Raw genomic sequence first — 57,152 nt, forward strand, 5'->3', positions numbered from 1 at the left:
TGCCGATGTCGATGACGCGCTCGCCGCCCGCCGCGCCCGCAGCGAACGTCTGCAACGGCTCGGCATCGACGAGATTCGCCGCGGCGTACGCCTAATCGATCTCGCCGGCAGCCAGGTCGGCCAGATCAACGGCCTGGTCGTCTACGATCTCGCCGGCGAGCGTTTCGGTCAGCCGGTACGCATCAGCGCGACGATCCGCCTCGGCGAAGGCGAGGTGATCGACATCGAGCGCGAAGCGGAGCTCGGTGGCCCGATCCACTCGAAAGGAGTGATGATCCTCGCCTCCTTTCTCGCCGCGCGTTACGCCCGCCTGCAGCCTTTCTCGCTCACCGCCAGCTTGGTGTTCGAACAGTCCTACGGCCCGGTGGAAGGCGATTCGGCTTCGCTCGCCGAACTCGCCGCGCTGCTTTCGGCACTGGCCAATGCACCGATCCGCCAGGGCATCGCCGTCACCGGCTCGGTCAACCAGTTCGGTCAGGTGCAGGCGATCGGCGGCGTGAATGAAAAGGTCGAAGGTTTCTTCGACACCTGCCAGGCGACGGGGCTGACCGGTGAGCAAGGTGTCATCATCCCGATCGCGAACCTCGAACATCTGATGTTGCGACCAGACGTCGTGGAAGCCTGCGCAGCCGGCCGTTTCCACCTCTGGGCCGTCGCCAACGTCGACCAAGCGATCGAGCTATTGACCGGCGTGCCTGCCGGCATGCCCGACGAACAAGGCAACATCCCGCCCGGCACGATCAACTATCTGATCGCAGTCCAGCTCGCCGAAATGGCCGCCTTGCGTCAGGCGTTTGCCGAAGTCCATGGCGGCGGCCACAAGAAGCAGCAGAAAAAACACTGACCTCGCTGCCTTCCCACCTTCCCTTCCCCGGGCTATATTGGGTTTAAACCCAGATTGTCCATTAGACCGTCCTGTCATCGGATGAGCGTGAGCAAACCTTGTCATCCTGGACTGCGCGGGCGCTTTCGGTCTGCGGGCGGGCCCTTCGCGCCCGCGCTCCTCGCCAATAGACGAGGGTTTTGGCTCGTCGCGCGGACGCAAATCGCCTCGCCCTCGCCACGAAATCGCCTCGCGCCCTAATGGACAATCTGGGTTGAAAGGGGAAGCGATGGAACCGACGGCGATCATCCGCAAGACACCAGCCGACTGGCGAGTCGCGCCGAATTTCAGCGATTACGGCGCCGAGCGGGCACGTTTCGATTGGAATGCGGTCGCGGCAAGCCTCACCGGGCCGATGGGCGTGAACATCGGCTGGGCCGCCACCGACCGCTGGCTGGCGACGAAGAAGGCCGAAAGGGTAGCGTTTCGCTTCCTCGCCGCAGGCCAGCCGCCGAAAGAGATGACCTATGCCGAACTGGCGCGGCAAAGCAATCGCTTCGCGAATCTGCTGCGGCAATTGGGCTGCGCGCCGGGTACCGTCGTGTTCGTGCTCGCCGAGCGCATCCCCGAGCTCTTTGTGAGCGTGCTCGGCAGCCTGAAATGCGGCTGCGTCGCCTCCCCACTGTTTTCCGCGTTCGGCCCGGAGCCGATCGCGACGCGCATCAACCTGGGCAGGGGCAAGGTGCTGGTGACCACCGATCTGCTCTACGGGCGCAAGGTGGCGGGCTGGCGCGAGGCAATGCCGACGCTCCAGCATGTGCTGCTCGTCGCGGCGGAGGGTGGCCAGACCGCAGTGCCCGGCACCCATGACTTCGCCTCGCTGATGGCGGCAGCGAGCGACGCGCCGGTCGCTGGGGTCACTGCGGCAGAAGACCTCGCGCTGCTGCATTTCACCAGCGGCACGACTGGCACCCCGAAAGGGGCGATGCACGTCCATGCGGCGATGCTGACCCATTGGGCGACCGGCTACTATGCGCTCGACCTGCACCCCGACGACATCTTCTGGTGCACCGCCGATCCGGGCTGGGTGACGGGCACCTCCTACGGCATCATCGCGCCGCTCCTGCACGGCGTGACGAGCCTCGTCGACCGCGAGGAGTTCGACGCCGAGCGCTGGTATGGCATCTTGCAGGATCAGGGTGTCACGGTCTGGTACACGGCGCCGACGGCGATCCGCATGCTGATGAAGGCCGGCGCGGAACTCGCGCAGCGATATCGTTTTCCGGCGCTGCGCTTCATCGCCAGCGTCGGCGAACCGCTCAACCCGGAAGCAGTGTGGTGGGGCAAGGAAGTGTTCGGCCTGCCGATCCACGACAACTGGTGGCAGACCGAAACCGGCGGCATCATGATCGCCAACACACCCGCCTTCGATATCAAGCCAGGCTCGATGGGTCGGCCGCTGCCCGGCGTCGAGGCGACGATCGTGAAGCGTAACGAGGAGGACGACGTGAGCGTGATCGACACGCCCGATGTCGAGGGCGAACTGGCGCTGAAAGCGGGCTGGCCGTCGATGTTCCGCGGCTATCTGAACAACGAAGAACGCTATCGCAAGTGCTTCGCCGGCCCGAACCATGAGTGGTATCTGACCGGCGATCTGGCCAAACGCGATGCCGACGGCTATTTCTGGTTCGTCGGTCGTCTTGATGACGTGATCAAGTCGGCCGGTCATCTGATCGGGCCGTTCGAGGTCGAAAGCGCGTTGATGGAGCACCCGGCGGTCGCCGAAGCCGGCGTGATCGGCAAGCCCGACCCGGTGGTCGGCGAAATGGTCAAGGCCTTCGTCTCGCTGAAGAAGGGCTGGGAAGACAGCGAAGCCTTGCGCCGCGAACTGCTCGCCCATGCCAGAAAGCGCCTCGGCGCCGCCGTCGCGCCGAAGGAAATCGCCGTATTGGCGAGCCTGCCGCGCACCAGGAGCGGCAAGATCATGCGCCGGCTGTTGAAGGCGCGCGAGCTGGGGCTGCCCGAGGGTGACACCTCGACGCTGGAAGGAGGTGCGTGAGATGGTCATCGAGCATCGTCCGCCGCCTCCACCCAGCGGTCCCGTGCCCTGGGAGAAGGACTTTGCCCTGAAGATGCTGGCCGACATGGTGCGCATCCGGCGGATGGAGGAGAAATGCGCCGAGCTCTATGGCGCCGGCAAGATCCGCGGTTTTTTGCATCTGTACATCGGCGAGGAGGCGGTGGCCGTCGGCGCGCTGCATGCGCTGCGCCCCGAGGACAACGTCGTCGCCACTTACCGCGAGCATGGCCATGCGCTGGTGCGCGGTCTGTCGATGAACGCGATCATGGCCGAAATGTTTGGCAAGCAGGAAGGCTGCTCGCGCGGCCGTGGCGGCTCGATGCATCTGTTCGACAAGGCCACGCGGCTGTATGGCGGCAATGCGATCGTCGGCGGCGGCCTGCCGCTCGCCACCGGTCTCGGCCTCGCCGCCAAGATGCAGCGCGAAGACCGCATCACCGCCTGTTTCTTCGGCGATGGCGCAGTGGCCGAGGGCGCTTTCCACGAGGCGATGAATCTCGCCGCGTTGTGGCGGCTGCCGGTGCTGTTCTGCTGCGAGAACAATCTCTATGGCATGGGCACCGCGATCGAGCGGGCCGAGGCGGTGACCGATCTTTCCGCCAAGGCCGCCGCCTACGGCATGCCGGCATTCCGGGCCGACGGCATGGACATCGTCGCCGTGCATGAGACCACGCGCGCGGCACTGGCGCGGATGAGAAGGGATGGCGGTCCGGTGTTCGTCGAGTATCGCACCTATCGCTTCCGCGCCCATTCGATGTTCGATGCGGAGCTGTATCGCGACAGGGACGAGGTCGAAGCCTGGAAGGCATGCGGGCCGATCCACACCTTCAGCGCGCGCCTCAAGGCCGAGGGCAAGCTGAGCGAAGAGGAATTCCTCGCCATCGATGCGCAAGCGCAGCAGGAAGTAGCCACCGCGGTCGCCTTCGCCGAAAATGGCAGTTGGGAGCCGGTCGAGGCGCTGCTCAGGGACGTGTATTCATCATGAGACGGAAGCTCACTTACCGCGAGGCGATGCGCGAGGCGATGCGCGAGGCCTTGCAGAACGATCCGCGGGTCTTCCTGATGGGCGAGGACGTCGGCCGTTATGGCGGCACCTATGCGTTCTCGAAAGGCTTCCTCGACGAATTCGGTCCCGAACGCATCCGCGACACGCCACTGTCTGAGCTCGGCTTCGTCGGCACCGGCATCGGCGCCGCGCTGGGCGGGATGCGGCCAATCGTCGAGGTGATGACGGTGAATTTCAGCCTCCTGGCACTCGACCAGATCGTCAATACTGCAGCACTGTTACGCCACATGTCGGGCGGGCAGCTCTCGGTGCCGTTGGTGATCCGCATGGCCACCGGCGCCGGCCGTCAGCTCGCCGCGCAGCATTCGCACAGTCTCGAAGGCTGGTATGCACACATCCCCGGCATCAAGGTGCTGGCGCCGGCGACCATCGAGGATGCCCGTCACATGCTCGCGCCGGCGCTCGCCGACCCCGACCCGGTGGTGATCTTCGAACATGCCGGCCTGTTCAATATGGAAGGCGAACTGCCGGAGGATCCCGGCGTCGATATCGCCACCGCAAAGGTGCGCCGCGCCGGCCGGGACGTCGCGCTGATCACTTATGGCGGATGTCTTCCCAAAACCCTCGCCGCGGCGGAGAGGCTCGCCGCCGACGGCATCGAAGCCGAGGTGCTCGATCTGCGCGTGCTGCGCCCCCTCGATACCGCCAGCATCGTCGCGACAGTGACGAAATGCCATCGCGCGGTAGTCATCGACGAGAACTGGAAGAGCGGCGGCTTTGCCGCGGAGGTGATGGCGCGCATCATGGAAAATGCCTTCTTCGAACTCGATGCACCGGTCGCGCGCGTGTGCGCCGAGGAAGTGCCGATCCCCTACGCGAAACATCTGGAAGAAGCAGCATTGCCGCAGCCCGAGAAGATCGTCGCCGCGGTCAGGGAGATGCTCGGATGATCGAATTCAAATTGCCCGCGCTGGGCGCCGACATGGACGAAGGGACCCTGCTCGAATGGAAGGTGAAACCCGGCGACCGTGTCGAGAAGGGCCAGGTGATCGCGATCGTCGATACCGCGAAGGCGGCGATCGACGTCGAAAGCTGGCAGGCGGGCATCGTCCATCGCTTGATCGCCGAGCCTGGGCAGAAGATGCCGGTCGGCACCGTGATGGCCTTGCTGCTCGAACCCGGCGAGACACCACCGCCGGCCGAACCAGTGACGGCAACCACACAAACCGGCACCGGCGAAAGCCCGGACGTCGCGTCGAGCACTGGTGCACTGCGCAAAGTCGGCGCTGGCGGAAATGAGGACGTCCCGCCGGGCGCCGACTCGTCTCGGAAAGTCGGCGCTGGCGGGACGGCACCCCCAGCCGTTCCAGAGATGGGGGAACGCCGCCGCATCTCGCCGGCGGCGAGGAAACGCGCCGCCGAGCTGGGCATCGATGTCGGCAGCATCGCCGGCAGCGGACCGCAGGGCGCGGTGACGCTCGAAGATGTCGAAGCGGTAGCCCAGTCGCGCATGCCCAGCGCAGCGCAAAAGCCGACCACCGACCGTCGCGCCGAGATGCGCAAGACCATCGCCGCGGCGATGAGCCGTTCCAAGCGCGAGATCCCGCATTACTACGTCAGCGAGGACATCCCGCTTCCCCGCATGCTGGCCTGGCTGCAGGAAAGCAACGCGGCACGGCCGCTGGCCGAGCGCCTATTGCCGGCCGCGGTTTTGCTCAAGGCCGTGGCGCGCGCATTGGCCGACTATCCCGAGCTCAACGGCCATTATCTCGACGGCGGCTTCCGCGCGGCCGAGAAAGTGCATCTGGGCGTGGCGATCTCGCTGCGCGAAGGCGGTCTCATCGCCCCGGCGCTGCTCGATGCCGATACCAAGCCGCTCACAAAGCTGATGCAGGAGCTCGCCGACCTGGTGAGGCGCACCCGCGCCGGCACGCTAAAGCGCACGGAGCTGACCGATGCGACGATCACGGTGACCAATCTCGGCGACCAGGGCAGCCACGGCGTGTTCGGCGTGATCACGCCGCCGCAGGTGGCGCTGGTCGGTTTCGGGCGCATCGCCGAACGGCCGTGGGCGGAAAACGGGGGGCTCAAGGTGCTGCCGGTGGTCACCGCGAGCCTGTCGGCCGACCACCGCGTCTCCGACGGCCATCGTGGCGCGCTGTTCCTGCGCACGCTTTCCGATCTGCTGCAACAACCGGAGGAGCTGGCGAAATGAACCGCAACCAACTGCGTGACCTCGTCATCGCCACGTTGCAGAACATCGCCCCGGAAGTCGGGGGCGATACTCTGCGCGACGACCTGCCGCTTCGGCGCCAGGTCGATCTCGATTCGATGGACTGGCTCAATTTCCTGCTCGGTCTGAACAAGCGGCTGGGCATCGAAATCCCTGAAAAGGACTATGCGCGGCTGACGACGCTTGCCGCGCTGCTCGACTATCTCCAACATGAACTCACCGAAAGGAGTGCATCATGAAAGCCAACGTTCCAGCTGCCGGTTTCCGTCCCGTGCGGCGCGACCAGCTGCGCCCGGAACGGATCCACGACACCTACAAGCTCGGCCACAAGTTGAGCGAACCGTCGGTGTGCAAGGTCTGTGGCGCGATTTACCATGCCGGACGCTGGCAATGGGGCAGCCCGCCGGCAGGTGCGCATGAAGTCACCTGCCCGGCCTGCGCACGCATCCGCGACCATCTGCCGATGGGCTTCGTGCATCTGTCCGGCGACTACTTCGCGGCGCACCGCGACGAGCTCATCAAGCTGGTACGCCATCGCGAGGAAAAGGAAAAGGCCGAACACCCACTCGCGCGCATCATCGCCATCGAGGATCAGGCCGACGGCGGTGTGCTGGTGACCACCACCGACAGCCATCTGGCACGCGCCATCGGCGAGGCGCTCGAGCATGCCCACAAAGGCGAGCTCGAATTCCATTACAACGAAGGAGAGAACCTGCTGCGAGTGTTCTGGGAACGGTAGACGATTGCAGGCCGAAGCCGGATAATCGCCGTTCGCGCGGCCCGCCGCGATCGTTGCGCGGCGGGTTTTTCGTTTTCCCGTGCCCCCTTTTCCGATTGTGAGATTTCGATGGCCTCTGTGATGCCCGCCTCAAACCCGTCCCGGCTATTCCTTTCCGGTAACGAAGCCGTTGCCCGCGCCGTCTGGGAATCCGGCTGCAAGGTCGCCGCCGCCTACCCCGGCACGCCCTCGACCGAAATGCTGGAGGTCATCTCGACCTATCCGGAGATTTATTCCGAATGGTCGGTCAATGAAAAAGTCGCGCTCGAAGTCGCGATCGGCGCCGCGTTTGCTGGCAGCCGGGCGTTTTGCGCGATGAAGCACGTCGGCATGAACGTCGCCTCCGACGCGCTGATGACGCTGACGCTGACCGGCGTGATCGGCGGCCTGGTGATCGCCATCGCCGACGACGTCGGACTATCGTCTTCGCAAAACGAGCAGGATTCGCGCTTCTGGGGCCGCTTTGCCCATCTGCCGGTGTTCGAACCGGCCGACTCCCAAGAGGCCTACGAGATGACGAAACTGGCCTTCGATTTCTCCGAACAGCACCAGGTGCCGGTCATCCTGCGCATGACCACCCGCATCAATCACGTCAAGGGCCTGGTCAGCGTCGGCACGCGCGCCGAGCATCCGAACCTGGGCGGCTTCAAGAAGGATCCGGCGCGCTGGGTGATGACCCCGGCCGGTGCGGGCCGGCGCATCCCGCTGATGTTCGAGCGCGATGTGGCGCTTGCCGCCGCTGCCGAGGTGAGCCCGCTCAACAGCGTCGAATCCGGCCGCGATCGGCGCGTCGGCTTCGTCGCTTCCGGCCCCACCTACATGCATGTGAAGGAGAGCTTCCCGGACGCGCCGGTGCTCAAGCTCGGCTTCTCCTGCCCGGTGCCGGTCGAGAAGATCCGCACCTTCGCGGCCACGGTCGATAAGCTCATCGTCGTCGAGGAAGTCGAACCCTTGGTCGAAAAGGAACTCAAGGCCGCCGGCATCGCCTGCCACGGCAAGGACCTCCTGCCCAAGCAGGGGGAACTTGCGCCCAATGTGCTCAGGCCGGCGATCGCCAAGCTGCTCGGCGAGCCGGCGCCGGAGCATCTTGCCCCACCCGCGCCGGTGTTTCCGCGTCCGCCGACGATGTGTGTCGCCTGCCCGCACTTGGGCGTCTATTACACGCTGTCGCAGATCAAGAACATCACGATCTCCGGCGACATCGGCTGCTACACGCTCGGCGCCGGACATCCGTGGAACGCGCTCGACACGACGATCTCGATGGGCGCCTCGATGGGCATCGCGCTCGGCCTCGACAAAGGGCGCGGCGAAGCGGACAAGGACAAGCGCATCCTGGCCGTGATCGGCGACTCGACCTTTCTGCACATGGGCATGCAGGGACTGCTCGACATCGTCTATAACCGCGGCAACGTCACGGTGCTCTTGCTCGACAACCGCGCCGTGGGCATGACCGGCGGCCAGCCCGACCCGGGCAGCGGCCGCGACATTCATGGTGAGCCCGCGCCGCGCGTCGATTTCGCCAAACTGGTCGAGGCGCTCGGCGTCAAGAAGGAGCGCATCCATGTCGTCGACCCATATCAGCTGCCGGTGCTGTTCAAGGCCATCCGCGAGGAGATCAAGATTCCCGAGGTGTCGGTGATCATCACCGACCAGCCCTGCGTGCTGATCGACGACTACAAGAAGCAGAAGCCCTATGAGGTGCTCGACGCGAAATGCACCGGCTGCGGCAACTGCATCGAGGTCGGCTGTCCGGCGATCCATGTCGTGCGCCGCGAAAAAGCCATCAAACCTTCCGGCAAGGAGGTCGAGCTGCAATTCGTCCGGATCGAGACCTCGGTGTGCACCGGCTGCGGCCTGTGCGTGCAGCCTTGCGCGCCGGATGCGATCGTCCCTGCCGATCCGAGCAAACCCATTCGCCTCGTCAAGCATTGAACCCAGATTGTCCATTAGACCAGGCTGATTCGCCATGAGCATCCGATACGATAATTTCATCGCCCTACGCGGCGGTTTTCGATCTGCGGGCGGCATCTTTGCGCCCCCGCGTATCGCCAGACACTGTTATTGGCTCGTCGCGGTGACGCAAACCTGCTCGCCCTCGCCTTTTGATACCCGCTCGCGTTCCAATGGACAATCTGGGTTGAAAAGCCACCATGCCTGAAAGCAATGTCACCAACATCCTCGTCGTCGGCATCGGCGGCCAGGGTGTCATGACCGCTACGGAAATCCTGGCCGAAGCCGCGATCGCCCTCGGCCATGACGTCAAGAAAACCGAAGTCGCCGGCATGGCGCAGCGCGGCGGGGTGGTCTCCTCGCACTTGCGCTTCGGTCCGAAGGTGCTCTCGCCGCAGATCATGCCGGGCACGGCCGATCTCTTGGTGGCCTTCGAGGCCGCCGAGGGCCTGCGCTGGTGCCACTACCTCAAGCCCGGCGGTCTGGTGCTGATGAACACCGCGCAGATCGTGCCGCCGGTCGTCGATCTCGGCCTCTACGACTATCCGCCCGATCCGATCGCCGAGATTCGCGCCAAGGGCTATCGCATACATGCCTTCGATGCGATGAAGATCGCGCTGGAACTGGGCGACGTCCGGCTGGGCAACACGGTGATGCTCGGCGCGATGGCCGATCACCTGCCCTTCCCGGCCGACGTATTGCTGGAAGCGATCGTCAAGCGCTTCCGTGCCAGGAAACCGCAGATGGTGGAACTGAACCAAAAGGCTTTCGAAGCCGGCCGCACGGCGGAGAAGGCCGCCGCCCACGCCAAGGAAACGGAGACAGCATGACCGCCCAAATCATCGACGGCAATGCGCTCGCTCAAGCCGTGCGCGCCGAATTGGCCGAGAAGGCCGCCGCCCTCAAGGCCACGCAGGGGATCACCCCCTGCCTTGCCGTGATCCTCGTCGGCGAGGATCCGGCTTCCCAGGTGTATGTCCGCAACAAGGTCGCCGCCTGCGAGAAGGCCGGTTTCCGCTCGATCCGTGAAACCTACCCCGCCAACGTCGAACCGGCGGTGGTGCTCGGCAAGATCGCCGAGTTGAACGCCGATCCAACGGTGCATGGCATCCTCGTCCAGTTGCCGCTGCCCAAGCACTTCGACACCGACGCGGTGCTCGAGGCGATCGTGCCCGAGAAGGACGTCGACGGCTTTCATGCCGAGAACGTCGGCGCGCTGATGCAGGGCAAGCCGCGCTTCATCCCCTGCACGCCCTACGGCGTGATGAAGATGCTGGAGTCCGCGAACGTGCCCTTGAAGGGCGCCGAGGCGGTGATCGTCGGCCGCTCCAACATCGTCGGCAAGCCGATGGCGATGCTGCTGCTGCAACGAGACTGCACCGTGACCATCTGCCATTCACGCACCCAAGACCTCGCCTTCCACACGCGGCGCGCCGACATCCTTGTCGCCGCGGTGGGCCGGGCGAAGATGATCAGCGGTGAGATGATCAAGCCGGGAGCAGTCGTGATCGACGTCGGCATCAACCGCCTGCCCGACGGAAAACTCTGTGGCGACGTCGATTTCGACTCGGCCAAGGAAGTGGCCGGCGCGATCACCCCGGTGCCGGGTGGCGTCGGGCCGATGACGATCACGATGCTGCTCGCCAATACCCTCGCAGCGGCGGAAAGGACATTGAAATGACACAGCCCCTCGTCGGCATCGTCATGGGATCGGATTCCGACTGGCCGGTGATGCAGGCCGCGGCACGGGTGCTGGATGAATTCGGCGTGCCATATGAAGCCAAGGTCGTCTCGGCCCACCGAACACCCGATCTCCTTTTCGACTACGCTGCCAGCGCTTTCGATCGCGGCCTGAAAGCGATCATCGCCGGCGCCGGCGGCGCGGCCCATCTGCCGGGCATGCTCGCGGCCAAGACCATCGTTCCTGTCTTGGGCGTGCCAGTGCCCTCGAAGCATCTGAATGGCCTCGACTCGCTGCTCTCCATCGTGCAGATGCCCAAGGGCGTGCCGGTATCGACCTTTGCGATCGGCGAGGCCGGTGCTACCAATGCAGCCCTCACCGCCGTGGCGATTATCGCGACGGCCAATGACGCGCGCGGCAAGGAACTCGCGCAAAAGCTCGACGACTTCCGCGTCGGGCTGCGCGAGAAGGTACTGGCGATGAAGCTGGAGCTTTCCGCGTGATTCTTCCTCCCGCCACGCTGGGCATGCTCGGCGGCGGCCAGCTCGGCCGCTTCTTCGTGATCGCCGCGCACGAAATGGGCTACCGCGTCGTCGTGCTCGATCCCGATCCACACAGCCCCGCCGGCAGGATCGCCGACCTGCACATCCAGGCCGCCTATGACGATATCGACGCGCTTGAGCAGCTCGCCGGCCAGTGTGCAGCGGTGACCACCGAGTTCGAGAACGTGCCCGCCGACACGCTGGCCTACCTCGCCAAATTCGTCACCGTGCGGCCGTCGGCCGAGGCCGTGGCCATCTGCCAGAACCGCAGCGCAGAGAAGGCGTTTCTGAAGAAACACGGCTTTCCGCACGCACCCTACGCCGACATCCGCACCGAGGCCGACCTGAAGAACGCCAATGCCGGTCTCTTCCCCGGCATCCTCAAGGTGGCGCGCTTCGGCTATGACGGCAAGGGCCAGGCGCGCGTCGCTTCGCGTGAGGAAGCGCTCAAAGCCTGGGCGAGCTTCCGCCACGAGCCCTGCGTGCTCGAGCAGCAACTGAAGCTCGACTATGAAGTTTCGGTGGTGCTCGCGCGCGACGAGGCGGGTCGGGTGAAGTGTTTCCCACCCGTCGAAAACAGCCACAGAAAGGGCATCCTCGACGTCTCGATCGCGCCGGCGCGCACCTCGGGCTGCTTGGCCGGCAACGCGGAAGAGATCGCCGAGGGCATCGCGCAAAAGATGGACTACGTCGGCACGCTCGGCGTCGAATTCTTCGTCGTGCACGGCCAGCTCTATGTGAATGAGATGGCGCCGCGCCCACACAATTCGGGCCACTACACGCTCGATGCCTGTGTCACCAACCAGTTCGAGCAACAGCTGCGCGCGCTCTGCGGCCTGCCGCTCGCCGATCCGCGCCAGCACTCGGCGGCCGTCATGGTCAATCTGCTCGGCGACATCTGGTACTGTGAGGACCCACATCACGCCAAGGAGCCGGACTGGTCGCAGCTGCTCGCCATCCCGAATCTCAAGCTGCACCTCTACGGCAAACACCATCCCCGCCCGGGGCGCAAGATGGGGCATTTCACCGTGATCGGCGCCAACGCCGAAGAAGTGCAAAAGTCGGCGCTGGCGGCACGGCACGCGATGGGGATCGGAGATGACTGAAGCGCACCCGGACATCCAGCGCGCCGTCGACTTGCTCAAGGCCGGCGAATTGGTCGCCTTTCCGACCGAGACCGTCTATGGCCTCGGCGCCGATGCGAGAAATCCCGCCGCGGTGGCGAAGATCTTCGCCGTCAAGGGCCGGCCGGCCGACCATCCGCTGATCGTGCACATCCCGGATGCCTCGCATCTGCCGGCTTGGGCAGGCGAGGTATCGCCGGCCGCGCGCGCGGTGGCGGAAAAGTTCTGGCCTGGCCCGCTGACCCTGATCCTCAAGCGTCATCCCGACGTGCCGGATGTCGTCACCGGCGGACAGGACACGGTCGGCCTGCGCGTGCCGAACCATCCGCTCGCGCTCGAGCTGCTGCGCGCCTTCGGCGGCGGCATCGCGGCACCGTCGGCGAACAAGTATGGCCGCATCAGCCCGACCACCGCGCAGCACGTCCGGGACGATCTCGGCGATGCGGTAGCGCTGATCCTCGATGGCGGCCCCTGCCAGGTCGGCATCGAATCGACGATCGTCGACATGAGCAGCGAGCGCACCACGATCCTGCGTCCCGGCATGATCAGCGCTTTCGACCTCGGCATCTTCCTTGGCCGCATGCCGGCCGAGGTGGTCAATACCAGCTCCGTGAAAGCGCCCGGCTCGCATCTCGCCCATTACGCGCCGCGCACGCCGCTGCTCTTGGTGCCCGACGACACGGTGGCAGTCGCGGTGCGCACCGCGCTGGGCAAAGGCGAGAAAATCGCCGTGCTCGCCCCCTATCCGGCGCCGATCGAACACCCGCTGATCGTCGCCTGGCAGGTGGCGCCACGCGATGCCGCGGCCTACGCGCACGCGCTGTATGCTACGCTGCGCACCCTGGATGGCGCCGGCGCCGACCTGATCATCGTGCAGCGGCCGCCTTGGCCCGCCGTCATCGACCGGCTGATGCGCGCCTCGGCCGGCTCCGGCAGATAGACACAAGGAGGAAAGCGAATCATGAGCAAGATCGAAAAAGAACAGCCCGTCCATCACCCGCTGCCGACGGTGAAAGCCCCGCCGGGCACCGGCTTTTCCGAGCCCACGACATTCACGCCGGTGCGCGCCGACTCACCGGCGTTGAGCGTGATGACCGACCTGAAACAGGTTTCCGCGGCGACGATCGGCCCCGACGTGCCGCTTGCCGTCGCCACCCAGACGATGATCTCGCGCGGCGTGCGCCTGCTCTTGGTCGTCAATCGCGACGACGAGGTGTTGGGCGTGATCACCGCGCGCGACACGACCGGCGAGCGGCCGATCCAGATGGTGCAGAAACTCGGCGGCAAGTTTGGCGATCTGTTGGTCAAGGATCTGATGTGTCCGCGCGAGGACATCGACCTGATCATGCTCGGCGACGTCCTGAAGGCCAAGGTCAGCGACGTGATCGACACGCTGCAGGCTTTGAAGCGCCAGCACGCGCTGGTCGGCGAACGCGATCCGCTCACCGGCCGGATGCGCATCCGCGGCATCTTCTCGGCCACGCAAATCGGCCGCCAGCTCGGCGCCCCGATCCAGACCTTCGATGTCGCCTCGACGTTTACCGAGATCGAAAGTTATCTCGCGCGGGACAATGGCTGATCAATTCGTCAGCTTGCGGTAGATGTCGGCGATCTTGAGCGGCAGTTTCTTCACATCGTCGAGCACCGTGTAGGCCGCCGGGCCCATCATGTGCTTCAGATAATCGGCCCCTTGGCGGTCGATGGTGATGCAATAGCTGCGGATCCCCTGCTCGCGCGCTTCCTGCAGCGCGCGGCGCGTGTCTTCGATGCCATAGGTACCGCGATATTCGTCGCCGAAATCGTCGGGGCGGCCATCCGAGAGCGTCACCAGAAGCTTGTGGCGCGCCGGCTGCGCAGCGAGCAGGCACGTTAGATGGCGGATCGCCACGCCCATGCGCGTGTAGTCCTTGGCCTCGATGCCGTCGATGCGCGCGCGCACCGTATCGTCATAAGGATCGGCGAAGTTCTTGATGCAGTAGATGTCGCAGCGCGTGCGCGTCCAGCCGGAAAAACCGTAGATCGCGTAGGCATCGCCGAGTTTTTCCAGCGCCTCGCAGAGCATCACCAGCGCCTCGCGCTCGGCATCATTGACCCAGCCCTTGGTCGAGCCGCTCATGTCGATCATGAACAGTGCCGCCAGGCTGCGTTCATTCCTGACGCGTCGGCAAAACAGCCGCGGCGAGGGTTCGGCGCCACTTTTGCGGTCATTGACCGCCTCGATCAGCGCATCGAGATCGATCTCCTCGCCCTCGCTCTGACGGCCGAGCATGCGATCCTCGCCGCGCAGCGCCTCGAAGCGGCGCTTCAGCTGCGCGATGAAATGGGCGTAACGCTGGCGTGTGGCGCGCACGAAGGCGCCGTCACCCGGCTTCACGTCCGTGACATAGACATGACACCAGCCGCGCCGGTAGGCGTTGCGATGGAAGTCCCACTCGTCATAGCGATGATCGGGCTCGCGGCTGTTCACCATTTCCGGCGCGCCCTCTTTCGGCCGGTCGTCGGGCGTCCACGGTGCATCCCCGGCGGGCGCGAGCGCCTCGGGCGGCACCTGGCCGAGATCCTGCAGCAGCGAAGCCGCCGCCGCGCGTGCCGCCTCCGGCAACTGCACGGCCTGGCCGTCGATATGCACTTCCAGCTCACCCGTCGCGGTGTTCATCGCGGCCGTGAATTCGTGGCCACCCGCCTCGCGCTTGCCCGCAGCGCCTTTCAGCGCACCGAGCGCCTTCCTCAGCGTCTCGGTGTCGCGCGCGATGCGCTCGTTGCGCACGCGCCAGGCGATCCCCGGTTCCAGCCGGGCAATGAAAGTCGGCGCTGGCGGCACGGCGCCGGCGGCCATCAGACGCGCCAGCCAATCGAGCGAGACACGCACATCGGCGCCCTGCGCCTGCAATTCGGCCAATGCAGGATGCAGCATCTGCGGCCAGGGCTCGCGCAGCTCGGCGAGCAACGCGCCCAGCCCCGGCAGATCGCGTGCAACACAAGCTTCCAGCCGCACTGCTTCGAGATGCTCAAGCCAAGTGAGCGCCTGCTCGCGCTCCGGCCAGCGTGACAGCGCCGCCTCCAGATCGACGTCAAAAGTGCCATAGCGTGTCTGCGCCCACAGCTGCACCGCCAGCCCCTGATAGGCGCGGCGGTTGTCCTCGGCATTGGCAAAGCGGGAAATGCGTTCGGGCAGATAGATCGTCTCGGTGTCCGTCCAGGGATGGCTACCCGCTTTCAGCGCCAGCGGCCGGCCGGAAAGCCCCAGCACGAACCGCGACAGGCGTGGTTCGACCTCGGCGAACTTCGCCGGCAGCCGGCCTTCGCGGGCGGCGAGGAAAGCGTCTACGTCGCGCAGGGTCTCGATCGCCGGCCGCAGCCCCTGCTTGTCGAATACATCGAGCCCCTGAATCACCCAGGCTTCGAAATCCTTTTCGCTGAAGCGCTCGAGCATTCCGGGCGCGAGCGTGGCGATCAGATAGGCGAGCTCGGTATTGGTCTTCGCCGCGCCGCGCGCGACCCGCAGCACGAACTCCTGCTGGCGGCGCGGCAGTGCTTCGAGCATCGCCGCGAGCCGCTCGATCGAGCGGTGCGACGGCGAAGCGAACAGAAAGGCGTCGAGCAGTTCCTCGAGCTCGTGGGTGAACAGCTTTCTTGCGCTCAAAACACCGCCCGCACCAGATCGTCGAGGGTTTGCGTCATGTCGGGATCGTCGGTGAGCGCCCGCGCCACCGCCGCGCGCGCGGCGACGGCGGCCGCCATGCCGGCGTCGATCAGCTGTGCGGCATGCACCAAAAGCCGCGTGCTGGCGCCCTCGTCCAAGCCAGCGCCTTTCAGATTGCGGGTGAGCTGCCCGAGTTTGACGAGCTTTTTTGCCGTCTCCTCATCGACGCCGCCCTCGACGGCGACGATGCGCGCCTCGAGCTCGGCGGCCGGATAGTCGAATTCGAGCGCGACGAAGCGCTGGCGCGTCGAGGGCTTGATCTCCTTCAGCACGCTCTGGTAACCGGGGTTGTAAGAGATCACCAGCATGAACTCGGGCGGCGCCGGGATCAGCTCGCCGCGCTTGTCGACCGCCAGCGCGCGGCGCGAATCGGCGAGCGGGTGGATCACCACGGTGGTGTCCTTCCTCGCCTCGACGATCTCGTCGAGATAGCAGATCGCGCCGGCGCGTACCGCGGCGGTCAAGGGACCGTCGAGCCAGACTGTCTCGTCGCCGACGATCAGATAGCGGCCGACCAGATCCGCGGTGGTCAGATCGTCGTGGCAAGCCACCGTCACCAGCGGCCGGCCGAGCTTCCAGGCCATGTATTCGACGAAGCGCGTCTTGCCGCAGCCGGTCGGACCCTTCAAGAGCACCGGCAGGCGCTTTTGCGCCGCAGCTTCGAATAGCGCGACTTCGTCGCCGACCGGCTGGTAATGCGGTTCGGCGCCGACACGTTCCAGCTCGGGCGTGATGGTGCGTAGCTGTCGATGGTTCATTGCGCTTCGCTCACGTCCTCGACGTTTTCATACAGCGTCGCCGCATCGATCGTCACACCGATGCTCTGGAATTCGACCGGCTCGTCGCCAATGAATTCGTAGAGCACCCAACGGCCCTCGGCATTGCGCCGGAAAACCTCGGTGCGCCTGGCATCGATGTCGATCAGCGCATATTCCTCCAGGGTGTCGATCAACCGGCAGGCGGCGAATTTCGCGCCACGGTCGAAGGCCGCGGTCGAATCGGAAAGCACCTCGACGATCAGCTTCGGATGGGCGAGCCACAGCGGCGTGGCGCGATCGCGCGCATCGCAGCTGACCATTACGTCAGGATAGAAGACGGCATCGGCAGCATCGATGCGCAACTTCATGTCGGCGACGAACGCGCGGCAGGGCGTGCCGCGCAAGACAGATTTGAAGGCGGCGCCGAGGTTGAGCGTTACTTGCGCGTGCGCCTGGCGTACGGCGACCATCGCGAAGATCTCGCCGCGATAGTAGAAGTTGCGCTCGGGCTGCTTTCCCTCCCAGTCGAGATACTCGTCGAGGGACCATTTCGGTTGCGCTTGGTTCATCGTGCGTCTCCCCAAAAATCCGTACGCAATTATGCTCGATTCCTGCGCCGCGACGGAAACAGCCACCTTTTCATCGTGGATTACCGTAGCGGGATCAACGTAGAAAAAGTGGAATAATGGGACGAAGGCACAGGGCGCCGAGGAGGAAGATCTCATGACACCACCGCCGATTTTCCTGGTCGAGGACAACCCGGTCGACCTCGATCTCACCTTGCGCGCTTTTTCGCGCCGCAAGCTCGTCAATCGCATCGAGGTGGCGCGCGACGGCGAGGAAGCGCTGGCCTGGCTGCCGCGCTGGCTCGCCGGTGAAGAAAAACCGGCGGTGATCCTGCTCGACTTGAAGCTGCCAAAGGTGCACGGCCTCGAGGTGCTCGCCGAGATCAAGCGTAAGCCGCCGCTCGCGCGCATCCCGGTGGTGATCCTGACCACCTCGAAGGACGACCGCGACATCACGACGGCCTATGATCTGGGCGCCAATTCCTACATCGTCAAGCCGGTCGATTTCGCCAAGTTCATCGAGGTCGCCACACAGATCGAGCTCTATTGGTGTGTTTTCAACGAATCACCGTTCCCGCGTACATGAAGGTTCTCTACATCGAAGATTCCGCCGCCGCTGCCGATCTCGCCCGGCGGCATCTGGCGCGCCATGCGCCGCAGATCGCGCTCACGCTGGCTCCGACGCTGGCCGAGGGACTTGCCCGGCTGGACGAAGGTTTCGATCTACTGCTCACCGACCTGCAGCTACCCGACGGTTCCGGGCTCGAAGCGCTGACCGAAGTGCGCGCGCGGCGGCTGCCGCTGGCGGTGGTCGTGCTCACCGCTTCGGGCGACCAGAATGCGGCGATCGCCGCATTGAAGGCCGGTGCCGATGACTACCTGGTCAAACGCGCCGACTATCTCGACCGTCTGCCGCAAACCCTGCTCGCCGCGCGCGAGCGCTTCCTCGCCCATGCCGAACGGCGCACGCGCCCTTTGCACGTGCTCTATGTCGAACACAACGCCTTCGACGTCGACCTGCTGCAACGCCACCTCGCCGAACACGCGCCGCACATCCGTCTCGATGCCGTAGCGGACGCCCGAACGGCGCTTACCCGACTGCCCACAGGGCCTGAAACACCCTGCCCGTGGCAGGTGCTGCTGGTCGATTACCGGCTGCCGGGGCTCGATGGGCTGGAACTGGCGAAGATCGTGCGCGAAGAGCGGCGGCTGGACATCCCGATCGTGCTCGTCACCGGCCACGGCAGCGAGGAAGTGGCTGCCCAGGCACTGCATCTGGGCGTCGATGACTATCTGTCGAAACACGAAGGCTATCTTTACGAGATCGCCGCGGTGATCGAAAAGGTCGACCGTCAGGTCCACCTCGAACGCGAACGCCGGCGACTGGCCGAAACCAGTGCCCGGCTGGCGCATTTCATCGCGGCAAGCTCCGTCGTCCTCTATAGTCTGCGCTGGCAGGACGGCACGGTCACGCCGGCCTGGGTGTCGGAAAACCTCGAGCGCTTGTACGGCTACCGCGTCGAAGAAGCCTTGTCGTCAGAGTGGTGGGAGGAACGCTTGCATCCGGCCGACCGCGACAGCGCGCTCGGCGCGGTCTCGAGGCTTTTCGAGCGTGGTGCGCTCGAGCACGAATACCGCTTTCGCGCCGCGGATGGCCGCTACCGCTGGATCCGCGACAGCCTGCGCCTGGTGCGTGACGCGGAAGGACGGCCGCAGGAGATCGTCGGCGCCTGGCTCGACATCGGCGAAACCAAGCGCCGACAGCAGATCGACGAAGCACGGCGCGCCACCCTCGACGCATTGATCGGCGAGCGGCCGCTCAAGGAAATTCTCGACGGCATCGCGCGCCGGCTCGAAGCGCTCGATGCCGAGCTGCGCGTCTCGATCCTGGTCGTCGATCCGCGCGATGGCCGCCTCTACACGCAGGCCGGTCCGAGTCTGCCGGACTTCTACAACGCCGCGGTCGATGGGCTGGAGATCGGCGAAGGGCGGGGTTCCTGCGGCAGCGCCGCGGCGCTGGGCCAAAACGTCATCGTCGCGGACATCGACACGCATCCCTACTGGGCGCCGTATCGCGACATCGCCCATCGCGCCGACATCCGCGCCTGCTGGTCGGTGCCGTTATTCGAGGAAGGCGGCCAGGTGCTCGGCACCGTCGGCTGCTATTACGCCACGCCGCGCGCGCCAAGTGACAAAGATCTGGCATTGATCGAGGAATTCGCCCGGCTGGCGGCGCTCGCGGTGACCAAGGTGCGCGCCAACGAGCGCCTGCGCCAGGCGGCCGCGGTGTTCGCCGCGACGCGCGATGGCATCGTGATCACCGATCTGGCGCCGCGCATCCTCGCCGTCAATCGTGCCTGGAGCGAGATCACCGGCTACTCGGAAGCCGAAGCGCTCGGCCAGAATCCGCGCATGCTGAAATCGGGCCGCCAGGACCGGCCGTTCTATCAGACGCTGTGGGCGACGCTGCGCCAGGCCGGTCACTGGCAGGGCGAGATCTGGAACCGGCGCAAGAACGGCGAGATCTATGCCGAATGGCTCAGCATCAGCACCATCTATGACGAACGCGGGCGGCCGACCAATTATGTCGGCGTGCTCACCGATCTGTCGCACCTGAAGGCGGTCGAAGAGAAGCTCGAACACCTCGCCCATCACGACATCCTCACCGACCTGCCGAACCGGCTGATGATGCAGGTGCGGCTCGCCGCCGCGCTCGAGCGCGCGCATCGCAGTCCGCAACGCTTGGCGACACTATTCGTCGATCTCGACCGCTTCAAGGACGTCAATGACAGTCTCGGCCATCCGGCCGGCGATGCGTTGCTCGTCGAAGTGGCCAAGCGGCTGCGCAGCCGGCTGCGCGAAGAGGATCTGCTCGCGCGCGTCGGCGGCGATGAATTCGTCGCGGTATTGGAAAACCTCGAAACGCCCGATCAGGCGGCCATCGTGGCGCGCGGTCTGATCGAGCAGCTGACCGAGCCGTTTTTCATCAACGGCAGCGCGGTGTTCATCGGCGCTTCGATCGGCATCAGCCTGCACCCGGACGACGCCCAGGATGCCACCGAGTTGATCCAGCACGCCGACGCGGCGCTTTATCTCGCCAAGCAGGAAGGACGCAACACCTACCGCTTCCACACCGAGGCCTTGACCCGCGCGGCGCGCGAGCGGCTGACGCTGGAAACCCGCTTGCGCCAGGCGTTGGAGCATCAGGAGTTCGCGCTCCATTACCAGCCGCTCGTCGATCGCAACGGGCAGCCGTTCGGTGTCGAGGCCCTGATCCGCTGGCAGCCGCCAGGCGAGGAGATGGTAGCCCCGGCCCGCTTCATTCCGCTTGCCGAGGAAACCGGGCTGATCCTGCCGATCGGGCGCTGGGTGATCGAGACCGCCTGCCGGCAGATGGCCGCCTGGCGGCGCGCAGGGCTGCCGCTGCAAGCCTTGGCGGTGAATCTCTCGGCACGCCAGTTCGAGGATCCGCACCTGCCGACGCTGATCCGCTCGACGCTCGAAACCACCGGGCTGCCGGCCGACTGTCTCGAACTCGAGCTGACCGAGAGCCTGCTGATGAAGAACGTCGAACGCTCGCTGGCCGTGCTGCAAGAGTTCAAGGCGCTCGGCGTCAAGATCGCGATCGACGATTTCGGCACCGGCTATTCCTCGCTCGCCTATCTGCGGCGCTTCCCGGTCGATAAGCTGAAGATCGACCAAAGTTTCGTGCGTGATCTCGACGTCGATCCGAACGATCGCGAAATCGCCGCGACGATCGTCGCGATGGCGCGCAACCTCCACCTCGTCGTGCTCGCCGAAGGCGTCGAGAAATCGAGCCAATTCGAGATCCTCCACGGTTTCGGCTGCGACAGCTACCAAGGCTATCTGTTCGCCCGGCCGATGCCAGCGGACGATGTCCCCGCCTGGTGCGAAAAGCAGTAGCCCGATGCGCCGGCTCGTCACCCTGCTTGGCTTCGCTGCCCTGCTTCTCGGCTGCGCCCCCGAACCGCAGTCGCTGCTGCTGACCGTCAATCCGTGGCTCGGCTATGACCCCTTCGTGCTGGCGCGCGAACGCGGGCTGCTCGATCCACGCCTGCGTATCGTCGAGGTCATGTCCAACAGCGACAGCCGGCGTGCGCTTGCCAATGGCCTGATCGAAGCGACCGCGCTCACCCTCGACGAAGCGCTGCGCGCGGCCGACGCCGGCATACCGATCCGGATCGTCGCCGTGCTCGATGTCTCCGAAGGCGCCGATGCGCTGCTCGCGCGCCCTGATATCGAACGCCTCGATCAGCTCGAAGGCAAGCGTATCGGCGTCGAGAGCGGCGCCGTCGGCAGCCTGATGCTTGACCGGCTGCTGACCACCGCCGGGCTTCAACGAGACGCGGTGCAGATCGTCGCGGTTGAAGCGAGCCAACATGCCGCCCTGCTGCAAAGCGGCCGCGTCGATGCCGTGATCACCTTCGAGCCGATGAGGACGCAGCTTGAGCGCCGCGGCTACCGTGTGCTGTTCGATAGCCGCGCGCTGCCCGGCGAGATCATCGACGTGCTCGTCGCGCGCCCCGGTGTCGATACGGCGCTGCTGCTCGACACCTGGCGTGTGGGCTTGACGGCATTGGCAAGGGATCGGCTGGCGGCAGCGGAGGTGCTCGCACACGGCGTCGACCTCTCGGTCGAGGAATATCAGCAGGCGCTTTCCGGTTTGCGTTTCGTTTTTCCAGAAGAAAGCGCACGCTGGCTTTCCGGCGGCAAGACTGCACCGCTGGTCGAGCGGGCCGCTGCGATCGCCGAGGAACTGAGGCATCGCGGCGAGATCAAACGGCCGCCCGAATGGCAGATTTTGCTGGGAAGGGCGACGCAATGAATTGGCTGCTGCGTTTCCCCGTCCGGTGGGCTTTGCCCATCGTGCTGTTGCTGTTGAGCCTCCTCGCCATCATCTGGCTACATCTCTTGCAGCGCCATGAGTACGCGCTGGCGGTCGAAAACGACGAGACGATGCGGCTCAAGGAAAGGCTGGCGATCGAGCAGACACGGCTCGAAATGCAGCTGGGCCTGAACAACCGGCTGCAGGTGCGACGCATCGTCAGCTCGCTCGGATTGCGCCGCGATCTCATGCATGCCTGGCTGATTTCGCCCGAGGGGCGCGTTGTGGCATCGCTTTCGCGGCTCGAGATCGACGAACCCTGGGAAAAGATCCGCGCCCGCCTGCCAGCACCGCTCGCCGCTGCGCTTGCCAGCCTGCCGGCCGAAGCGCCGGCACTTGACTTGAGCCGTCCTGCCAGCGCCGACTTTCTGCTCGGCAAGATAAATGTCCGCCCCGATCATCGCCTCGTCGTCGTCAGCGATCTCGCCGCCCCGCTCTCCCGCCGGCTGGCCTCCGGCCGCAGCGAGCTGGCGTTGCAGATCGGCGCCTTCCTGCTGTTCGCGCTCATGGTCGGCGTGCTGTTGCATCTGATCTGGGCCAAACGCATGCAACGCCTGTTACACGCCGCCCAACGCCTTGGCGCCGGCGATTTCACCGCGCGCGCCGCGTTGCCGGGGGCGGACGAGCTCGCCAACATCGGCGCCGCCTTCGACACGATGGCCCAACGGGTCGCCCAGCAGCAGGAGGAAATTCGCCGGTTGGCAACGCTGATCGAACAATCACCGCTCGTAGCAATCATCTGGCGCAACGAACCCGGCTGGCCGGTGGCGTTCGTCAGCGACAACATCGTGCGCTGGGGATTCGACAAACGCGCGCTGCTCTCTGGCGCCATCCCGTATGCCGATTTGATCCATCCGGACGATCTGCCCATGATCGCCGCCGATGTAGAGCAGCATCTCGCCCAAGGACCCGACCGTTATGTCCAGGAATACCGGCTCCGCGATGCCTTCGGTCACTGGCGCTGGATCGAGGATCACACTTGGCTGCTTCGTGATGAAAAGGGACAGGTGAGCACGATCCAGGGCGTGCTGCTCGATATCAGCGCACGACGGGAAGCCGAGGAGGCGCTGCACCACCAGGCCGCCGAACTGGCCGAACGCAATGCCGAGCTGGAACGCTTCGCCGCCGCGGCGACCGGCCGCGAAGAGGAAATGATCCGCCTCAAGCGTGAGATCAACGCCCTGTGCCGGGAATTCGGCCGGCCCGAACCCTTCGATCTCGGCTGGCTCGAAACCGAACGGGAAGCCCGGCGATGAAATTTTCCTCGCCCTCGCGCGCCGCGCTACGCATCACGCTGGCCTATCTCATCTTTGCCGGCCTGTGGATCGTCGCCTCCGATGCCGTACTGGCGTTCTTCGTTCGCGACGTCGAAACGATCGCCTCGCTGGGCATGCTCAAGGGGCTGACCTTCGTTGCCGTCACCGCGCTGCTGTTGTACCTGCTGCTCGTGCGCCGTTTCACCGGACTTGCCAACGCCTTCGCCGAACGCGATGCAGCATTGGCCGATCTGCAACAGGGTCTCGCGCGCTTCGAGGCGGTCTTCGAACAGGCTGCGGTCGGCATCGCGCTGGTCGCACCCGATGGCCGCTGGCTGAAAGTCAACCGCCGGCTGGCCGAGATCGTCGGTTACACGCCCGAAGAGTTGCTGGAAAAGACCTTCCAGGACATCACCCATCCGGACGATCTGGCCGCCGACCTCGCCTATGTGCGGCAGATGCTGGCACGCGAGATCGAACGCTATGCGATGGAAAAGCGCTACATCCGCAAGGATGGCTCGACGGTGTGGATCCTCCTCACCGTGGCGCTGGTGTGGCAAGCCAATGGCAAGCCGGACTACTTCATCTCGGTCGTCGAGGACATTACCCGCCAGCACGAAGCCGAAACGCGGCTCAAGGAGGCGCTCGCCTGGCAGAAACGGGCACGGCTGGCCACGCTGAACCAGATGGAAGACGCCCTGGCCGCACGGCGTGAGGCCGAAGCCGCCAACGCCGAGTTGCGCGAACTCAACGCCACTCTCGAAGCGCGGGTCGCCGAGCGCACCGAGGCGCTGAAAGCGCTGAATCAGTCGCTGGAGAGCTTCGTCTATTCGGTCTCGCACGATCTGAAGACACCGCTCAGAGGCATCGACGGATATTGCCGGCTGCTGGAGGAGGACTATGCCGAGCGGCTCGACGACGAGGGCCGGCTGTTCCTCGCCAACGTGCGCAATGGGGTGACGCGCATGCAGGCACTGATCGACGATTTGCTCGCCTATTCGCGCATGGAGCGCAAGCCGCTCACCACCACCGCGGTCGATCCGCGCGGCATCATCGAGAACCTGCTGGCGGAGCGAGGCCAGGAGATCGAAGCACGCAATGTCCAGGTGCGCATCGCGCTGCCGCCGCTCACCCTCGCCGCCGATGCCGACGGCCTGGCGATCGTGCTGCGCAATCTGCTCGACAACGCGCTGAAATTCACCCGCCACACGCCGCGAGCAGAAATCGTCATCGAAGGCGGAGCGCGCGATGGAGGCGTTCATCTGATGGTGCGCGACAACGGCATCGGCTTCGAGATGAAGTATCACGATCGCATCTTCGAGATCTTCCAGCGGCTGCACCGGCTCGAGGACTATCCGGGCACCGGCGTGGGGCTTGCGCTGGTGAAAAAGGCCGTCGAGCGCATGGGCGGGCGCGTCTGGGCGGAAAGCGCGCCCGGCGCCGGTGCGACGTTCCATCTCTGGCTGCCGGCCGCCGTAGGCTGAGCCAACCCCGAAACTCGGCGCTGACGGGACGGCACCGTGCGCGCTTTCTGTGCTCAAATTCCGGCTTCTCGGACATACGCTCGATGCAGATCACCGTCGCCGCCCTCATCACTCGCTTCATGGAGCGCCTCGGCCTGCGTGCCATCTACGGCATGCCCGGTTCGCACATCCTGCCGGTCTATGATGCGATCTACGACTCGCCGATCAAGACGGTGCTCGTCAAGCACGAGCAGGGCGCGGCCTTCATGGCCTGCGGCGAGGCGCGCGCGACGCGCCGGCCCGCCGCCTGCATCACCACCGCCGGGCCCGGCGCGACGAATCTGGTCACCGGCATCGCCAATGCCTATGCCGACAAGCTGCCGCTGTTGATCATCACCGGCGAGACCTCGACCTCGATCTTCGGCAAGGGCGGTTTGCAGGAGTCTTCCGGCGAGGGCGGCAGCATCGATCAGAGCGACATCTTTCGCGGCATCACGCGTTATCACCGCATCGTCGAGCGCACCGACTATCTCTTGCAGGTGCTGCGCCAGGCCACGCGCATCCTGCTCTCGCCCAACGCCGGCCCGGTGCTGCTCTCCTTTCCCTACAACATCCAGAAGGAACTGGTCGACGCCGACCTGCTCGAAGCGATCCGCTTCGTCACCGAGGCGCCGCGCATCTGCAACAGTTTCGCGGCGACCGAGGAGATGGGACGCATGATCCGCGCCGCGCGTCATCCGGTAATCGTCGCCGGTCACGGTTGCTTCCGCGCCGGTGCGCAAGGCGCGTTGCAAAAACTCGGCGAACGGCATGCGATCCGCGTCGCCACGACCTTGAAGGGCAAGGGCCTGATCAGCGAAAACGACCCAAGGGCGCTCGGCTGCCTGGGGGTGACTTCGGACGGCAGCGCCTTCCGCCACATCGTCGAACATGCCGACCTGATCATCGTGCTCGGCGCCAGCTTCAACGAGCGCACCAGCAATCTGTGGGATGCGCGGCTGATGGCCGGCAAGCGCGTGATCCAGGTCGATCACGACGCCAGCCAGCTGGAAAAAGTGTTTCGCGCCGATCTGGCGATCCACGGCGACATCCGCGCCGTGCTTGAAGACTTGCTGATCTGCCTGGCCGATTTTCCCGCCCCGCCGCCACCGACTTACGAGCGCGCGCCGGTGGCGCCGAATTTCACCGCGATCGCCCACCTGTTCGACCGTATCGTCGAGCGCCTGCCCGAGGCGATGATCTTCGACGACAACATCATTCTCGCCCAGACCTATCTGAAGGCTTCGCCGCAGCATCGCTATTTCCCGAATTCCGGCGTCTCGGCACTCGGCCATGCGATCCCGGCGGCGATCGGCGCGCGTTGCGCGGTGGCCACCCCCACCTTCGCGATCCTCGGTGACGGCGGCTTCCAGATGTGCTGCATGGAGCTGATGACCGCGGTGAATTACCGCATTCCGGTAAACATCGTGATGATCAACAACGGCACCCTGGGCCTGATCCGCAAGAACCAATTTCAGCTCTATCGCGAGCGTTACATCGACTGCGATTTCGTCAATCCCGATTTCGCGCTGCTGGCGCAAAGCTTCGGCATCCGCCATTTCCGCATCGAGACCGCCGCCGACGTCGATCGCCTTTTCGACGCCGCCGATCTGACCGGCGGCATCAATCTGATCGAAGTGATGTGGGATAAAAACGTCTTTCCCACCTATCGTTCCGACCGATGAGCCGGCACGCCTTCCTCATCGTCGTCCCGGTCGCCGACCGGCCACGCCAGATGCAGGCTTGTCTCGCCAGCCTCGCCGAACAGCTACGCCGCTTTCCCTATGCCGGACGCATCCGCGTGCTGCTCGCCGACGACAGCCTCGATGCCACGAGCATCGAGGCCAACCGCGCGCTGAGCCGGGAGTTTTCCGCGCTGGGGTTGGAGACGATCCACTTCACCCCGGACGAGCAGCGGCGGCGCGTCGCCGCACTTGCCAGCCCGCTGCCGCGCGTCCTCGGCGCGACGCCGCTACCTCCCTACGGCCACAAGGGCCAGGGGCTGATGCGCAACATCGCCTATCTCGAGGCGGCCGCCCTGCTGCGCGCCGAGACGGCTGAAGATACGACGCTGATCTGGTCGATCGACTCGGATCAGGAATTCCGCGTCGATGTGCCTGAAAACGATGGCGTCGTCCTCGATTACTTCAACACCCTCGATGCGATCTTCACGCGCACCGACGCCGAGGTGCTGACCGGCAAGGTGGTCGGCGATCCGCCGGTTTCCGCCGCCGTGATGACGCGCAACTTTCTCGACGACGTGCTCGCCTTCCTCACCGATTGCGCGCAGCGCGACCCGTTTGCGCCTTGCAGCCATCATGGGGCGACGGTCTCGCACGGCGATGCGGCCTATCACGACATGGCCGAGCTGTTCGGTTTCAAGCCGGCTGCACACTATCCCTATTCCTGCCCGCTGGCCGGCCCCCATAGCGAGGCGGAAGGCTTCGCGCATTTTTCGGCGCGCGCCAACAGCTTCTTCTATGGCGAACATCCGACGCGCATCACGCGCTTCCAACCCGGCGATCCGCTCGAAAGTCTTGCGCCGGCGCGCACCGTCTATGCCGGCAATGTCGTCTTCCGGCCATCGGCCCTACGCTACTTCATCCCGTTCGCCCACTTGCGGCTGCGCATGTCGGGACCGACCCTCGGGCGCATCCTCAAAGCCGAGCTCGGCGCGCGCTTCGTCTCGGCCAACCTGCCGCTGCTGCACCGGCGCACCGTCGAGCGCGGCGGCCAAGCGGAGTTCCGGCCGGGCATCGAGACGCAGGCGACGGCGGTCGACATCAGCGGCGAATTCGAACGCCAGTTTTATGGCGATGTGATGCTATTCACGGTCGAGCGGCTGACGGCGCAGACTCCGCTGTGCCGTATCGCCAGCGCCGAGTTCGAACGCCTGCTCGATACCCTGCGCGAGGAAATGCTCGCGCGTTACAACGAGCGTCAGGCGGCGGTGCTCGAACGTCTGGCACGGCTCGAGGCGTGGCTCGCCGATCCAGCGCAGTGGTGGAACCGTCAGCCCGGGCTGGCCGAGGGTCTGCGCCATTTCGCCGCGAATGTGCGGCGCAATTTCGCTGCTGCCTCGTCCGGCCATGCGCAGATCAACGATGCGCAGCGCTGGCAGGATTGGCGCGCCCGGCTCATCGACGGCCTCGTTCACTACGCCGAGGATCGTGCGGCATGGGCACGGCTGCTCTGAGAGTCTGGCTGCACCGGCGCCAGCGCCCGCTGCGCTATCGGCTGCTGCGCGAATTGCTGGCAACGCAGGCGCTATCACGAGAAGCATTGGCGGAGAAACAGCGCCGCGACCTGGCGGCGATCATCGCCTTCGCGCGCGAAAACACGGCCTATTATGCAAAACGGCTGCGCCTTTGCGCCGACTGGCGTATCGAAGCCCTGCCGATCCTGACCAAGGACGACGTGCGCGCCCATCTGCCCGAGCTGCTCGTCCGCGGCCACGATCCGGCAACCACGCCGATCGGCCACACCGGCGGCTCGACCGGCCAGCCGCTGGCGTTCTATTACGACGACTTCAAGCACGAGCTGATGCGCGCCGGCATGATGCGGAGCTACCTGCTCTCGGGCTGGCGGCCGGGGCAGAAGATCCTCAATTTCTGGGGCGCGCGCCAGGACACGGTCAAAGGCGGCGTATTCGGCTCGGCTGCCTGGGATGACTTCATCGCCGCAGAGAAGACCCTGCCAGCCCACGAAATCGACGCAGCGAAACTCGCTTTTTGGGCCGATTTCATCTGCCGTTACCGGCCGGCGCTGCTGCAGGGCTATGCGTCGATCCTCGCTTTGCTTGCGCGCTTCGTGCTCGACGAAAAGCGTTCGATGCCCGATTGTCTGATCGGTGTGTATTCCACCGCCGAAATGCTCAGCGACGAGATGCGCGAGACGATCGAGGCGGCTTTTGGCTGCAAGGTGTTCAACCAATATGGCAGCCGCGAGATCCCCAACATCGCCTGCGAGTGCCGCCACGGCAACATGCACATTTTCACCGACATGGTCTGGCTCGAATCGATCGATGGGCAGCTCATCGTCACTTCGCTCACCAACCGGTTGATGCCGATGATCCGCTATGCGATCGGCGATTGCGGCGAACTGCTAGACGGCGAATGTTCCTGCGGCCTGCCGTTTCCGCTGCTGGCGATGGGTGTTTGCCGCCACAACGACCTGATCCGCACGCCGGACGGAGGACGTCTGCACCCATCCTTCTTCAATCGCTTACTGTATGGCCTGACGCAGATCAGGCAGTATCAATTCGAGCAGGACGCGCCGGATCGGCTGCGTCTTCATCTCGCCGCGGATGAGCCGCTTTCGGCAAAGACCGTCGCGCATCTTCGCGCCGAGATTGCCGCCGTGGGGCTGGCATTGTCGATCGACTATGTGCCGGAGATCGCGCGCACGATCTCCGGCAAGCAGCGCTTCGTGATCCGGGCGATCTGATCTTCCGCAGCAGGCGGCTGGAAAATCGTTGGGCCAGGTTCTATCCTGAAACAAATCCACCCACTCCTGTCACGATGAAACCGCTCACCCTGACGGCGCAAGACGCGCTGTTGATCGTCGATGTGCAAAACGATTTCCTGCCGGGCGGCGCCCTGGCGGTGCCCGCCGGCGATGCGGTGATCGCGCCGCTCAATCGCTGGATCGAACGCTTCCGGGCGGCTGGCCTGCCGATCATCGCCTCACGCGATTGGCACCCCGTCGATCATTGCTCATTCGCGCCGCAGGGCGGACCGTGGCCGCCCCATTGCATCGCCGGCAGCGCCGGCGCCGCTTTCGCCGCCGCGCTGGCGCTGCCCGACGACGCCTGGGTGATTTCCAAGGCGACAGCGAAGGACGAGGAAGCCTACTCGGCTTTCGCCGGCACCGATCTCGACGCGCGGCTGCACGCACGAGGCATCCGCCGCCTGTTCGTCGGCGGGCTCGCCACCGACTATTGCGTCAAGAACACGGTGCTCGATGCGCTGCGCCTCGGCTACGCGATGAGACTGCTGACCGATGCGATCCGGGCGGTCGATGTACGAGCCGGCGATGGTGAGCGCGCGCTCGCCGAGATGGCGGCCGCCGGCGCCGAGCTGTGGGCCGGCACGCCATGACGCGCGCGTTGCTCACCGATTTCTATCAACTGACCATGCTCGCCGCCTATCACGAGCAGGGCATGATGGATACCGCGGTCTTCGAGTTCTTCGTCCGCAAGCTGCCGCCGCACCGGAATTTTTTCGTCGCCGCCGGCCTCGAATCGGCGCTCGATTTTCTTGAGCGCTTCGCCTTCACGGCAGAGGAAATCGACTGGCTCGCCGGTCTCGGCAAATTCAAACCCGCATTTCTCGACTGGCTCGGCAAGCTGCGCTTCACCGGCACCGTCGAGGCGATGCCCGAGGGGACACCCTTTTTCGCTGACGAGCCGATCCTGCGCGTGATCGCACCGCTGCCCGAAGCCCAGATCGTCGAGACCCGCCTGATCAACCTGCTTCAGTTCGAAACACTGATCGCCTCGAAGGCAGCGCGCGTGCGCCTGGCGGCGGGCGACAGGCAGCTCGTCGATTTCGGTCTCCGTCGCGCCCATGGCGAAGAAGCCGGCATGCTCTCGGCGCGGGCGAGTTATCTCGCCGGCTTCGATGGCACCTCGAACACCCTGGCCGGCATGCGCTGGAACATTCCCGTCTTCGGCACGATGGCGCATTCGTTCGTGCAGGCGCATGCCACGGAGCTGGATGCCTTCGCGGCCTTTGCCCGTGTGCATCCGCAGGCGACGACGCTGTTGATCGATACCTACGATACCGAGGCCGCCGCCGCCGCGGTCGTTCCTTTGGCGCATGAACTGCACGCAGAGGGCATCACGATCCGCGCGGTGCGCCTCGATAGCGGCGATTTGCTCGCGCACGCCCGCCAGGTACGTGCGATTCTCGATTCAGGCGGCCTGCCCGGAATCAAAATCTTCGCCAGCGGCAACCTCGACGAATACGAGATCACCCGGCTGCTTGCCGCCGGCGCCCCGATCGACGGCTTCGGCGTCGGTACGCGCATGAACGTCTCTGCCGACCAGCCCTACCTCGACTGCGCTTACAAGCTGCAGGAATATGCCGGCCGGCCGCGGCGCAAGCGCTCCGAGGGCAAGGCGACCTGGCCGGGGCGCAAGCAGGTATTCCGGCGTTTCGACGCTCAGGGGAGGATGCTGGGTGATGTGCTCACCGTCTTCGGCGACGAACAGGACGGCGCGCCACTGCTCGTCCCCGTGATGCAGGATGGGAAACGGCTGGCGCCGGCGCCGCCGCTTTCCGAACTGCGCGCCAATACGCTGGCGCAGCTTACCGCCTTGCCCGAGTCGTTGCGCCGCACCGAATCGGCCGAGCCTTATCCGGTCGTCGTCGCCGAACCGTTGCGACGGTTGGCAGCAACCGTCGATGCTTATGGTCATTGAACCCAGATTGTCCATTAGACCGGGCTGACTTACCATGAGCATGCGAAAAGATCATTTCATCGCCCTACACGGCGGTTTTCGGGCTGCGGGCGGCATCTTCGCGCCCCGCTCCTCGCCAATAGACACCGTTATGGAAACGCTGAAGAAGGCCGCGAGCGGGATGCAGCGCAAGGCGTTTGGTGCGCAGCGACCGAGAAAACGAGCCGAAGGCGAAGTTTCGGTGCAGGCTAACAGGAGCGAAGCGCAAGTTATGCCGGAACCACATAACATGGAGTTAGGCGAGGGAGAGACAACGAAGTTGCGGCGAAGGCTAACCTCGGCTTTGCCGAGGTTAAGCGAAGCGGCCGAAGCCAACACCGCGCAACGCGGCGATGCGCCCGCGCAGCAACTTATTCAGCGTTTCCTTATTGGCTCGTCGCGGGGGGCGCAAACCTGCTCGCCCTCGCCATTGAAACCCGCTCGTGTTCCAATGGACAATCTAGGTTGAAAGGAGGTCATCCATGGAGATCACCCTCAGCATCATCAAAGCCGACATCGGTTCGATCGGAGGTCATTTGGCCCCATCGCAGGCGCTCATGGAGAGCGTGCACAAGACGGTCGCCGAGAGCGCCTCCGGGTTGTTGATCGACTGGCAGATCAGCCATACGGGTGACGACATTGCTCTTTTGCTCACCCATACCCACGGGGTGGGCAGCGCCACAATCCATGCACTGGCTTGGGAAGCCTTTCGGCGCGGTACCGAAACTGCCAAGGCGCAAGGGCTCTATGGCGCCGGGCAGGATTTGCTCAAGGATGCCTTTTCCGGCAATGTTCGGGGCATGGGGCCAGCAGTGGCGGAGATGAGCTTCGTCGAACGCAAGGCGGAACCATTCCTTTTCTTCGCTGCCGACAAGACCGATCCCGGCGCCTTCAATCTGCCGCTTTATCTTGCCTTTGCAGACCCGATGAATACGCCGGGACTGATTCTCTCCCCGGCGCTGGGAAAAGGCTTCCGCTTCGTGATCATGGATGTCGCCGCCGGCGAGCGCGACAAAGTCATCGAACTGGTAGCGCCCGAAGAGCTCTACGACATCGCGACGCTATTGCGCGACACCGAACGCTATGTCGTGGAATCGGTGTGGTCGCGAGCCACCGATGAGCAGGCGGCGGTCGTCTCGACCTCACGCCTGCACAACATCGCCGGCAAATACACCGGCAAGGACGATCCGGTAATGCTGGTGCGCGTGCAGATGGATTTCCCGGCGACTGGCGAAGTGCTCGCCCCGTTTGCTGCCGCCCATTTCGTCGCGGGCGGCATGCGCGGCTCGCATCAGATGCCACTGATGCCGGTACCGCGCAATTCTCCGACGAGCTATTTCGACGGTCCGCCGCTGGTGACCTGCACCGCCTATTCGATGCATGCTGGCAAGTTTTCCGAGCCTCAGGATTGCTTCGCCCACCCATTCTGGGATCACGTCCGGGATCAGGCCGCGGCCAAGGCGATCGAGATGCGTCGGCAGGGATTTTTCGGTGCCGCGATGCTGCCGATGTCCGAACTCGAATACACCGGCATCACACAGCGTCTGGCTGTTTTGGCAGGACGGTTCCAGCAACGTTGATCACACACTGCCGCCACAGCCGGCAGCATCGAGATGACGCCGGCAGAGCGCGGCCAACTGCCGGCGCGGCAGGCGCAGGCCCCGGGCCGCCAGCCGCTGGGCCGCCTCGTCACAACTTCGCGGGGGCGGTGAGAGCGCCTTCAGGAAGCCCCCGACGTCCTCATTGATCGCCCACGGAAACAGGATCCACCGCCAGCTTCTCACCTCGGCCGCGAAATAGTCGGGACGATAGGGCGAGACGGTCTTGTAGAGGATCACGGTACTGCGGATTTCGGCCGGCTGTCGCGCGGCGAGGTGATCGAGCGCCGCGGCAAAGGTTTCGCCGCTGTCGGCCACGTCATCGACGAGCAATACCCGTCTGCCGGCGATCTCGGCGCAGAGCGGATCGACGACGCACGCCGCCCGGGTTTTCTGTGCCTGCCAATAGTGCGCGACGCGGAAGCTCGCGACCGTCGCCAGATCGAGCTCGTCGGCCAGCACGCGCGCCGGCGCCAGACCACCGCGCGCAATCGCCACGATCACCTCGGGCCGCCAGCCCGAGGCGATGATCCGCTGCGCGAGCCGACGAGCAAGCCGATCGAAACGTGGCCAGGAGATGCGTTCGATGCGGGCAGGCAGCGGGTCGGACATGGTGGAACGTGGAGCCTAGCCGGTCACGAACCGGCCTGTGGCCGGCGCTGCGCATCGCCTCCATAGGCGTCATCCCTCGCACGATCTCCGGCAAGCATCGCTTGGTTCAATCAGATGTCCGCGCAGTATTTCTTCTCGGCCTCGGGATCGTATTCGAGTCCCGCGGCCTCGGGGTCGATGCCCTCTTCGAGCATCATCTTCTCGTATTGCGCGCGCTTCTCGGCGGCCTCCCGTTCGAGCTCGGCCTGGCGCTGGCGCAGCTTTTCGAGGCGTTCCTTGGCCAGCTCATCGTTGAGCGGGATGGTCATCTCGCCGAACAACACCTGTTTCAGGTAACGGAACGCGAACTGCAGTAAGTGCTCGTCGTCGCCGAGGATCTCCTGCCATTCCTCCGGCGGCATGATGAACAACTTCTGGAACGATTCGCTCTCGACGAAATCGCGGAAAGTATCGATGTCGTAGCAGGCGATGAAGAACAGCTGGCGGCTCTTCAGCGACGGCGTGCCGATCGCTGGGCCGGAGGATTTCTTCTTCAGGATCAGCTGGCGCCAGCCGCGTGCCAGATCATCGTATTCCTCGACGCCCTGCTCCTTGCGGTATTCGGCGATGGTGAGGGTGCGCGCCACCTCGTGGCCCTGGCAGTGCTCTTCCTTGACGAGCGCATAGGACTGGGTGTCGGTGTATTCGTCCTGGCGGCGCATCGACAGCAGGGCGACCGGATAGTAACGGCAGGCGGTGGGGCGATCCTCATAGACCGCACAGCCTTCCGGCTGCATGAAGCGGCAGGCCGTCCCGCCTTCGACGGGGCGAAACTTGACGCCGGCGATGCCGTCCTTCTCCATCTCATAGGGCACGGTGTAATCGCGCAGGAATTGCGTCGAGCTGATGCCCAGCCGCCTTTTGAGGCGGATGATGTCGTAGGGGGTCAGCGTGATGTCGATGTTCGCGCAGCAGGCGTTCCAGCAGCCAATCCCCTTGTGACAGGAAAACTGGATTTCCTTGCGTTCATCGAACATCGTCGGCATCACGGGGCTGCCGGGAATCGGGATCTTGGGCTGTGACATTGCGGAAACCTCTCTGTGGTAAGGGTTACGGCGAACGACAAAAGCAACAGGCCGACCACCCTCAGGCGGCCGGCCTGCATTCTAGCGGCTACCCGTCAATGCTCAGTGGGCAGCTTGCTTGAACAGCTTCGACTTGTCGACCAGGTCGACGTGGCGGCGCTTGAACACCGTCCACTTCTTGGTCTTCTTGTCGTAGATCGAGTTGACGAAGCAGTGCCAGTTCTCTTCATCGATGAAGTTCTTGTCGGTGCGATAGTAGAAGCCGGGATAGCGGCTTTCTTCGCGGAACTGGATGTGCTTCATGTGGGCTTCGGCCGTCAGGATGCGGTGGTAGTTTTCCCAGGCACGCAGCAACTCGTGCAGGTCCTTGGCACGCATCTTCTGGGCGTCTTCCTTGAGCATCTCGAGCTTTTCTTCGGCCATCTTCAGCAACACGTCGTTGGTGTTGTAGTAGGTGGCGACACCGGCGACATACTCGTCCATGATCTTCTGCAGACGGAACTGCAGCATCCGCGGCGTGATGTAGTGCGGGTTGATGTCGATCGCGGTGGTGTAGTCCTTGTGCTCGAGGAAGTTCCGGACCGGCTTCCAGATGGCTTCGGCGATCTGCTCGGGGGTTTCGTCGAACTCGGGGTTGAGATCGGCGTTGTCGAGGCAGTACTTGACCATCGCCTTGGCGGCCATGCGGCCTTCGGCATGTGAGCCGGAGGAGAACTTGTGGCCGGAAGCGCCCACGCCGTCACCGGCGGTGAACAGGCCCTTGACGGTGGTCATCGAACGGTAGCCCCAGTTCCAGCCGCGCGGCAGGTGCTCGGGCACGCCCGGCAGCTCGGGATCGTTCGCGGTCGGCGCGCCGACGTCGGTCGGGCCGGACACCCAGATGCCGCAGCAGCCGGAGTGCGAGCCGAGCAGATATGGTTCAGTCGGCATCAGCTCGGAGTTCTTCTTCTCCGGCTCGATGTTCTCGCCGACCCAGACGCCGCACTGGCCGATGCACATGTCGAGGAAGTCTTCCCAGGCTTCGGCTTCGAGGTGCTTGACTTCCTTCGGCGTCAGCGTCTCGCGCAGCTTGGCCAGCGCGGTGACCGTATCCATCATGATCGGGCCGCGGCCTTCCTTCATTTCCTTCAGCATCAGGTGGTTGCGCAGGCAGGAGGCGGGCACGGCGGCCTGGCCATAGGGCGGATACTCGTTGAGCAGGTCCTTGTTCTTGGCCATGTAGTCTTCGCCGTAACCGTTGGCAGCACGGGCCTTGAACAGCAGGAACCAGGCGCCGACCGGGCCGTAGCCGTCCTTGAAGCGGGCGGGCACGAAGCGGTTTTCCATCATGGTGAGCTCGGCACCGGCCTCGGCGGCCATCGCGTAGGTCGAGCCGGCGTTCCACACCGGATACCAGGCGCGGCCCTGACCTTCACCGACGGAACGGGGACGGAACAGGTTGACGCAGCCGCCGGCGGCGACCAGGATCGCCTTCGCCTTGTAGATGTAGATCTTGTTCTCGCGCACCGAGAAGCCCGCCGCGCCGGCGATGCGGTGCGGATCGTTCTTGTCGTTGATCAGATGCACGATGAACACGCGCTCCTGGATACGCTCCAGGCCCAGCGCCTTCTTCGCGGCTTCGGCGACGATCCACTTGTAGGATTCGCCGTTGATCATGATCTGCCACTTGCCGGAGCGCACCGGCTCGCCGCCATCCTTGAGCGCCGGCAGACCTTCCTTGATCGCGTCCGCGCCGTCGTGACGCACGCCGTTGGCGTCGGTCTTCCAGATCGGCAGGCCCCACTCTTCGAACAGATGCACGGAGTCATCGACGTTGCGGCCCAGGTCATAGGCCAGGTCGTCGCGGGTGATGCCCATCAGGTCGTTGGAGACCATGCGCGCGTAGTCGGCCGGGTCCTGACGCGGGCCGATGTAGGTATTGATCGCCGACAAACCCATCGCCACGGCGCCGGAGCGGTCGAGCGCGGCCTTGTCGACCAGCTTGATCTTCAGTTCCTTGCCGGTCTCGGCCTTGACGGCCTCGGCCCAGCGCATGATCTCGAAGCCGCAGCCGCAAGCCGCCATGCCGCCGCCGACGATCAGGATGTCCAGTTCTTCCTGGACGATTTCGGGATTTTCGAATGTTCCAGCCATGTCAGTTTCCTCGCTGCGTTGAATTACTTACGGATCAGTTCGGCAGGATTGCCGGCACGGAAGCCCCCCATCACGTCGCGGGTGAACGAACCGGTCTGGTCGAGGTCGGCCAGCTTGGGCAGCGGCTTGCCGCCGTACGGATCGATCGAGCCCTCGGCCGTGGTGCGGATCGGGAACTTGAAGCGCTTGACGTTGCCGTTGCGGAACTTGATGGTCCACATGATCGAGTCGGAACCGCGCATCGGTTGCACGGAACCGCCCAGCGGCACGATGTCGGCATAGTGACGCGCTTCGATCGCACCTTGCGGGCAAATCTTGACGCAGGAATAGCATTCCCAGCACTGATCCGGCTCCTGGTTGAAAGCCTTCATCGCATGGCCGGTGTAGGTGCCATCCTTGTCGAGCTTCATCAGGTCGTGCGGGCAGATGTACATGCAGGCGGTCTTGTCCTGACCCTTGCAGCCATCGCATTTTTCGGTACGAACGAATGTAGGCATTACCTCTTCTCCTTGTTAGCTAACAATCCGCTGCTTCGCATCAGCGGTCCATTTAGAGCCGCACCCAACCTTGGCCGGCAGCGTTACGCGTATCCGCTTCCGGCGGGTGCGGCGCTCCAAATCCCTTACGCGGCCGAGTGACCCTTCAGCTCGACCTTGACCTTCTCGTGCTCGGCGAGGCTCGCGTAATACTTCTTCAACACCGCGGCGACTTCCGGACGCGAGAACTCGACCGGCAGATCCTGGCCTTCGGAGAGCATCGCGCGCACCTTGGTGCCCGACAGCAGGATGCGGTCTTCCTTGGTGTGCGGGCAGGTGCGCTGCGAGGCCATGCCACCGCACTTCTTGCACCAGAAGGTCCAGTCGATGTTCAGGTTCTGGGTTTCCAGCGAGCCCTTCGGAATCTGCTCGAAGATCTTCTGCGCGTCGAACGGGCCGTAGTAATCGCCGACACCGGCATGATCGCGACCGACGATCAGGTGCGAGCAGCCGTAGTTCTGGCGGAACAGCGCATGCAGGAGCGCTTCGCGCGGGCCGGCATAACGCATGTCGAGCGGATAACCGGCCTGGATCACGGTGTTCGGCGCGAAGTAGTTGTCGATCAGCACCTTGATCGCCTCGCTGCGCACCTCGGCGGGAATGTCGCCGGGCTTGAGATTGCCCAGCAGCGAATGGATCAGGACGCCATCCATCGTCTCGATCGCGATCTTGGCCAGATACTCGTGCGAGCGGTGCATCGGATTGCGGGTCTGGAAGGCGGCGACGCGCGACCAGCCCATTTCCTCGAACTTCTTGCGCGTCTCGGCCGGCGTCATGAACTGATCGCCGTATTTCTCCTTGAAGCCGCCGGTGGAGAGCACCTTGATCGGGCCGGCGAGATTGACGTCGCCCTGCGCCATCACCATCTTGACGCCCGGATGCTCGAGGTCGGTGGTCTTATAGACCATCGCACACTCGTGCGACTTGTCGATCTTGTATTTCTCGGTGACCTTCATCGTGGCGAGGATCTCTTCCTTGCCGTCGAGCCTCTTGCCGACCAGCGCGATGTCGGAGCCGGTCTTGATGCCATCGGCGAACACCTCGTCGCATGACAGCGTGATCGGTATCGGCCAGAACAGGCCGTTGGCCATCTTCATGCCGTCGCACACACCCTGCCAGTCGGCGTGGGTCATGAAGCCGTCGAGCGGCGTGAAGCCGCCGATGCCCATCATGATGATGTCGCCGGCCTCGCGCGAAGTGACCTTCAGTTTCGGCAGCGTCGCGGCGCGCGCTTGCTCGTCCTTGAGAGCCTGGCCCTCGAGCAGCAGCGGTTTCAACGCTCCGCCACCATGGGGATTGACCAACGCCATGTCTTAAACCTCCTTGAGTCGTGTTATTCGAATGGTTACCCGGACGGCCAGGCTCCGCTGCGCCCGAAAAGCGCCTGCGCGATGCCCGCCTGCCGCCTTCAATGCGACATGCGAAGGCTAGCATTTCGCGCTCGATGCAATGATGCTAATTTTTGATTGAACAATAAGGCTCGCCAATTCGAGCGGGATTGGCAGGCCATTGAAAACCGTCGCGAGGAGGGCCACAGGCAAGGCGCATGTGCGCAGCGACCAAGACATATCAAATGCGAGGGAGCGAGCACCGCGTAACGCCGAAGAATGCCCATCGCAGTAGCTTTACAACGGCCTTTTGATCCAGATCGACGCGCATGATCGCCACGCCCACCCGCGAAGGCATGAAACCCCATGCGCAGAAACGAACACCCGCCCACATCTTGTAGGGGCGGGTCTTGTGCCCGCCCTATGGCGGGTCTTGTGCCCGCCCACGTAGGGGCGGGTCTTGTGCCCGCCCACGTAGGGGCGGGTCTTGTGCCCGCCCTATGGCCGAGTTGACGGGTAGGCACAAGGCCTACCCCTACGGCGGAAAGACTTTGTGCGCGGCATGCCGCCGCGAGGGTTGGCTGCCGTCGAGGAAACTTGAGTTGGGGCACTCATTGCTCTGTATTTCACGCTAGAAGGGGTCTTTCCCCCGCTCATTGCGCTGCAATTCCATTTTGCGCTGCCGCAATTCGCGCAGGCGCGCATCCACTTCGGATTGCTCATAGAAATCGCCGTCGCCGGCCTGGCGGGCGAGTTCCAGTTGCATGATCGCCTCGTCGAGCCGGCCTTCGGCGAGATAGGCTTCTGCCTGTGCGCGGTGCTCGCGTAAGTGCTCACCGAGCGCCGCATGGGCTTTCGCCTCCAGTGCATAGAGGCGCGCATCGCCGGGCGTGAGCGCGAGCTCCCGGCGCGCGATGGCGACGGCGTCACGCGCCTGTGCCGCGAGGCCTGCGCCGAGTTTCGCTTCGATCAGCGCGTAGGTGAGCGCGCGCGCGTTCGGGAAGCGCCGCGCCGCCTCTTGCAGGATGCGTATCGCGCCATCAGTGTCCTTGCGCTGAAGGCGGATCTGCGCCGCGAGGCTTTCGATGAGCGGCGATTCGAGTTTGAGCCGCCGCAAGACCGCCAGTTCTTCTTCCGCCGCTGCAAGCCGCCCGTCGCGCAGCAGCGCGTGGGCGAGACCAAAGCGCACGTCGGCCTCGCGCGCGTATTTGCCGGATTTGAGCTGGGCGGCGAAATCGGCCACCGCATCGCCGGGTGTTGCCTGGTAGGCCCGGATCTTGGCGCGCACCAGGCCGAATTCGACGCTGTCCGGCACTTGGCGGTAGGGCCGTTGGGCGATACGGTTTTCCATGTCGGTGAGGCGCTCGGTGGTCAGCGGGTGGGTGCGCAGATAGGCCGGCGCGTTGTTTTCGTAGAGGCGGCCGAATTGCAGCATGCGCTGGAAAAAGCTCGCCATGCCGCGCGTATCGAAGCCGGCGCGTTCCATCAGATCGAGGCCGAAGCGATCCGCCTCGCGTTCGAAATCGCGCGAATAGTTCAGTTGCCGCTGGATGCCTGCCGCCTGCCCGGCCACCGCCGCGCCCAGCGCCACGTCCGGATTGCTGCGCGCCGCCAAGAGCGCCACCGCCAGCGAGAGCAGCGAGGCAAGCTGCGCCTGGCTCTGGGCGCCGAACATGCGCGCCAGATGGCTTTGCGTCACATGCGAGATTTCGTGCGCCAGCACGCCGGCCAGCTCCGATTCGCTGCGCGTGGCGAGGATCAGCCCGGTATGCACGCCGACGAAGCCGCCGGGCAGCGCAAAGGCGTTGAGCATCGGATCGCGCACGACGAAGAACTCGAAGCCGCTACGCGCCCCCTCGACATGGCTGGCAAGTTTCTGGCCGAGACGGTCGATGTAGTCGGCGATCTCGGCATCATGGACGTAGTCGGGATCGCGCCGGATCTCGGCCATGATCTTCTCGCCCAGCCGCCGCTCGGCCGGCAGCGACAGGCCGCTGCGTTCCAATTCACCCAGATCGGGCAAGCCGTCGGCCGAAGCCATTCCCGCCGGCAACAGAAGCAAAAGGCAGAACCACAGGATCGCTCGCATCAGGCTATGATACCGGCGCTCTCTTCTGGTTCCCTTCGGCAAAGTGCAAGCAAATATGAGCAATTCCCCTCTCACTCACTTCGATGCCGCCGGCCAGGCCCACATGGTCGATGTCGGCGCCAAGGCCGAGACGGCGCGGCTGGCTCGTGCCACCGGCCGCATCCGCATGCAGCCGGCCACCTTCGAACTGATCCAGTCCGGCTCGGCCAAGAAAGGCGACGTGCTCGGCGTCGCCCGGATCGCGGCGATCCAGGCCGCCAAGCGCACCGCCGATCTGATCCCGCTTTGCCACCCGATCGCGCTCACCCGCGTCGCCGCCGATTTCACGCTCGATGAAGCGACCAGCAGCGTCACCTGCACCGTCACCGCCGAGACCTTTGGCCGTACCGGCGTCGAGATGGAAGCGCTCACCGCTTGCGCCACCGGCCTGCTGACCATCTACGACATGGTGAAGGCCGTCGATCGCGGCATGGTCATCGAGGAAGTGCGCCTGCTGGAAAAGGCCGGCGGCAAATCAGGGCACTGGCAGGCAGGGTAAGCCTCCTGCCAGAACCGAGCTTCTGTTTCCTCCTCTTGGACGCAATACACGAAATCGGTCAAGCCAATTTCGCCTACCTCCAGTCTAGATTCGGCTTGCGGTGCGAAAGCGCGCAGTCACGCAAATACAGGTTGATGAGGCTCTGGTAAGGGATGCCGACCTCTTCCGAAAGCGCCTTGAAATATTCGATCGATTCTTCATCCAGACGGATGGTGATCTGCTTCTTCAGTCGGGAAGCGTAGGGATTTTTCCGGGCGGTGGAAAAGTCATATTCTTTACGCATTTCAAATACCTTCATCGATAGAATCTTGCTTCATTGGCCGTTGCCTTGCGGGCGGAGATGATCCGGATCGATCCGCCGTCGCTCCGATAGCAGTGGCAGACAACCGGGAGCCGCAAAGCGGAACTGAGCCCGAGCAGAACGAAACGCTCTTCGTCTTCTGAATGATCGGGATCGTCGATGAGCTTGGCGCGTTCATCGTAGAAGACGGACCTCGCCTCCTCGAACGTGACCCCATGCTTCCTGACGTTGGCCGCAGCCTTGCGTTGGTCCCACTCGAAACGTAATGCGCTCATTACACAAGTGTAGTTGCAATGTATTTATTGCACAATCGATACGGTTAACTGCAATGGATCATGCAAGCACTGCCTTCGCACAATGCACGAAATCGGCGATCGCCTCGGTCGGCTGATAGCCCGATACCATCTGTGCGAGCAGCTGCCTGATCACCGGCGCATCATTGGCCGCCAGGGCCGCTTCGAGCGCGGCCAGGCGGGGTTCGAGTTCGGCCCAGGAAAGAAAGTGCTCGCGCGCCTTCATGATGCGCGGATGAAGCGTCGGCTGCGGATCATCGCCGATCAGAAGCTCCTCATACAGCTTTTCGCCAGGACGCAAACCGGTGATCGCGATCTCGATGTCGCCATCCGGATTCGCCTCATCGCGCACCGTCAGGCCAGAGAGCTCGATCATGCGCCGGGCGAGCTCGATGATCTTCACCGCCTCGCCCATGTCGAGCACGAAAACAGCGCCGCTCTCGTTGGCTGCCCCGGCCAAGGCGCCGGCCTGGATCACCAGCTGCGCCGCTTCGGGAATCGTCATGAAATAGCGCGTCACCTCGGGGTGGGTCAATGTCACCGGCCCGCCATCCCGGATCTGCTTGCGAAACAAGGGCACCACCGAGCCCGAAGAGCCGAGCACGTTGCCAAAGCGCACCATCGTGAAGCGCGTCATGCCGCCTTGCGCGGCGAGCGCCTGCAAGATCAGCTCCGCCAGACGCTTGCTCGCACCCATCACGTTGGTCGGCCGCACCGCCTTGTCGGTGGAAATCAGCACGAAATCGGCCACTCCATGCTCGCGCGCAAGGCTGGCCAGGTTGAGCGTGCCAAACGCGTTGTTGCGGATGCCCTCTGCGATGTTGTGCTCGACCAGCGGCACATGCTTGTAAGCCGCCGCATGGTAGATCGTCTCCGGTCGGAAGGAAGACAAGATCGCCCCCATGCGCTCAGCATCGGCGACCGAACCAATCAGCGGCACCGGCTCGAAGCCGGGGGACAGATGGCGCAGCTCGCGATCGATCTGGTAGAGCGCGTATTCGCTGATCTCCACCAGCAGCAGACGACGGGGGGAAAGCACCGCGATCTGCCGGCACAGCTCGCTGCCGATCGACCCCCCCGCGCCAGTGATCAGCACCACCTTGTCGCGGATGTTGCGCTCGAGCAAACCGGGTTCTGGCGCGACCGGCTCGCGGCCGAGCAGATCGTCTATGTTCGGCTCGCGCAGATCAGAGACATGCACCTCGCCCCTGGCCAGGTCGGCCACGCCCGGCAGCGTGCGCACCGCGACCTTCGCTACCCGCAACCGCTCGAGGATCTCATTGCGACGGCGTCGACTCGCAGAGGGGATCGCCAGCAGCACGTCGTGAATCTGCTGCGCCGCGACCAGGGTCGGCAGATCGTCCGGCGCATGGATCGGCAGACCATTCATCACACCGCCTTGCAAGTGCTGGTCGTCGTCGAGAAAACCGACCACTTTCATTTCGTGGCTATGGGCCAGCGCCGCCGCCAGCTGCCGGCCGGCGCTACCGGCGCCATAGATCAACACCTTCGGCAAAGCCGCTCGCCTCAGGATGTTCTGATACGGCTCGCCCAGCCAGTAACGTGCGAAAACGCGTGAAGCGCCGACGGCGACGAGCAACAACACAGGCTGGATCAGCCCCACCGTGCGCGGCACGCCGGGCACGCCGATCGCCGTAAAAAGCGCCGCATAAAGCAGCGTATAGACGAACATCGCCTTGGCCACGGCAAGCAAGGCCTGCATCCCGGCATAGCGGAAGATCGCGCGGTAGAGGCCGGTGACCACGAAGATCGGCAGCGCCAATACCAAAGCGCCGAGCGCCGCCCACTGTGGCCTCCATTGATCATCGCCGAAGAAGCGCACCCATTCGTCGAGCCGCAAATAGAACGCCAACCAGACCGTCAGCACGCACAGGCTCGCATCCACCGCCAGCGCCACGAGGCGTTTCGCCGGCCGCGGCAGATCGAGCAGGAGTTGGGTGGTTTTGACGAAAGGCATGTTGATTCCTATCGGTCACGCAGCCAATGGCCGACCGGTTGCGCCAGAAAATCCTCCAGCGCGATACCGTCTCCCCCTACCAGCAACACGCGCTGCGGCTTGAACGCCTTGACGAAAGCGGCCGTGCCGGCGTGAGCGCGCGGGGTGCGCCCGCTTTTCACTTCGATGGCGACGATGCGCCGCCCGGCCGTCACCACGAAATCCACCTCTTGTTTGCCCTCGCGCCAGTAATACACGGTGCATTCGCCGGCGAGTGCGGCATTGGCCAGATGCGCCCCGACGGCGGATTCCGTCAGCCGCCCCCAAAACTCGCGATCGGCCCTGGCCTCTTCAAAACCGAGACCAGTCATGGCGGTCATCAGTGCGGTATTGAGCACCTGTAGCTTGGGGCTGGAGCCCCGACTGCGCGCGACATCCCCGGCAAACTTGGGCAGACCGCAGACCATGCCCGCTTTGGCGAGCAAGCTCAGGTAATGCGCCAGCGTCGTGGTATTGCCGGCGTCTTGCAGCTGACCCAGCATCTTGGTGTAGGAAAGCACCTGCCCCGAATAGCGGCAGGCCAGCTCGAACAGGCGGCGCAGCAGCGCGGGCTTGTCCACACGGGTCAGCAGCAGGACATCGCGCGCAATCGAGGTCTCAATCAGGCTATCGGCCACATAGCGCGCCCAGCGCGCTGGATCGGAGATCAATGCCGCAGCGCCCGGATAACCGCCAAAGAACAGGTATTCCTCCAGCCCGAAGCCGAACGCGCCGCGCATCTCGGCAAACGTCCAATGCCCCAGCACGAGCGTCTCGAATCGTCCGGCCAGGCTTTCCGTGAGTCCCTGCGCGATCAGCAAGGGGGCCGAGCCGAGCAGCACCACTTTCAGCGGCCGCCCGAGCCGGCTATCCTCGTCCCACAGGCGTTTGACGGTTTCCGACCAGGCCGGAATTTTCTGGATTTCATCCAGCACCAGCACCGCGTCTTCCCTGCCGGCAATGGCAAGCCGCGCCGCCTCCCATTGTTGGGCGATCCATTCCCTGCCGCGCAGCGTCGGCTCATCGGCGCTGGCGTAACGCACCGGTTGCGGCATCATTGCTGCGACCTGCTGCACCAGCGTCGTTTTGCCCACCTGCCGCGGCCCCACCACGACCTGTATGAAGCGACGCGGCTCGTTGAGTCGCGCAGCCAGGATGGCCGCCTGCGGGCGCTGGAATGCTCCCGAAGATTTACTCTCCATACTGAGTATTTTTGCTCAGGACACTGAGCAAATCAACAAGGCTCGGCCAGGAATTTTTTCGGCTGGTGAGAAAACGAGACGAAATTCTCCGGGGTGACGATCACCGGCTTGGCGTGCGGAAACTGCTTCATGAACTGCTCCAGCCCCCGCAAAGATTTCTTCCTACCCGATTTGACCTCGATCGCATACAGCTCGCCCTGATGACGGTAGACGAAATCGACCTCGGCGTTCTTCTCCCACCAGTAAAACAGCTCGCCTGGCAGCTGCATCACTTCCGCCCCCACCGCCAGCTCAAAGACCCGCCCACGCTGCTCGGGGTCCGCCAGCGCGACAGCAACTGGCGCACCCCGGTCGTCTTGCCGACTTGGCGCGGGCCAACCAACACCTGGATCAACGGCGCAGGTTCGTTCAACCGCGCCTGCAAGCGGGCGACGAAAGGACGTTCGAAAGACGAATCCATCGCAGCAGCTTAGCATTGCCAGGGTCGTCTAGTATTTTTACAAGGCTTACCTTGCATTTTTCCAACTATTGATCAAGGCAGTGTGGTCGGCTGTCCACACTTCGCGCGAATCTCGGCGCTGGCAAGATGGCACTATTGCCGCACCCGGTCGCCCGCACCCTTGCCCAACACGGTCAGCACGAGATAGCGGAAGTAATCGGCGGGCCCCAGCCGCGCGAGCATCTGGGCATCGGTCATTGCCAGCCGTTCGGGCTGCGACATGTCGATGCCGCTATGTCGCCCGATGCATCACATCGCGTAATGCAAGGCAGGTCCGGCCAATCTCATCCCTCGTAAGCCCGGGATGCACGAGAAACATCAAGCTGGTCTCGCCGAGTTCCCGCGACACGGGAAGGCGCTGCGAAGGCCGCCAGGGGGTGTCATCGAACGCCTTCTCGCGATACACCTCCGAGCAGGAGCCTGCATAGCAGGGCACCGACAATGCGTTGATTTCTTCCAAGATACGGTCCCGGTTCCATCCTGGTCGCAGCCGTTGCGGTTCGACATAGACGTAGCATTTATAGCCCGCGTGTTCTATTTCCTCTGGCAATCTCGGCACACGCAAACCCGGCAAACGACGCGCGGCTTCCCAGATGGCGTTGGCGTTGCGCATGCGCTCTGCATGCCAGGCATTCATGCGCCGTAGCTGAATACGCCCGATCGCCGCCTGCATCTCGGTCATGCGCCAATTTGTGCCAAAACTTTCATGCAACCAGCGAAAGCCTGGCGAATGTTTGCGTTCATACACGGCGGCATAACTTTTGCCATGATCTTTGAATGCCCACATATCCCGCCAAAGATTTTCATCGTCGGTGGTGACCATGCCCCCTTCACCGCCGGTCGTCATGATCTTATCCTGGCAAAAGCTCCAGGCGGCCACATGGCCTATGCTCCCCACACTGCGACCTTTGTAGCGGGCACCATGCGCCTGTGCGCAATCCTCGATCACCTTCAAATGATGCCGACTTGCCAATTCCATGATGGGATCCATGTCTGCCGGCCATCCAGCCAAATGCACGACGATCACTGCACGCGTGCGTGGTGACAGAACCGTGGCAATCGTCTCAGCTGTAAGATTACCGCTGTCACGGTCCACATCCGCGAATACGGGTGTTGCCCCAGCATTTACCACGCAAGACACGCTGGCAATGAAACTCCGTGGCGTCACAATAACCTCATCACCAGGCCCTATTCCGAGCCCCTTGAGCGCCAAATCCAGCGCCACCGTCCCATTCGCCAGCGCGATGGCGTAACGGGTGCCAACCCATTCAGCGAACTCTTTTTCAAACGCCCGACATTCCGTGCCTGTCCAGTAATTCACCCGGTTGGAAAGCAACACGCGCCGGACGGCTTGTGCTTCTTCTTCCGTGTAATTTGGCCAAGGTGTAAAACCCGTCTCAAGCATGTCAAACCTTCACTTCATCAGCGGTCGTGCAGGGTTACCAATCACCGTCACGCCTAGCGGCACGCTCCTTGTCACGACTGCACCCATCCCGACTACCGCGCCCCGCCCGATCACAAGGGGCTCTCCGGGCTTCCCCTGACGGATGATCGCCCCGGCACCGATATAGGCATGATCCTCGATCACCACATTGCCGTTGCATTTCACGCCTGGCGCAAACGTGACATAGTCGCCGATCACGCAGTCATGTTCGACGTAGCTATAGAGATTCGCCTGAAAATGTTTGCCAATCCGGATGTTGCTGGTGAGCGTGACAAAGGGGCAGAGGATCGCGCCTTCGCCAAGCAAAACATCATCCATCTGCACTACGCTCTCCGCCCGTACTTCAAAAAAACGCACCCCATCTTCTGCGCATCGCCGGGCAAGCCGCTCGCGGATAGTGCCATTGGCGATCGCGATACTGACCCAGCGTTCCTCGGCGGGCTGGGCCAGCCAGTCGGCATAAGTCAGCACGCGATGCCCATTGATTGATTGACCCCGCGGCTGGTCATCGACAAACACGAGTTCGTAAGGCGCATCGGTCTTTGCCCATTGGGCCCGGGCCAGCGGCATCACGCCACGCCCGCAGCCACTCGCACCATAAACCGCCACGCGAATCACTGTGTTCCCTCGCTCGTAGAGGCGCCTGTAAACTTGGGCATGGTCGCTTCCCCTTTCGCACTGATGCCTTCTCGCGCCAGCACTTGCTTGATCGTCAGCCAGAGAATCTTGAGATCGAGCCAAAAATTGTGATGGTCCACATACCACACATCCAGCTTGAATTTCTCTTCCCAGCTCAATGCATTGCGGCCATTCACCTGCGCCCAACCCGTGATGCCCGGGCGGACCTCGTGTCGCCGCGCCTGCTCGGGCGTGTAGAGCGGCAGATATTCCATCAGCAGCGGCCGTGGTCCGATGAGACTCATGTCGCCCTTGAGCACATTCCAGAGTTCGGGCAGTTCGTCCAAGCTGGTAGCGCGCAGCCACCGGCCAAATGGTGTCAGACGCTGGGCATCAGGCAATAGCTCGCTGTTGGGCCCCCGTGCATCCGTCATCGTACGAAACTTGATCATCACGAAGGGTTTGCCGTGGAGCCCGGGCCGGACTTGGCGAAAGAACACTGGCTTCCCCAATTTGTACCGGATCATCCCAGCCAACACCACGATTGGAGCTGCCATGAGCGACAACAAGATGGAGGCGAAGACGATATCGAATGCTCGTTTCATCGCTCACAGCCCCAAGATTCTCAGGAGTTGCGCATTGATCTTACGCACATCGAAACGTTCTTCCGCCAAACGCCTACTGGTAGCACCCATGCTCGAGATCAGATCGGGCTCGAGAATGAACCGTTCCATCGCCGCAGCCAATGCCGGGGCATCCCGTACCGGTACAAGGAAACCATTGTGCCCCGGTACCACGGTTTCGCGGCAGCCGGGTGCATCCGTGGTGATGACCGCCCGCCCCATTGCCATCGCCTCCTGCGTGCTGCGCGGGACGCCCTCTCGGTAAGATGGCAGGACATAAACGTGGGTCTGGGTCAACCAGGGTTTGACCGCCACGTGTCCAAGCCACTCGATCACGCCTTCGTCTGCCCAGCTTTCCACCTCGGCGCGCCCTATGGCTCCAGGATTCTCATCCAGCCCACCTAGCAGCAAAAAACGCACGTCCGGATGGCGTGCCTTGATGATGCGTGCAGCCGCCACATATTCCCGCACGCCTTTCTCGCGCAGCAGGCGCGCGGCCATGGCGAAGGTGATGGGATGCTCTGGTAGGGAGGGCAAGGCGGCTCCTGGCCATTCGTCGAGATCGACGCCTGTCCCCCCAACACAGGAGACCCGCGCTGGTCGCGCAAGCCCACGTGTTTTTAGCTCTTTTGCGTCGTCTGGATTAAACGTCAATACGACATGGGCCCGCTGCAGCGCTAGGCGGTAAAGTATGGAGACCCCAGTTTGCAACATCCTTCGCTTGATATTCAGAGGTGCGCCGGGAACGGTAAACGCGAATCCCAATCCGGGAATCATGGCTACCCGATGCGGCACCGCAGCCCAAGCAGCCGCCATAGTTCCGTAGATCACAGGCTTAATGAAATAGCTCAGCACAACATCAGGACGTAAGACAGTCAAACTTCTGTACAGTGCCATCAGGCTGGCCGAGTCATGAAGCGGGTTCATTCCGGTACGAGAAAGCGGATAGTCCTGTGTTTCCGCTCCCAAGGCGTGCACGGCGGTACGGCTTTCTTCGTCGAAATCCGGCGCTAGCGTCACTACGCGGTGGCCACGACTGGCGATCTCACGAATCAACGGCCCTCGAAAATTCGCTAACGAAGGTGCAAAACTGGTGATAATGGCGACGGTCTTCATTTTCTATGCTCGATAACAGGCAAACCAAAGATCGCGGTAGACTTGGCCAAGGCAAGACGATGGGAGACGAAGTACCAGTCTTCGGTGACCAGAAACACAAGGTGCCCGCCTGCCGGCAGCATCGCTCACCCCATCGCCCCTGCCAGCCAATCCGGCAGGTTGCGCCAGCCGATCGCCGGCACCGGCTGGCGCGGCTGGTCTCTGTCTCCCCCGAAGAGCACCGCCGCGCGGGCTGCGCCGATTTCTTCGGCGAGCCTAGCAAGCGGCGCGAACCAGTCAGCGGCGGGGGTCTCGCCGGCCTTGCACTCCAGCGCGAGACGCGGCACGCCGTCCACCTCCAAAATCAGATCAATCTCACGGCCATGGGCATCGCGGTAGAAAAACAGTTCATGGGGTAGGAGCCGGTTGCGCAGGGTCTTGATCGTCTCGCTCACCACCCAGGTCTCTAACAGGGGACCGCGCATCGGCCCCAGCGCAATGGCCTCTTCGCTGCGCTGGCCGGCCAGCCAGGCCGCAAGCCCCACATCGAGAAAATAGAGCTTGGGGGTTTTCACCAGCCGCTTGCCAATATTGCGATGCCAGGGTGAGAGCAGGAAGATCAGGTAACTTGCTTCCAGCACCGACAACCAACTCTTTGCCGTGTTGTGGGTAATCCCGCAATCGGCCGCAAGCTGGGAGAGATTCACCAACTGCCCGGTGCGCGCCGCGCACATGCGCAGAAACCGGTGAAAGGCGCCCAGATCACGCAGCTCCAGGATCTGGCGCACATCCCGTTCCAGATAGGTTGTCGTGTAATCGGCGAACCAGACATGAGGGGGAATGGCGCGGTCGTAGAGCGGCGGGAAGCCGCCTTTGAGCAGGCACTCGGGCAAGGTGGCGGGGAGAAGCTTTGCCTCAAGCAATTCCTGCATGGACAGGGGCAGCAGGTTCAAATGCCCCACCCGCCCCGCCAGGGACTGGGCGATGCCGCCGCGCAAACCCGGCTGCCACGAGCCCGTCAGCACGAAGCGGCCGGTGCGGCGATCGGCATCGAGCACTTCCTGCAACCAGGAAAAGAGCGCCGGCGCGCGCTGCACCTCGTCGATGATCGCCCCTTCGGGAAAGCGCCCGAGAAACGCGCGCGCATCCTGTCGCGCAAAGTCCTGCTCGTCCGGATTTTCCAGCGAAACATAGGGCTTGTCGGGAAACGCCAGACGCGCCAACGTCGTTTTGCCCGACTGACGCGGACCGATGATCGCGACCGCTGGATACCAACCCGCCAACTGATGCAGAGAAGCCTGGGCCTGTCGGGGAATCATGACGGCCATCCTAGCGGTCCAGTCGGGCAATTGTCAATTTGAATTACAATTGCCCAGCACGCTCGTGACCAAGAAAGCCTGGGTTAGGCACGCTGAGACTGCGGTGGTCACGATAGCTTGGACGGCCACCGGGTTGGAATACGCTAAGGCTGGTGCCGGAGAGATGGTTTTGACTTTCCCGGATTTGGAGGATTGTAGCTTGAGCGCTGTGGAGCCTGCGGGCAGCTGCGATGGTTTTCATCATCCGGTCAAACTCGTGGCATCTCATGACCTAAACGCTACGCAACAGGTCACCTTGGCTGCCTGCTTGGAACGGCGGGCCTTTGAGGGCAAGCCAAAAGTATCTGGCTTCTTCACATTGCCGTCCAGCCTGCTTGGAACGGCGGGCCTTTGAGGGCAAGCCAAAAGTAAGCCTACCACCAACCACCAAATCCGCTGGTAAAGCATTTCATGCACGAGGGAAAATATTCCAAAGGCGAGGAGTGCGAACAGGAGCGCACGCTGTACTGGTAACCTGGGAAGCCCTCTCCAGTTCCTCAAAGCATATCGCACTAGCAGATAAAAGAAGAGACCAATCACCGCCACACCCAACACACCAAACTCCGCCAGAATCCAAATCGGCGTGCTATGAATGACCATGGGAAACCCAAACCACTGGGAGCTTACTGCGATAAACACCCCCAACCCGGTTCCGGTTAAGGGTTCTTGCCGCCACATCTGGAGTGCATGCCAATTGGCATCCCATCGCGCTTGATCACTCGACTCGGATGACCACGCCGACTGAATCCCCAGCGCCGACTGAATCCCCGGCGCCGAATTGTTGATTATTATCCATACTAGCCCGGCGACCAGCACACCTTGTGCGAGTAGGCGCCGGTCAGTCATGCGCCCCAACCACGCAACCATCCACATCACTAATGAAGCCCCCAGCGCAGCGCGAGAGCCCGTCAGGATGATTCCTAACAAGACAATCCCCATGGCCAACGGTAATATGACTTTTACGCCCCGTACTTTTCTTGCCAATAGGCGAGACCACACAGCGGCATAGCCTAGAAACAAGGCCAAAATCATCAATAGCTGAAACGCAAACGCGTTTCTGTTTCCAGCATAACCCTCGAAGTTGGCCGACAGATCCCCAAACAAATGGAGACCAGCTGTGTGCAACCACCGTATGACAATCTGAAATACGACCAGCACACAGGCTGTCGCGAACAGTGTCTCGATAAACCGCCTCCTACCATGTGCTGCATGATGTTCGACCACGAGATATCCAGCCGCAAGATAACCGAGCAAAACCAACCAACCGAACAATCTATTGTTCACAGCCCAAGCATTGAGGCCTATTTTTCCATAACCCCACACGAAACCAAAGACCAAAAGCAGTGTGATGGCTACAAGCATTGCGTTAAAGCGCGAGACATTCCATGTGGGCCATGTCCGTTGGAATCCAACGTGCAACGCCACAGCGCCAAGCGCAAGCATGGCGAAAGGATCCGCCAGATTGACATTGATTACGTTGCCCGGCCAAGAAACATGCACCTGAAAAAAAACGGTCAGTGCGATCGCCAGCCCTAAGATCCATGCTGCATTTTTTGTCAGAGCAAGCATTTTCTCTGAGCCCCTTTCCTGAATGATGCAATCACTATCAACAGCCAAATCGTGTCGAGGCAAAGCAAACATCACAGCAGTCACAAAGAGTGTTGTCAACAGGGATGCGCTCCCGATGATAACTGAAGCAGCCACAGCATCTGCAGAGCCTATACCCAAATGCCCAAGCACCAGTAAAGACGCAACTTCCCTGGGCCCCCACCCCCCGACACTAATCGGCATGCTTGCAGCGAAGCTAATGACCGCAGCGGCAGCAAGCAATTTCAGCACGCCGGCCGTTGGGACAATCGATGTTAAGACCACGACAAAGGATGCCAGCATCGCCAGCAGAGCAAGAAACGTAATAAATATGTCCTGAAAAAGTTTTAAGAGATATCTCCAGGTCAACATGCCAGAAAAAAGTTTTTTCTCAAAACTCCCTCTTCCGACGAACGCACTGACCGCGCCACCGCCACAAACGATAAGGGTCACTTGACCCAAGGAAAGCTCTCCAATGAATTGGCCAACGAGCTGTTCGCCAAAGACATACACAGCTCCGAAAGTAGCAAGACCCCCACTGATAAGAGCCAACAATCCACGTTCATATGCTACCAACGCCGAATTTACAGCCGGAGCAATACCAATTTTATGGAAAACGGCCTGACGTCCCGCTACTTGTGCCAGCAGCGGAACAAAGAATAGACCTGCGGCATAACCCGCCATATTCGCCCGCGCAGTTACGTCAAATGGCAGATGGATGCCAAAATGCACCGTCACTCGCCAGGAACGGAACAGCACCAATAAAAGATTGAGCGTAAGCAACGCAAACAGACTAGCCCAGGTTCCCACGGAAAGATGGCTAAGGCGGTGTGCGACTTCATATGGCCCAACCCACCAAAACACCAGAAAAAGAACGATGAGCGTACAACCGAAAGTTATTGCGCGTTTTGCTGACATTAAAATTACCTCAAAATCCCGATAGAAACGGCAGCTGAGTTATTTCTTCACAAAATCCCACCACGCCTCCCACATCAACACATCCCACAGGTAATACGCCCAGTTGCGCCGGCCCGAAAGATGCTCCGCCCATTGTCTGCGCACGGGCTCGGGGTTGAGAAAACCTTCGCGTTTGAGCCGTGCTTCGGACAGCAAATCCTCCGCCCACTCCCGCAGCGGCCCGCGCAGCCACTGATCCAGCGGCACGCCGAAGCCCATCTTGGGCCTTTCCATCAATTCCCTCGGGACATGCTTATAAAGCACCTGGCGCAGCAGCCACTTGGACTGGCCATCGCGAATCTTCATGGAAAGCGGCAGCTGCCAGGCGAATTCCACCACGCGGTGGTCCAAAAGCGGCACGCGGGTTTCCAGGCTCACGCCCATCGCCGCACGATCCACCTTGACCAGGATGTCGTCGGGTAGATAGGTGAGCTGGTCGAGGAACATCATCACGTCCTCGAAAGGCTGATCTCCGCGCGCAAGACGTGCGGGCCACTCGTCGCGGCGGGAAAGAATCGTCTCGGGCTCGGTGGCGCCCAGCACCAGCTCCTCGGCCGGATGCTTCCAGTGGGAGACCAGATAGCGATACACCGCCTCAAGAGAATCCAGCGCCACGAGCTCGGCCAGCTTGTGCATCTTGTCGCCCGCGAGCTTGACCCTAAGCCGACGCGGCAACACTGGCTGGAGCAAGCCAAACAAGCGGTTCCAGGCCTGCGGGGAGGGGGCAGTCGTCACCGCGGCCAGCGCCCGACGCAGTGGCATGGGCATCCGGCCCAGCCGCTTCCACAGCGCGCGCGTCCAGAAATAGCGGTTGTAGCCTCCAAAGAGCTCATCGCCCCCGTCGCCCGAAAGGCTCACCGTCACGTGCTGGCGTGCCAGTTGCGCCACCAGGAAGGTGGGGATTTGTGAGGAATCGGCAAACGGCTCGTCGTAAAGCGCGGGCAGATGCGGAATGACCGCCATCGCCTCATCGGGTGTGACGTAAAGCTCCGTGTGCTCGGTGCCCAGATGACGCGCTACCGCCTTGGCGTGCTCGGCTTCGTTGTAGTCCCCCTCATGGAAACCGATGGTGAAGGTCTTCACCGGCCGACTCGATTGCGCCTGCATCAGCGCCACAATGGTGGTTGAGTCGATGCCGCCCGACAAGAATGCGCCCAAAGGCACATCCGCCAGCATCTGCCCGGTGATGGATTGCTTGAGCAGGCGTTCCAACGCCTCTGCGGCCTCGGCATCCGTGCCCACGAAGGGCTCACGAAGCCCCGCCTCCACCGCATTCGCCACGCGCCAGTAAGCTTTGACCTCCCCTCTCCCACCGGGAGATGGGTTGGGGGTGAGGGCAACTCCCCTCTCCCCCGGGGAGAGGGGCTGGGGGTGAGGGCCACTCCCCTCTCCCCCTGGGAGAGGGGTTGGGGGTGAGGGCAACCCCCCTCTCCCGGCGGGAGAGGGGTTGGGGGGTGGGGGCCGCAAATCGAACTGCACATAACACCCCGGCGGCAACTTCCAGATGTTCTCGTAAATGCTCCACGGCGCGGGCACATAGTTGTGGCGCATGAAGAGCGCCAGCGCACGGCGCTCGATGCCGTTGTCGAAGCCCGGAAACGCCCGCAGCGCCTTGAGCTCCGACCCAAACACCAGCGCCCCGCGCACCCAGCCGTAATAGAGCGGCTTTTCCCCCATGCGGTCGCGGGCGAGCGTGAGCGTGCGGGTTTCGCGATCCCACAACGCGAGCGCGAACATCCCTACCGCGCGCTTGAGCGTCTCTTCGACACCCCAGGCCTCGAAGTAGGCCAGCAGTGTTTCGGTATCCGAATGCCCCCGCCACGCACCCCCCTCGCCCGCTGGGAGAGGGGTCGGGGGTGAGGGCCACTCCCCTCTCCCGCCGGGAGAGGGGTTGGGGGTGAGGGCCACTCCCCTCTCCCCCTGGGAGAGGGGTTGGGGGTGAGGGCCGCTTTCCTCTCCCCCTGGGAGAGGGACTAGGGGTGAGGGCGCCACTTCACGCCAAATGGCCTCCAGCACCGCCTCTGTCTGCGACAGCACTTCATGATTCCAGAAGCGCAATACCCTGATCCCGTGCTCCGCAAGGTAAGCTTCGCGCTGGGCATCGCGCTCAAACCGCTCGGCATGTTGCCCACCGTCGAGCTCGATCGCAAGCTTCAGCTCGGCGCAGTAAAAGTCGAGCACGTAGGGCGGCACCGGGTGTTGCCGTCGAAACTTCCGGCCGGCCAGGCGGCGATCCCGCAGGAGATACCACATCAAACGCTCGGCGTCGGTGGCCTCGCGGCGCAGCTGGCGCGCGAAGGCTCGCAGTTCCATGGGGACGCTTCTGCCCTCACCCCTAACCCCTCTCCCGCAAGCGGGAGAGGGGAAAACTTGCGTCCCTTCTCCCTCTGGGAGAGTGGTCAGAGCAGAGAACCCCCCTCTCTCGCTGGGAGAGGGGTTGGGGATGAGGGCCACTCCCCGCTCGCCCTGGGAGAGGGGTTGGGGGTGAGGGCCGCTCCCCTCTCCCGCCGGGAGAGGGGTCGGGGGTGAGGGCCACACGTCTCTCTTCCCGTCAGAACGGCCAAGGGTGAGGGCCTTCCTCAACTCCAGATGGTTGTAAATCTCCCCATTGAACGCGATCACATAGCGGCCGGAAGCCGACACCATCGGCTGATGCCCAGCCGGGGAAAGATCGAGTATCGCAAGCCGCCGGTGGGCAAGCGCCAAGCCGGCAGCCTCATCCACCCACACCCCGGCGTCGTCCGGGCCGCGGTGGGTGAGCGTGTCCGCCATGCGGCGTGCGGTATCGGGCAGCGCATCTGGCAAACGGTGAGAAGTCCAGAATCCGGTCAGGCCGCACATGAGGGCAAGTTCCTTCCGTCGAGCATGGCGAGTTCTGGGATTGGGATCAATGGCATGCCTCAGCCCCCCCGAATCGACGGCGGCGCCAACATGTTCTCGATCAAGCGAATTATCACGTCCTTGTTCTTGGCGTCGGATTCCGCCACCAACAGCGCCAGTGCCGCCAGCCCCACGTCGTTGATCACCGGCTCGCCGTCGCGCATGAGCCGCCCGTTGCGCGCTAGAAAATCGACGAACAGAAACGCCCCGCAACGCTTGTTGCCGTCCGAGAACGGATGGTCCTTGATGACGAAATACAAAAGGTGCGCAGCCTTGGTCTCGATGGTGGGATAGGCCGATTCGCCAAACACCGTCTGCTCCAGGTTGCCCAAAATGGCCGCGAAGGCATCCCCGCGCTCGTGCCCGAACAGATCGGAGGCTTCACCTCGCGCCATCAAATCGGCCTTGAGCCGCGCAATTGCCGCACGGGCCTCATCCAAACTCGGCAATTCACCGCCTGGACTGCCCGCCGGAGCGGTGAGCAGCCCCTCGTCGTAACGTTGCAGCCAGAGAAAGGTCTGGGTGTAGCGGGCAATCACATCCACCAGCCCGCGGCCTTGATCTACGGTGAGCGCCTCGCCCGCAGCGGCCTTCTTGACCAGTGCGAGTGCGGCTTCCAGCTCGGCGGCGTTTTGCTCGAAACGCTGGCGGTCAAGCGTGAAGCCGCGGGTCAGATGTTCGCGCAGCACGCCTGTAGCCCACTGGCGAAAGCGTGTGGCACGCGTGGAGTTGACGCGGTAGCCGACGGAGATAATGGCGTCGAGGTTGTAATACTCGATTTCGCGAACGACTTGGCGCCCGCCCTCGCGTTGAACCGTTGCATTTTTTGCAACAGTTGCTTCCCGCTCCAGTTCGCCACTGACGAAGATATTATGCAGATGGCGCGAGATCACCGATTTGTCGCGCTCGAACAGGTCGGCGATCTGGTGCAGGCTGAGCCACAGGTTGTCGCGATCGAGCCTCACCTCCACACGGGCTTCACCGCTGTCGTAGATCACGATGTCAGCATCAGGCTTCATGATCCCTTTCGTCCGCTCATTTCATCTCACCG

The 57,152-nt window shown here is 63.5% G+C and carries 51 protein-coding genes and 1 pseudogene (2 of these 52 running past the window's edge); 27 read left to right on the forward strand and 25 right to left on the reverse strand.

Going from position 1 to position 57,152, the window contains the following annotated elements; all coding sequences use genetic code 11:
- The 14 genes from EL335_RS10075 to EL335_RS10140 all read left to right on the forward strand — a co-directional run.
- A protein-coding gene (locus tag EL335_RS10075; protein ID WP_126446546.1) for a Lon protease family protein crosses the window boundary here: on the forward strand, window positions 1-844 show its final stretch. Its footprint begins 1,580 nt before the window's first position; only the last 844 of its 2,424 coding nucleotides appear in the window; its start codon lies beyond the left edge, outside the window; the stop codon is at window positions 842-844.
- A 268-nt stretch (window positions 845-1,112) separates the two neighbouring features.
- Entirely contained in the window at window positions 1,113-2,882 is a 1,770-nt protein-coding gene (gene acsA, locus EL335_RS10080) for an acetate--CoA ligase (RefSeq protein ID WP_126446548.1), read from the forward strand.
- A gap of 1 nt (window position 2,883) precedes the next feature.
- A complete protein-coding gene (gene pdhA, locus EL335_RS10085) occupies window positions 2,884-3,888 on the forward strand; it encodes a pyruvate dehydrogenase (acetyl-transferring) E1 component subunit alpha (protein WP_126446550.1) in 1,005 nt (334 codons plus the stop codon).
- Window positions 3,885-4,859: an alpha-ketoacid dehydrogenase subunit beta gene (locus EL335_RS10090; protein ID WP_126446552.1), complete on the forward strand. Its 975-nt coding sequence runs from the start codon at window positions 3,885-3,887 to the stop codon at window positions 4,857-4,859. The genes pdhA and EL335_RS10090 overlap by 4 nt, the downstream gene beginning before the upstream one ends.
- Window positions 4,856-6,124 carry a dihydrolipoamide acetyltransferase family protein gene (locus tag EL335_RS10095; protein WP_126446554.1) on the forward strand — a complete coding sequence of 423 codons (1,269 nt, stop codon included), beginning with the start codon at window positions 4,856-4,858 and terminating at the stop codon, window positions 6,122-6,124. Before EL335_RS10090 ends, EL335_RS10095 begins: the two co-directional genes overlap by 4 nt.
- Complete coding sequence (locus EL335_RS10100) at window positions 6,121-6,381, forward strand: acyl carrier protein (RefSeq protein ID WP_126446556.1); 261 nt, start codon at window positions 6,121-6,123, stop codon at window positions 6,379-6,381. Before EL335_RS10095 ends, EL335_RS10100 begins: the two co-directional genes overlap by 4 nt.
- Complete coding sequence (locus EL335_RS10105; RefSeq protein ID WP_126446558.1) at window positions 6,378-6,881, forward strand: BCAM0308 family protein; 504 nt, start codon at window positions 6,378-6,380, stop codon at window positions 6,879-6,881. Before EL335_RS10100 ends, EL335_RS10105 begins: the two co-directional genes overlap by 4 nt.
- A gap of 120 nt (window positions 6,882-7,001) precedes the next feature.
- A complete protein-coding gene (locus EL335_RS10110) occupies window positions 7,002-8,852 on the forward strand; it encodes a thiamine pyrophosphate-dependent enzyme (protein WP_284155329.1) in 1,851 nt (616 codons plus the stop codon).
- A gap of 218 nt (window positions 8,853-9,070) precedes the next feature.
- Window positions 9,071-9,700 (forward strand): indolepyruvate oxidoreductase subunit beta, encoded by a 630-nt coding sequence (locus EL335_RS10115; protein ID WP_126446562.1) that lies wholly within the window; start codon window positions 9,071-9,073, stop codon window positions 9,698-9,700.
- Window positions 9,697-10,551, forward strand: a complete 855-nt coding sequence (folD, locus tag EL335_RS10120; RefSeq protein ID WP_126446564.1) for a bifunctional methylenetetrahydrofolate dehydrogenase/methenyltetrahydrofolate cyclohydrolase FolD — start codon at window positions 9,697-9,699, stop codon at window positions 10,549-10,551. Before EL335_RS10115 ends, folD begins: the two co-directional genes overlap by 4 nt.
- Window positions 10,548-11,054, forward strand: coding sequence for a 5-(carboxyamino)imidazole ribonucleotide mutase (gene purE, locus EL335_RS10125; RefSeq protein WP_126446566.1), 507 nt, complete (start codon window positions 10,548-10,550; stop codon window positions 11,052-11,054). The genes folD and purE overlap by 4 nt, the downstream gene beginning before the upstream one ends.
- Window positions 11,051-12,199 (forward strand): 5-(carboxyamino)imidazole ribonucleotide synthase, encoded by a 1,149-nt coding sequence (locus EL335_RS10130; RefSeq protein WP_126446569.1) that lies wholly within the window; start codon window positions 11,051-11,053, stop codon window positions 12,197-12,199. Before purE ends, EL335_RS10130 begins: the two co-directional genes overlap by 4 nt.
- Window positions 12,192-13,157, forward strand: a complete 966-nt coding sequence (locus EL335_RS10135) for an L-threonylcarbamoyladenylate synthase (protein WP_126446571.1) — start codon at window positions 12,192-12,194, stop codon at window positions 13,155-13,157. Before EL335_RS10130 ends, EL335_RS10135 begins: the two co-directional genes overlap by 8 nt.
- 21 nt (window positions 13,158-13,178) lie before the next feature.
- Entirely contained in the window at window positions 13,179-13,796 is a 618-nt protein-coding gene (locus EL335_RS10140; protein WP_284155330.1) for a CBS domain-containing protein, read from the forward strand.
- Here the strand turns inward: EL335_RS10140 and EL335_RS10145 are convergent, their stop codons facing one another.
- From EL335_RS10145 to EL335_RS10155, 3 genes are read right to left on the reverse strand one after another with little or no spacing between them, the layout of a single operon-like run.
- A complete protein-coding gene (locus tag EL335_RS10145) occupies window positions 13,797-15,860 on the reverse strand; it encodes a nitric oxide reductase activation protein NorD (protein WP_126446573.1) in 2,064 nt (687 codons plus the stop codon).
- On the reverse strand, window positions 15,857-16,678 hold the full coding sequence (locus EL335_RS10150) for a CbbQ/NirQ/NorQ/GpvN family protein (RefSeq protein WP_126446575.1): 822 nt from the start codon (window positions 16,676-16,678) through the stop codon (window positions 15,857-15,859). The genes EL335_RS10145 and EL335_RS10150 overlap by 4 nt, the downstream gene beginning before the upstream one ends.
- Entirely contained in the window at window positions 16,675-17,247 is a 573-nt protein-coding gene (locus EL335_RS10155; RefSeq protein WP_126446577.1) for a Uma2 family endonuclease, read from the reverse strand. Before EL335_RS10155 ends, EL335_RS10150 begins: the two co-directional genes overlap by 4 nt.
- A 154-nt stretch (window positions 17,248-17,401) precedes the next feature.
- Between EL335_RS10155 and EL335_RS10160 the strand changes: the two genes are divergently transcribed.
- The 12 genes from EL335_RS10160 (at window position 17,402) to fbp (ending at window position 32,930) form a co-directional block, all read left to right on the forward strand.
- Complete coding sequence (locus EL335_RS10160) at window positions 17,402-17,830, forward strand: response regulator (RefSeq protein ID WP_126446579.1); 429 nt, start codon at window positions 17,402-17,404, stop codon at window positions 17,828-17,830.
- Window positions 17,827-21,168 (forward strand): EAL domain-containing protein, encoded by a 3,342-nt coding sequence (locus EL335_RS10165; protein ID WP_126446581.1) that lies wholly within the window; start codon window positions 17,827-17,829, stop codon window positions 21,166-21,168. Before EL335_RS10160 ends, EL335_RS10165 begins: the two co-directional genes overlap by 4 nt.
- 4 nt (window positions 21,169-21,172) lie before the next feature.
- Window positions 21,173-22,090, forward strand: coding sequence for an ABC transporter substrate-binding protein (locus tag EL335_RS10170; protein WP_126446583.1), 918 nt, complete (start codon window positions 21,173-21,175; stop codon window positions 22,088-22,090).
- Entirely contained in the window at window positions 22,087-23,406 is a 1,320-nt protein-coding gene (locus EL335_RS10175; protein WP_172600081.1) for a PAS domain-containing protein, read from the forward strand. Before EL335_RS10170 ends, EL335_RS10175 begins: the two co-directional genes overlap by 4 nt.
- Window positions 23,403-24,890, forward strand: a complete 1,488-nt coding sequence (locus EL335_RS10180) for a sensor histidine kinase (protein ID WP_126446587.1) — start codon at window positions 23,403-23,405, stop codon at window positions 24,888-24,890. Before EL335_RS10175 ends, EL335_RS10180 begins: the two co-directional genes overlap by 4 nt.
- Window positions 24,891-24,973: 83 nt before the next feature.
- On the forward strand, window positions 24,974-26,593 hold the full coding sequence (locus EL335_RS10185; protein ID WP_126446589.1) for a thiamine pyrophosphate-binding protein: 1,620 nt from the start codon (window positions 24,974-24,976) through the stop codon (window positions 26,591-26,593).
- On the forward strand, window positions 26,590-28,104 hold the full coding sequence (locus tag EL335_RS10190; protein WP_126446591.1) for a hypothetical protein: 1,515 nt from the start codon (window positions 26,590-26,592) through the stop codon (window positions 28,102-28,104). Before EL335_RS10185 ends, EL335_RS10190 begins: the two co-directional genes overlap by 4 nt.
- Window positions 28,086-29,354 carry a phenylacetate--CoA ligase family protein gene (locus EL335_RS10195; RefSeq protein WP_126446593.1) on the forward strand — a complete coding sequence of 423 codons (1,269 nt, stop codon included), beginning with the start codon at window positions 28,086-28,088 and terminating at the stop codon, window positions 29,352-29,354. Before EL335_RS10190 ends, EL335_RS10195 begins: the two co-directional genes overlap by 19 nt.
- 74 nt (window positions 29,355-29,428) lie before the next feature.
- Entirely contained in the window at window positions 29,429-30,007 is a 579-nt protein-coding gene (locus EL335_RS10200) for an isochorismatase family protein (RefSeq protein ID WP_126446595.1), read from the forward strand.
- Window positions 30,004-31,332 (forward strand): nicotinate phosphoribosyltransferase, encoded by a 1,329-nt coding sequence (locus tag EL335_RS10205; protein WP_126446597.1) that lies wholly within the window; start codon window positions 30,004-30,006, stop codon window positions 31,330-31,332. Before EL335_RS10200 ends, EL335_RS10205 begins: the two co-directional genes overlap by 4 nt.
- Window positions 31,333-31,366: 34 nt before the next feature.
- Window positions 31,367-31,819, forward strand: coding sequence for a hypothetical protein (locus EL335_RS10210; protein ID WP_126446599.1), 453 nt, complete (start codon window positions 31,367-31,369; stop codon window positions 31,817-31,819).
- Between the two features lie 13 nt (window positions 31,820-31,832).
- Window positions 31,833-32,930, forward strand: a complete 1,098-nt coding sequence (gene fbp, locus EL335_RS10215) for a fructose-1,6-bisphosphate aldolase/phosphatase (RefSeq protein ID WP_126446601.1) — start codon at window positions 31,833-31,835, stop codon at window positions 32,928-32,930.
- On the opposite strand, the gene EL335_RS10220 is transcribed toward fbp, so the two are convergent.
- From EL335_RS10220 to EL335_RS10245, 6 genes are all read right to left on the reverse strand, one after another.
- On the reverse strand, window positions 32,931-33,560 hold the full coding sequence (locus EL335_RS10220) for a phosphoribosyltransferase (RefSeq protein WP_126446603.1): 630 nt from the start codon (window positions 33,558-33,560) through the stop codon (window positions 32,931-32,933).
- 110 nt (window positions 33,561-33,670) lie between these two features.
- Window positions 33,671-34,624 carry a YkgJ family cysteine cluster protein gene (locus tag EL335_RS10225; protein WP_126446605.1) on the reverse strand — a complete coding sequence of 318 codons (954 nt, stop codon included), beginning with the start codon at window positions 34,622-34,624 and terminating at the stop codon, window positions 33,671-33,673.
- 102 nt (window positions 34,625-34,726) lie between these two features.
- Entirely contained in the window at window positions 34,727-36,757 is a 2,031-nt protein-coding gene (aprA, locus tag EL335_RS10230; protein WP_126446607.1) for an adenylyl-sulfate reductase subunit alpha, read from the reverse strand.
- A gap of 23 nt (window positions 36,758-36,780) precedes the next feature.
- Window positions 36,781-37,254 (reverse strand): adenylyl-sulfate reductase subunit beta, encoded by a 474-nt coding sequence (gene aprB / locus EL335_RS10235; protein ID WP_126446609.1) that lies wholly within the window; start codon window positions 37,252-37,254, stop codon window positions 36,781-36,783.
- 125 nt (window positions 37,255-37,379) lie between these two features.
- Window positions 37,380-38,603: a sulfate adenylyltransferase gene (gene sat, locus EL335_RS10240; RefSeq protein ID WP_126446611.1), complete on the reverse strand. Its 1,224-nt coding sequence runs from the start codon at window positions 38,601-38,603 to the stop codon at window positions 37,380-37,382.
- Between the two features lie 649 nt (window positions 38,604-39,252).
- Window positions 39,253-40,710, reverse strand: coding sequence for a beta-barrel assembly-enhancing protease (locus EL335_RS10245; protein ID WP_126446613.1), 1,458 nt, complete (start codon window positions 40,708-40,710; stop codon window positions 39,253-39,255).
- A 55-nt stretch (window positions 40,711-40,765) separates the two neighbouring features.
- Between EL335_RS10245 and moaC the strand changes: the two genes are divergently transcribed.
- Window positions 40,766-41,248 (forward strand): cyclic pyranopterin monophosphate synthase MoaC, encoded by a 483-nt coding sequence (moaC, locus tag EL335_RS10250; protein WP_126446615.1) that lies wholly within the window; start codon window positions 40,766-40,768, stop codon window positions 41,246-41,248.
- Between the two features lie 73 nt (window positions 41,249-41,321).
- Here moaC and EL335_RS10255 read toward each other — a convergent pair whose 3' ends face one another.
- From EL335_RS10255 to EL335_RS14510, 16 genes and pseudogenes are all read right to left on the reverse strand, one after another.
- Complete coding sequence (locus tag EL335_RS10255) at window positions 41,322-41,531, reverse strand: BrnA antitoxin family protein (RefSeq protein ID WP_126446618.1); 210 nt, start codon at window positions 41,529-41,531, stop codon at window positions 41,322-41,324.
- An 11-nt stretch (window positions 41,532-41,542) separates the two neighbouring features.
- Window positions 41,543-41,824 (reverse strand): BrnT family toxin, encoded by a 282-nt coding sequence (locus EL335_RS10260; RefSeq protein ID WP_126446620.1) that lies wholly within the window; start codon window positions 41,822-41,824, stop codon window positions 41,543-41,545.
- A gap of 58 nt (window positions 41,825-41,882) precedes the next feature.
- Window positions 41,883-43,820, reverse strand: coding sequence for a polysaccharide biosynthesis protein (locus EL335_RS10265; RefSeq protein WP_126446622.1), 1,938 nt, complete (start codon window positions 43,818-43,820; stop codon window positions 41,883-41,885).
- 8 nt (window positions 43,821-43,828) lie between these two features.
- Window positions 43,829-45,040 (reverse strand): ATP-binding protein, encoded by a 1,212-nt coding sequence (locus EL335_RS10270; RefSeq protein WP_126446623.1) that lies wholly within the window; start codon window positions 45,038-45,040, stop codon window positions 43,829-43,831.
- 32 nt (window positions 45,041-45,072) lie between these two features.
- Complete coding sequence (locus tag EL335_RS10275; RefSeq protein ID WP_126446625.1) at window positions 45,073-45,516, reverse strand: DUF4143 domain-containing protein; 444 nt, start codon at window positions 45,514-45,516, stop codon at window positions 45,073-45,075.
- Between the two features lie 116 nt (window positions 45,517-45,632).
- The gene (locus EL335_RS14505) at window positions 45,633-45,761 is read right to left on the reverse strand and encodes a hypothetical protein (protein WP_284155331.1); all 129 of its coding nucleotides are present in this window, start codon (window positions 45,759-45,761) and stop codon (window positions 45,633-45,635) included.
- A 10-nt stretch (window positions 45,762-45,771) separates the two neighbouring features.
- On the reverse strand, window positions 45,772-46,944 hold the full coding sequence (locus EL335_RS10280; RefSeq protein WP_126446627.1) for a DegT/DnrJ/EryC1/StrS family aminotransferase: 1,173 nt from the start codon (window positions 46,942-46,944) through the stop codon (window positions 45,772-45,774).
- Between the two features lie 9 nt (window positions 46,945-46,953).
- On the reverse strand, window positions 46,954-47,601 hold the full coding sequence (locus EL335_RS10285) for a NeuD/PglB/VioB family sugar acetyltransferase (protein WP_126446629.1): 648 nt from the start codon (window positions 47,599-47,601) through the stop codon (window positions 46,954-46,956).
- Window positions 47,598-48,206 carry a sugar transferase gene (locus tag EL335_RS10290; RefSeq protein WP_126446631.1) on the reverse strand — a complete coding sequence of 203 codons (609 nt, stop codon included), beginning with the start codon at window positions 48,204-48,206 and terminating at the stop codon, window positions 47,598-47,600. The genes EL335_RS10285 and EL335_RS10290 overlap by 4 nt, the downstream gene beginning before the upstream one ends.
- A gap of 3 nt (window positions 48,207-48,209) precedes the next feature.
- Window positions 48,210-49,340, reverse strand: a complete 1,131-nt coding sequence (locus EL335_RS10295; protein WP_126446633.1) for a glycosyltransferase family 4 protein — start codon at window positions 49,338-49,340, stop codon at window positions 48,210-48,212.
- Between the two features lie 125 nt (window positions 49,341-49,465).
- Window positions 49,466-50,638 (reverse strand): ATP-binding protein, encoded by a 1,173-nt coding sequence (locus EL335_RS10300; protein ID WP_126446635.1) that lies wholly within the window; start codon window positions 50,636-50,638, stop codon window positions 49,466-49,468.
- 264 nt (window positions 50,639-50,902) lie between these two features.
- The gene (locus tag EL335_RS10305) at window positions 50,903-53,182 is read right to left on the reverse strand and encodes a lysylphosphatidylglycerol synthase domain-containing protein (protein ID WP_126446637.1); all 2,280 of its coding nucleotides are present in this window, start codon (window positions 53,180-53,182) and stop codon (window positions 50,903-50,905) included.
- Between the two features lie 39 nt (window positions 53,183-53,221).
- Entirely contained in the window at window positions 53,222-55,534 is a 2,313-nt protein-coding gene (locus EL335_RS10310) for an asparagine synthase-related protein (protein WP_284155332.1), read from the reverse strand.
- 264 nt (window positions 55,535-55,798) lie between these two features.
- Window positions 55,799-56,062: pseudogene (locus tag EL335_RS14585) on the reverse strand (asparagine synthase (glutamine-hydrolyzing)); the annotation flags it as partial.
- Between the two features lie 59 nt (window positions 56,063-56,121).
- Entirely contained in the window at window positions 56,122-57,099 is a 978-nt protein-coding gene (locus tag EL335_RS10320; protein WP_284155333.1) for a virulence RhuM family protein/type II toxin-antitoxin system death-on-curing family toxin, read from the reverse strand.
- Between the two features lie 37 nt (window positions 57,100-57,136).
- Window positions 57,137-57,152, reverse strand: the end of a protein-coding gene (locus EL335_RS14510; protein ID WP_284155334.1) for a hypothetical protein. It continues 182 nt past the right edge of the window; the window shows 16 of its 198 coding nt (coding positions 183-198); its start codon lies off the right edge, out of view — the gene reads right to left on this strand; the stop codon is at window positions 57,137-57,139.

Origin of the sequence: Sulfuricystis multivorans (genome assembly GCF_003966565.1) — a bacterium.
Classification (GTDB): Bacteria; Pseudomonadota; Gammaproteobacteria; order Burkholderiales; family Rhodocyclaceae; genus Sulfuricystis; species Sulfuricystis multivorans.

What these genes read in the sequence shown, in the direction of transcription:
- pdhA (WP_126446550.1), top strand. Translation starts at nt 2,884, where the DNA reads ATGGTCATCGAGCATCGTCCGCCGCCTCCACCCAGCGGTCCCGTGCCC.
- aprB (WP_126446609.1), bottom strand. Translation starts at nt 37,254, where the DNA reads ATGCCTACATTCGTTCGTACCGAAAAATGCGATGGCTGCAAGGGTCAG.
- EL335_RS10275 (WP_126446625.1), bottom strand. Translation starts at nt 45,516, where the DNA reads ATGCTAAGCTGCTGCGATGGATTCGTCTTTCGAACGTCCTTTCGTCGC.
- EL335_RS10205 (WP_126446597.1), top strand. Translation starts at nt 30,004, where the DNA reads ATGACGCGCGCGTTGCTCACCGATTTCTATCAACTGACCATGCTCGCC.
- EL335_RS10225 (WP_126446605.1), bottom strand. Translation starts at nt 34,624, where the DNA reads ATGTCACAGCCCAAGATCCCGATTCCCGGCAGCCCCGTGATGCCGACG.
- EL335_RS10260 (WP_126446620.1), bottom strand. Translation starts at nt 41,824, where the DNA reads ATGAGCGCATTACGTTTCGAGTGGGACCAACGCAAGGCTGCGGCCAAC.
- EL335_RS10095 (WP_126446554.1), top strand. Translation starts at nt 4,856, where the DNA reads ATGATCGAATTCAAATTGCCCGCGCTGGGCGCCGACATGGACGAAGGG.
- EL335_RS10100 (WP_126446556.1), top strand. Translation starts at nt 6,121, where the DNA reads ATGAACCGCAACCAACTGCGTGACCTCGTCATCGCCACGTTGCAGAAC.
- EL335_RS10090 (WP_126446552.1), top strand. Translation starts at nt 3,885, where the DNA reads ATGAGACGGAAGCTCACTTACCGCGAGGCGATGCGCGAGGCGATGCGC.
- EL335_RS10155 (WP_126446577.1), bottom strand. Translation starts at nt 17,247, where the DNA reads ATGAACCAAGCGCAACCGAAATGGTCCCTCGACGAGTATCTCGACTGG.
- EL335_RS10175 (WP_172600081.1), top strand. Translation starts at nt 22,087, where the DNA reads ATGAATTGGCTGCTGCGTTTCCCCGTCCGGTGGGCTTTGCCCATCGTG.
- EL335_RS10180 (WP_126446587.1), top strand. Translation starts at nt 23,403, where the DNA reads ATGAAATTTTCCTCGCCCTCGCGCGCCGCGCTACGCATCACGCTGGCC.
- EL335_RS10280 (WP_126446627.1), bottom strand. Translation starts at nt 46,944, where the DNA reads ATGCTTGAGACGGGTTTTACACCTTGGCCAAATTACACGGAAGAAGAA.
- EL335_RS10265 (WP_126446622.1), bottom strand. Translation starts at nt 43,820, where the DNA reads ATGCCTTTCGTCAAAACCACCCAACTCCTGCTCGATCTGCCGCGGCCG.
- EL335_RS10195 (WP_126446593.1), top strand. Translation starts at nt 28,086, where the DNA reads ATGGGCACGGCTGCTCTGAGAGTCTGGCTGCACCGGCGCCAGCGCCCG.
- EL335_RS10115 (WP_126446562.1), top strand. Translation starts at nt 9,071, where the DNA reads ATGCCTGAAAGCAATGTCACCAACATCCTCGTCGTCGGCATCGGCGGC.
- aprA (WP_126446607.1), bottom strand. Translation starts at nt 36,757, where the DNA reads ATGGCTGGAACATTCGAAAATCCCGAAATCGTCCAGGAAGAACTGGAC.
- EL335_RS10190 (WP_126446591.1), top strand. Translation starts at nt 26,590, where the DNA reads ATGAGCCGGCACGCCTTCCTCATCGTCGTCCCGGTCGCCGACCGGCCA.
- EL335_RS10290 (WP_126446631.1), bottom strand. Translation starts at nt 48,206, where the DNA reads ATGAAACGAGCATTCGATATCGTCTTCGCCTCCATCTTGTTGTCGCTC.
- EL335_RS10295 (WP_126446633.1), bottom strand. Translation starts at nt 49,340, where the DNA reads ATGAAGACCGTCGCCATTATCACCAGTTTTGCACCTTCGTTAGCGAAT.
- EL335_RS10150 (WP_126446575.1), bottom strand. Translation starts at nt 16,678, where the DNA reads ATGAACCATCGACAGCTACGCACCATCACGCCCGAGCTGGAACGTGTC.
- EL335_RS10270 (WP_126446623.1), bottom strand. Translation starts at nt 45,040, where the DNA reads ATGGAGAGTAAATCTTCGGGAGCATTCCAGCGCCCGCAGGCGGCCATC.
- EL335_RS10220 (WP_126446603.1), bottom strand. Translation starts at nt 33,560, where the DNA reads ATGTCCGACCCGCTGCCTGCCCGCATCGAACGCATCTCCTGGCCACGT.
- EL335_RS10110 (WP_284155329.1), top strand. Translation starts at nt 7,002, where the DNA reads ATGCCCGCCTCAAACCCGTCCCGGCTATTCCTTTCCGGTAACGAAGCC.
- EL335_RS10105 (WP_126446558.1), top strand. Translation starts at nt 6,378, where the DNA reads ATGAAAGCCAACGTTCCAGCTGCCGGTTTCCGTCCCGTGCGGCGCGAC.
- EL335_RS10305 (WP_126446637.1), bottom strand. Translation starts at nt 53,182, where the DNA reads ATGTCAGCAAAACGCGCAATAACTTTCGGTTGTACGCTCATCGTTCTT.
- EL335_RS10165 (WP_126446581.1), top strand. Translation starts at nt 17,827, where the DNA reads ATGAAGGTTCTCTACATCGAAGATTCCGCCGCCGCTGCCGATCTCGCC.
- fbp (WP_126446601.1), top strand. Translation starts at nt 31,833, where the DNA reads ATGGAGATCACCCTCAGCATCATCAAAGCCGACATCGGTTCGATCGGA.
- EL335_RS10160 (WP_126446579.1), top strand. Translation starts at nt 17,402, where the DNA reads ATGACACCACCGCCGATTTTCCTGGTCGAGGACAACCCGGTCGACCTC.
- EL335_RS10185 (WP_126446589.1), top strand. Translation starts at nt 24,974, where the DNA reads ATGCAGATCACCGTCGCCGCCCTCATCACTCGCTTCATGGAGCGCCTC.
- EL335_RS14505 (WP_284155331.1), bottom strand. Translation starts at nt 45,761, where the DNA reads ATGTCGCAGCCCGAACGGCTGGCAATGACCGATGCCCAGATGCTCGCG.
- acsA (WP_126446548.1), top strand. Translation starts at nt 1,113, where the DNA reads ATGGAACCGACGGCGATCATCCGCAAGACACCAGCCGACTGGCGAGTC.
- purE (WP_126446566.1), top strand. Translation starts at nt 10,548, where the DNA reads ATGACACAGCCCCTCGTCGGCATCGTCATGGGATCGGATTCCGACTGG.
- moaC (WP_126446615.1), top strand. Translation starts at nt 40,766, where the DNA reads ATGAGCAATTCCCCTCTCACTCACTTCGATGCCGCCGGCCAGGCCCAC.
- EL335_RS10135 (WP_126446571.1), top strand. Translation starts at nt 12,192, where the DNA reads ATGACTGAAGCGCACCCGGACATCCAGCGCGCCGTCGACTTGCTCAAG.
- EL335_RS10170 (WP_126446583.1), top strand. Translation starts at nt 21,173, where the DNA reads ATGCGCCGGCTCGTCACCCTGCTTGGCTTCGCTGCCCTGCTTCTCGGC.
- EL335_RS10300 (WP_126446635.1), bottom strand. Translation starts at nt 50,638, where the DNA reads ATGATTCCCCGACAGGCCCAGGCTTCTCTGCATCAGTTGGCGGGTTGG.
- EL335_RS10210 (WP_126446599.1), top strand. Translation starts at nt 31,367, where the DNA reads ATGAGCATGCGAAAAGATCATTTCATCGCCCTACACGGCGGTTTTCGG.
- EL335_RS10140 (WP_284155330.1), top strand. Translation starts at nt 13,179, where the DNA reads ATGAGCAAGATCGAAAAAGAACAGCCCGTCCATCACCCGCTGCCGACG.
- EL335_RS10310 (WP_284155332.1), bottom strand. Translation starts at nt 55,534, where the DNA reads ATGGAACTGCGAGCCTTCGCGCGCCAGCTGCGCCGCGAGGCCACCGAC.
- EL335_RS10245 (WP_126446613.1), bottom strand. Translation starts at nt 40,710, where the DNA reads ATGCGAGCGATCCTGTGGTTCTGCCTTTTGCTTCTGTTGCCGGCGGGA.
- sat (WP_126446611.1), bottom strand. Translation starts at nt 38,603, where the DNA reads ATGGCGTTGGTCAATCCCCATGGTGGCGGAGCGTTGAAACCGCTGCTG.
- EL335_RS10255 (WP_126446618.1), bottom strand. Translation starts at nt 41,531, where the DNA reads ATGCGTAAAGAATATGACTTTTCCACCGCCCGGAAAAATCCCTACGCT.
- EL335_RS10200 (WP_126446595.1), top strand. Translation starts at nt 29,429, where the DNA reads ATGAAACCGCTCACCCTGACGGCGCAAGACGCGCTGTTGATCGTCGAT.
- folD (WP_126446564.1), top strand. Translation starts at nt 9,697, where the DNA reads ATGACCGCCCAAATCATCGACGGCAATGCGCTCGCTCAAGCCGTGCGC.